The organism is Avibacterium paragallinarum (genome assembly GCF_011765605.1).
Taxonomy (GTDB): Bacteria; Pseudomonadota; Gammaproteobacteria; order Enterobacterales; family Pasteurellaceae; genus Avibacterium; species Avibacterium paragallinarum.
Genome location: NZ_CP050316.1, coordinates 856,503 through 914,173, shown reverse-complemented (window position 1 = coordinate 914,173; position 57,671 = coordinate 856,503). Strand labels below are relative to the sequence as shown.

Annotated in this window: 53 protein-coding genes, 1 tRNA gene, 1 pseudogene and 1 riboswitch (1 of these 56 only partly in view); of the genes and pseudogenes, 24 read left to right on the top strand and 31 right to left on the bottom strand. The window is 39.0% G+C overall.

The annotated features are described in order from the left end of the window. Nucleotides 1-158, bottom strand: the 5' end (the start) of a protein-coding gene (gene moaA, locus HBL79_RS04435; protein ID WP_035684989.1) for a GTP 3',8-cyclase MoaA. 856 nt of this gene lie to the left of the window's left edge; the window shows 158 of its 1,014 coding nt (coding positions 1-158); its start codon is at nucleotides 156-158; its stop codon lies off the left edge, out of view. Continuing rightward, nucleotides 147-288, bottom strand: a riboswitch (molybdenum cofactor riboswitch). Its footprint overlaps the gene before it by 12 nt. Before the next feature lie 208 nt (nucleotides 289-496). On the opposite strand from moaA, the gene HBL79_RS04430 reads away from it, so the two are divergent. Further along, nucleotides 497-1,426 (top strand): gluconeogenesis factor YvcK family protein, encoded by a 930-nt coding sequence (locus tag HBL79_RS04430; RefSeq protein ID WP_035684991.1) that lies wholly within the window; start codon nucleotides 497-499, stop codon nucleotides 1,424-1,426. An 18-nt stretch (nucleotides 1,427-1,444) separates the two neighbouring features. Here HBL79_RS04430 and HBL79_RS04425 read toward each other — a convergent pair whose 3' ends face one another. The 9 genes and pseudogenes from HBL79_RS04425 to folE form a co-directional block, all read right to left on the bottom strand. Then, nucleotides 1,445-2,581 (bottom strand): fimbrial protein, encoded by a 1,137-nt coding sequence (locus HBL79_RS04425; RefSeq protein WP_035684993.1) that lies wholly within the window; start codon nucleotides 2,579-2,581, stop codon nucleotides 1,445-1,447. Nucleotides 2,582-2,590: 9 nt separating this feature from the next. Then, nucleotides 2,591-2,869 carry a FimD/PapC C-terminal domain-containing protein gene (locus HBL79_RS12450; RefSeq protein ID WP_244300936.1) on the bottom strand — a complete coding sequence of 93 codons (279 nt, stop codon included), beginning with the start codon at nucleotides 2,867-2,869 and terminating at the stop codon, nucleotides 2,591-2,593. Between the two features lie 69 nt (nucleotides 2,870-2,938). Continuing rightward, a pseudogene (locus tag HBL79_RS04420) lies at nucleotides 2,939-4,953 on the bottom strand (fimbria/pilus outer membrane usher protein); the annotation flags it as partial. A gap of 170 nt (nucleotides 4,954-5,123) precedes the next feature. After that, entirely contained in the window at nucleotides 5,124-5,822 is a 699-nt protein-coding gene (locus tag HBL79_RS04415; protein WP_035684995.1) for a fimbrial biogenesis chaperone, read from the bottom strand. Between the two features lie 81 nt (nucleotides 5,823-5,903). Beyond that, nucleotides 5,904-6,479: a fimbrial protein gene (locus HBL79_RS04410; RefSeq protein ID WP_035684998.1), complete on the bottom strand. Its 576-nt coding sequence runs from the start codon at nucleotides 6,477-6,479 to the stop codon at nucleotides 5,904-5,906. Nucleotides 6,480-6,758: 279 nt separating this feature from the next. Further along, nucleotides 6,759-7,901 carry a GDSL-type esterase/lipase family protein gene (locus HBL79_RS04405; protein ID WP_035685000.1) on the bottom strand — a complete coding sequence of 381 codons (1,143 nt, stop codon included), beginning with the start codon at nucleotides 7,899-7,901 and terminating at the stop codon, nucleotides 6,759-6,761. Nucleotides 7,902-7,909: 8 nt separating this feature from the next. Then, nucleotides 7,910-9,064: an SGNH/GDSL hydrolase family protein gene (locus HBL79_RS04400; protein WP_051128067.1), complete on the bottom strand. Its 1,155-nt coding sequence runs from the start codon at nucleotides 9,062-9,064 to the stop codon at nucleotides 7,910-7,912. After that, nucleotides 9,051-10,277, bottom strand: a complete 1,227-nt coding sequence (locus tag HBL79_RS04395; protein WP_017806263.1) for an MBOAT family O-acyltransferase — start codon at nucleotides 10,275-10,277, stop codon at nucleotides 9,051-9,053. Before HBL79_RS04395 ends, HBL79_RS04400 begins: the two co-directional genes overlap by 14 nt. A gap of 247 nt (nucleotides 10,278-10,524) precedes the next feature. Next, complete coding sequence (folE, locus tag HBL79_RS04390) at nucleotides 10,525-11,178, bottom strand: GTP cyclohydrolase I FolE (protein WP_017806262.1); 654 nt, start codon at nucleotides 11,176-11,178, stop codon at nucleotides 10,525-10,527. A gap of 142 nt (nucleotides 11,179-11,320) precedes the next feature. On the opposite strand from folE, the gene moeA reads away from it, so the two are divergent. The 5 genes from moeA to ftnA (HBL79_RS04365) all read left to right on the top strand — a co-directional run bounded on the left by moeA (nucleotide 11,321) and on the right by ftnA (HBL79_RS04365) (nucleotide 15,410). Continuing rightward, the gene (moeA, locus tag HBL79_RS04385; protein ID WP_035685002.1) at nucleotides 11,321-12,535 is read left to right on the top strand and encodes a molybdopterin molybdotransferase MoeA; all 1,215 of its coding nucleotides are present in this window, start codon (nucleotides 11,321-11,323) and stop codon (nucleotides 12,533-12,535) included. A gap of 2 nt (nucleotides 12,536-12,537) precedes the next feature. Continuing rightward, nucleotides 12,538-13,284: a molybdopterin-synthase adenylyltransferase MoeB gene (moeB, locus tag HBL79_RS04380; protein WP_017806260.1), complete on the top strand. Its 747-nt coding sequence runs from the start codon at nucleotides 12,538-12,540 to the stop codon at nucleotides 13,282-13,284. Nucleotides 13,285-13,287: 3 nt separating this feature from the next. Continuing rightward, entirely contained in the window at nucleotides 13,288-14,199 is a 912-nt protein-coding gene (locus tag HBL79_RS04375; protein WP_035685004.1) for a LysO family transporter, read from the top strand. A 208-nt stretch (nucleotides 14,200-14,407) separates the two neighbouring features. Then, complete coding sequence (gene ftnA, locus HBL79_RS04370) at nucleotides 14,408-14,896, top strand: non-heme ferritin (RefSeq protein WP_035685007.1); 489 nt, start codon at nucleotides 14,408-14,410, stop codon at nucleotides 14,894-14,896. A 13-nt stretch (nucleotides 14,897-14,909) separates the two neighbouring features. Then, complete coding sequence (gene ftnA, locus HBL79_RS04365; protein WP_017806257.1) at nucleotides 14,910-15,410, top strand: non-heme ferritin; 501 nt, start codon at nucleotides 14,910-14,912, stop codon at nucleotides 15,408-15,410. A 13-nt stretch (nucleotides 15,411-15,423) separates the two neighbouring features. Here ftnA (HBL79_RS04365) and HBL79_RS04360 read toward each other — a convergent pair whose 3' ends face one another. After that, on the bottom strand, nucleotides 15,424-15,582 hold the full coding sequence (locus HBL79_RS04360; protein WP_017806256.1) for a hypothetical protein: 159 nt from the start codon (nucleotides 15,580-15,582) through the stop codon (nucleotides 15,424-15,426). 126 nt (nucleotides 15,583-15,708) lie between these two features. On the opposite strand from HBL79_RS04360, the gene HBL79_RS04355 reads away from it, so the two are divergent. Together HBL79_RS04355 and uspE are read left to right on the top strand one after the other, a co-directional pair. Beyond that, the gene (locus tag HBL79_RS04355) at nucleotides 15,709-16,482 is read left to right on the top strand and encodes an FNR family transcription factor (protein ID WP_046097381.1); all 774 of its coding nucleotides are present in this window, start codon (nucleotides 15,709-15,711) and stop codon (nucleotides 16,480-16,482) included. 124 nt (nucleotides 16,483-16,606) lie between these two features. Continuing rightward, nucleotides 16,607-17,590: a universal stress protein UspE gene (gene uspE / locus HBL79_RS04350; protein WP_046097380.1), complete on the top strand. Its 984-nt coding sequence runs from the start codon at nucleotides 16,607-16,609 to the stop codon at nucleotides 17,588-17,590. 1 nt (nucleotide 17,591) lies between these two features. On the opposite strand, the gene HBL79_RS04345 is transcribed toward uspE, so the two are convergent. The 6 genes from HBL79_RS04345 to rsmI form a co-directional block, all read right to left on the bottom strand. Continuing rightward, nucleotides 17,592-18,410 carry an OmpA family protein gene (locus tag HBL79_RS04345; protein ID WP_017806253.1) on the bottom strand — a complete coding sequence of 273 codons (819 nt, stop codon included), beginning with the start codon at nucleotides 18,408-18,410 and terminating at the stop codon, nucleotides 17,592-17,594. A gap of 305 nt (nucleotides 18,411-18,715) precedes the next feature. Further along, entirely contained in the window at nucleotides 18,716-19,543 is an 828-nt protein-coding gene (gene dapD / locus HBL79_RS04340; RefSeq protein WP_017806252.1) for a 2,3,4,5-tetrahydropyridine-2,6-dicarboxylate N-succinyltransferase, read from the bottom strand. Between the two features lie 140 nt (nucleotides 19,544-19,683). Next, complete coding sequence (gene cysB / locus HBL79_RS04335) at nucleotides 19,684-20,655, bottom strand: HTH-type transcriptional regulator CysB (RefSeq protein WP_017806251.1); 972 nt, start codon at nucleotides 20,653-20,655, stop codon at nucleotides 19,684-19,686. Nucleotides 20,656-20,937: 282 nt separating this feature from the next. Next, a complete protein-coding gene (rluB, locus tag HBL79_RS04330) occupies nucleotides 20,938-21,933 on the bottom strand; it encodes a 23S rRNA pseudouridine(2605) synthase RluB (RefSeq protein ID WP_017806250.1) in 996 nt (331 codons plus the stop codon). 44 nt (nucleotides 21,934-21,977) lie between these two features. Further along, a complete protein-coding gene (locus HBL79_RS04325; RefSeq protein WP_017806249.1) occupies nucleotides 21,978-22,601 on the bottom strand; it encodes an L-threonylcarbamoyladenylate synthase in 624 nt (207 codons plus the stop codon). A 135-nt stretch (nucleotides 22,602-22,736) separates the two neighbouring features. Continuing rightward, the gene (rsmI, locus tag HBL79_RS04320) at nucleotides 22,737-23,579 is read right to left on the bottom strand and encodes a 16S rRNA (cytidine(1402)-2'-O)-methyltransferase (protein WP_017806248.1); all 843 of its coding nucleotides are present in this window, start codon (nucleotides 23,577-23,579) and stop codon (nucleotides 22,737-22,739) included. 74 nt (nucleotides 23,580-23,653) lie between these two features. Here rsmI and HBL79_RS04315 point away from each other — a divergent pair, with 74 nt between their 5' ends. Genes HBL79_RS04315 through dolP form a run of 4 tightly spaced genes read left to right on the top strand, consistent with a single transcriptional unit; the run spans nucleotide 23,654 to nucleotide 26,977 of the window. Next, entirely contained in the window at nucleotides 23,654-25,381 is a 1,728-nt protein-coding gene (locus tag HBL79_RS04315) for a penicillin-binding protein activator (protein ID WP_035685012.1), read from the top strand. Nucleotide 25,382: 1 nt separating this feature from the next. Beyond that, on the top strand, nucleotides 25,383-25,745 hold the full coding sequence (locus HBL79_RS04310) for a YraN family protein (protein WP_021724495.1): 363 nt from the start codon (nucleotides 25,383-25,385) through the stop codon (nucleotides 25,743-25,745). A gap of 12 nt (nucleotides 25,746-25,757) precedes the next feature. After that, the gene (locus HBL79_RS04305; protein ID WP_017806245.1) at nucleotides 25,758-26,342 is read left to right on the top strand and encodes a D-sedoheptulose-7-phosphate isomerase; all 585 of its coding nucleotides are present in this window, start codon (nucleotides 25,758-25,760) and stop codon (nucleotides 26,340-26,342) included. A gap of 41 nt (nucleotides 26,343-26,383) precedes the next feature. Beyond that, complete coding sequence (gene dolP, locus HBL79_RS04300) at nucleotides 26,384-26,977, top strand: division/outer membrane stress-associated lipid-binding lipoprotein (protein ID WP_017806244.1); 594 nt, start codon at nucleotides 26,384-26,386, stop codon at nucleotides 26,975-26,977. Nucleotides 26,978-27,111: 134 nt separating this feature from the next. Here the strand turns inward: dolP and uvrD are convergent, their stop codons facing one another. After that, a complete protein-coding gene (gene uvrD / locus HBL79_RS04295; RefSeq protein ID WP_035685015.1) occupies nucleotides 27,112-29,295 on the bottom strand; it encodes a DNA helicase II in 2,184 nt (727 codons plus the stop codon). Between the two features lie 173 nt (nucleotides 29,296-29,468). Then, the gene (locus HBL79_RS04290) at nucleotides 29,469-29,837 is read right to left on the bottom strand and encodes a helix-turn-helix domain-containing protein (RefSeq protein WP_017806242.1); all 369 of its coding nucleotides are present in this window, start codon (nucleotides 29,835-29,837) and stop codon (nucleotides 29,469-29,471) included. 121 nt (nucleotides 29,838-29,958) lie between these two features. Between HBL79_RS04290 and HBL79_RS04285 the strand changes: the two genes are divergently transcribed. Next, complete coding sequence (locus HBL79_RS04285; RefSeq protein WP_035685017.1) at nucleotides 29,959-30,150, top strand: hypothetical protein; 192 nt, start codon at nucleotides 29,959-29,961, stop codon at nucleotides 30,148-30,150. Nucleotides 30,151-30,300: 150 nt separating this feature from the next. On the opposite strand, the gene rlmM is transcribed toward HBL79_RS04285, so the two are convergent. Both rlmM and HBL79_RS04275 read right to left on the bottom strand, forming a co-directional pair. Beyond that, complete coding sequence (rlmM, locus tag HBL79_RS04280; RefSeq protein ID WP_035685019.1) at nucleotides 30,301-31,392, bottom strand: 23S rRNA (cytidine(2498)-2'-O)-methyltransferase RlmM; 1,092 nt, start codon at nucleotides 31,390-31,392, stop codon at nucleotides 30,301-30,303. Beyond that, complete coding sequence (locus HBL79_RS04275) at nucleotides 31,385-32,275, bottom strand: transcriptional regulator GcvA (protein ID WP_017806239.1); 891 nt, start codon at nucleotides 32,273-32,275, stop codon at nucleotides 31,385-31,387. Before HBL79_RS04275 ends, rlmM begins: the two co-directional genes overlap by 8 nt. 487 nt (nucleotides 32,276-32,762) lie before the next feature. On the opposite strand from HBL79_RS04275, the gene HBL79_RS04270 reads away from it, so the two are divergent. Then, a complete protein-coding gene (locus HBL79_RS04270; RefSeq protein WP_035685022.1) occupies nucleotides 32,763-33,785 on the top strand; it encodes a branched-chain amino acid aminotransferase in 1,023 nt (340 codons plus the stop codon). 570 nt (nucleotides 33,786-34,355) lie between these two features. Next, nucleotides 34,356-34,862: a YadA C-terminal domain-containing protein gene (locus HBL79_RS04265; RefSeq protein ID WP_124994819.1), complete on the top strand. Its 507-nt coding sequence runs from the start codon at nucleotides 34,356-34,358 to the stop codon at nucleotides 34,860-34,862. Between the two features lie 274 nt (nucleotides 34,863-35,136). Here HBL79_RS04265 and HBL79_RS04260 read toward each other — a convergent pair. The 3 genes from HBL79_RS04260 to HBL79_RS04250 form a co-directional block, all read right to left on the bottom strand. After that, nucleotides 35,137-35,222, bottom strand: a tRNA-Leu gene (locus HBL79_RS04260). Between the two features lie 19 nt (nucleotides 35,223-35,241). After that, nucleotides 35,242-35,580 carry a preprotein translocase subunit SecG gene (gene secG / locus HBL79_RS04255; RefSeq protein ID WP_035685027.1) on the bottom strand — a complete coding sequence of 113 codons (339 nt, stop codon included), beginning with the start codon at nucleotides 35,578-35,580 and terminating at the stop codon, nucleotides 35,242-35,244. 112 nt (nucleotides 35,581-35,692) lie between these two features. Continuing rightward, the gene (locus tag HBL79_RS04250) at nucleotides 35,693-37,633 is read right to left on the bottom strand and encodes a DNA topoisomerase III (RefSeq protein WP_035685029.1); all 1,941 of its coding nucleotides are present in this window, start codon (nucleotides 37,631-37,633) and stop codon (nucleotides 35,693-35,695) included. A 114-nt stretch (nucleotides 37,634-37,747) separates the two neighbouring features. On the opposite strand from HBL79_RS04250, the gene HBL79_RS04245 reads away from it, so the two are divergent. Further along, entirely contained in the window at nucleotides 37,748-38,077 is a 330-nt protein-coding gene (locus tag HBL79_RS04245) for a YbaB/EbfC family nucleoid-associated protein (RefSeq protein ID WP_035685032.1), read from the top strand. 87 nt (nucleotides 38,078-38,164) lie between these two features. After that, the gene (gene recR, locus HBL79_RS04240; RefSeq protein WP_035685034.1) at nucleotides 38,165-38,770 is read left to right on the top strand and encodes a recombination mediator RecR; all 606 of its coding nucleotides are present in this window, start codon (nucleotides 38,165-38,167) and stop codon (nucleotides 38,768-38,770) included. 84 nt (nucleotides 38,771-38,854) lie between these two features. Here recR and metC read toward each other — a convergent pair whose 3' ends face one another. Further along, nucleotides 38,855-40,048, bottom strand: coding sequence for a cystathionine beta-lyase (gene metC / locus HBL79_RS04235; RefSeq protein ID WP_035685037.1), 1,194 nt, complete (start codon nucleotides 40,046-40,048; stop codon nucleotides 38,855-38,857). A 158-nt stretch (nucleotides 40,049-40,206) separates the two neighbouring features. Here metC and HBL79_RS04230 point away from each other — a divergent pair, with 158 nt between their 5' ends. Both HBL79_RS04230 and HBL79_RS04225 read left to right on the top strand, forming a co-directional pair. Continuing rightward, nucleotides 40,207-40,809: a peroxiredoxin C gene (locus HBL79_RS04230; protein ID WP_035685040.1), complete on the top strand. Its 603-nt coding sequence runs from the start codon at nucleotides 40,207-40,209 to the stop codon at nucleotides 40,807-40,809. 164 nt (nucleotides 40,810-40,973) lie between these two features. Further along, nucleotides 40,974-41,258, top strand: coding sequence for a YcgL domain-containing protein (locus HBL79_RS04225; RefSeq protein WP_017806228.1), 285 nt, complete (start codon nucleotides 40,974-40,976; stop codon nucleotides 41,256-41,258). 425 nt (nucleotides 41,259-41,683) lie between these two features. Here HBL79_RS04225 and hldE read toward each other — a convergent pair whose 3' ends face one another. Next, nucleotides 41,684-43,111, bottom strand: coding sequence for a bifunctional D-glycero-beta-D-manno-heptose-7-phosphate kinase/D-glycero-beta-D-manno-heptose 1-phosphate adenylyltransferase HldE (gene hldE, locus HBL79_RS04220; RefSeq protein WP_035685042.1), 1,428 nt, complete (start codon nucleotides 43,109-43,111; stop codon nucleotides 41,684-41,686). Nucleotides 43,112-43,229: 118 nt separating this feature from the next. On the opposite strand from hldE, the gene HBL79_RS04215 reads away from it, so the two are divergent. Then, nucleotides 43,230-44,168, top strand: coding sequence for a Kdo(2)-lipid IV(A) acyltransferase (locus tag HBL79_RS04215; protein WP_035685045.1), 939 nt, complete (start codon nucleotides 43,230-43,232; stop codon nucleotides 44,166-44,168). A gap of 188 nt (nucleotides 44,169-44,356) precedes the next feature. On the opposite strand, the gene HBL79_RS04210 is transcribed toward HBL79_RS04215, so the two are convergent. The 5 genes from HBL79_RS04210 to proQ form a co-directional block, all read right to left on the bottom strand. Continuing rightward, nucleotides 44,357-44,989, bottom strand: coding sequence for an MBL fold metallo-hydrolase (locus HBL79_RS04210; protein WP_035685048.1), 633 nt, complete (start codon nucleotides 44,987-44,989; stop codon nucleotides 44,357-44,359). A gap of 67 nt (nucleotides 44,990-45,056) precedes the next feature. Further along, a complete protein-coding gene (locus HBL79_RS04205) occupies nucleotides 45,057-45,617 on the bottom strand; it encodes a peptidoglycan L,D-endopeptidase MepK (protein WP_035685051.1) in 561 nt (186 codons plus the stop codon). A gap of 93 nt (nucleotides 45,618-45,710) precedes the next feature. Beyond that, entirely contained in the window at nucleotides 45,711-47,201 is a 1,491-nt protein-coding gene (locus HBL79_RS04200) for a L,D-transpeptidase family protein (RefSeq protein WP_081637503.1), read from the bottom strand. 80 nt (nucleotides 47,202-47,281) lie between these two features. Further along, nucleotides 47,282-49,336: a carboxy terminal-processing peptidase gene (prc, locus tag HBL79_RS04195; protein ID WP_035685058.1), complete on the bottom strand. Its 2,055-nt coding sequence runs from the start codon at nucleotides 49,334-49,336 to the stop codon at nucleotides 47,282-47,284. 76 nt (nucleotides 49,337-49,412) lie between these two features. Continuing rightward, nucleotides 49,413-50,021, bottom strand: coding sequence for an RNA chaperone ProQ (gene proQ / locus HBL79_RS04190; protein WP_035685061.1), 609 nt, complete (start codon nucleotides 50,019-50,021; stop codon nucleotides 49,413-49,415). Nucleotides 50,022-50,345: 324 nt separating this feature from the next. Between proQ and HBL79_RS04185 the strand changes: the two genes are divergently transcribed. The 4 genes from HBL79_RS04185 (at nucleotide 50,346) to nirK (ending at nucleotide 57,619) form a co-directional block, all read left to right on the top strand. After that, nucleotides 50,346-51,614 carry a paraquat-inducible protein A gene (locus tag HBL79_RS04185; protein ID WP_046097379.1) on the top strand — a complete coding sequence of 423 codons (1,269 nt, stop codon included), beginning with the start codon at nucleotides 50,346-50,348 and terminating at the stop codon, nucleotides 51,612-51,614. Continuing rightward, nucleotides 51,583-54,228, top strand: coding sequence for a PqiB family protein (locus HBL79_RS04180; RefSeq protein WP_035685067.1), 2,646 nt, complete (start codon nucleotides 51,583-51,585; stop codon nucleotides 54,226-54,228). Before HBL79_RS04185 ends, HBL79_RS04180 begins: the two co-directional genes overlap by 32 nt. Nucleotides 54,229-54,340: 112 nt before the next feature. After that, nucleotides 54,341-56,242 (top strand): DNA topoisomerase IV subunit B, encoded by a 1,902-nt coding sequence (gene parE, locus HBL79_RS04175; protein WP_035685069.1) that lies wholly within the window; start codon nucleotides 54,341-54,343, stop codon nucleotides 56,240-56,242. A 339-nt stretch (nucleotides 56,243-56,581) separates the two neighbouring features. After that, the gene (gene nirK / locus HBL79_RS04170; protein WP_046097439.1) at nucleotides 56,582-57,619 is read left to right on the top strand and encodes a copper-containing nitrite reductase; all 1,038 of its coding nucleotides are present in this window, start codon (nucleotides 56,582-56,584) and stop codon (nucleotides 57,617-57,619) included. Nucleotides 57,620-57,671: the final 52 nt, after the last annotated feature.

Genomic DNA, 57,671 nt, shown 5'->3' with positions numbered 1-57,671 from the left:
CTCGGTTTAGTCGGCTCGGGCTGATAACCATTGGGTAAACAATAGTTACAACGAAAATTGCACATATCCGTAATGGACAGTCGCAAATAGTAATATTGGCGAGCAAAACCATCGATAAGACGCGTTTCGCCCACTTGCGTTATGGGAATGCGTTGCATTAGACACCTTTCTAAAATGAGAGGATAAACCGTTTCCAGCGTATCCCTGAGCAATGCTATTCATTGCTGGCATTGTCGCCTTATTTTGTGAGTTAAACGTAGGCGAACAAGCTCGGAGTTATGCGAAAATTTACGCTTATTTTAAGGGGAGAAGGTGATTTTTGCTATACCTCAAATGAGATCTAGGTCAAAAAAAGTAAAATTTTTTGCTTATAAATCAATTATATAAATAAATACATAACGAATTTACGCAAAATTTATACCGCACTTTTATGTAAATTTGTTTATACTTACTGGCAATCAGATGAAAAATTACCGCATAATTTTAAGGAACAACAATGACAGACCTCACCGCACATAGTCGGCACGAAAACCTCGATAACATTAATCATATGGTGGCGATCGGGGGGGGACACGGTCTTGGGCGAGTGATGTCCGCTTTAAGTTTTATGAATGAGCGCCTCACAGGTATTGTTACCACTACGGATAACGGCAGCTCAACGGGGCGTATTCGTCAGCAACAGGGCGGGATCGCGTGGGGCGATTTGCGGAATTGTTTAAATCAAATCATCACCGAACCGAGTACCGCGTCTTCATTGTTTGAATATCGCTTTTCAGGCACGGGGGAACTCGCAGGGCATAATCTCGGTAATTTAATGCTGAAAGCGTTGGAAAATATGCAAATTCGTCCCACGGAGGGGGTGAATTTAATTCGTGATTTGTTACGCGTAAAATCCTTTATTGTGCCGATGTCCGAAAGCCCCGTACATCTTGCCGCCGCCTTGCCCTCTGGCTCGAGTATCGTGGGTGAAGTAGAAATTGATGAGCTGGCAGAGTTGCCTAAATCCATTTTTCTTGTGCCATTGGTTCAAGCGACCCCTGAAGCGGTGCAAGCCATCGAAAAAGCCGAAGTCATCCTTTTCGGGCCGGGTAGCTTTCTCACCAGCATAATGCCGCCGATTTTGTTGCCTGAAATTATCGCTGCCCTCAAGCTGAGCCAAGCGAAGAAAATTTTTATTGATAATTTAGGCATTGAACATAGCCCCTCGGCAGTACTTTCGCTACAAGATCGGATTAACTGGATCAACGAAACCGTTGGGCAAAAGATCATTAACGGAGCAATCGTGCAAAACGGCTTAATGCCTGAAAACCCTGATCCCCAGTTAAAAATTATTGAACGGCGTTTAAGAGCTGACGATATTAGCTACCGCCACGATCGTACACTCCTTTGCAAAGCCATTGATGATTTAATCGGAGAATTTGCCTAAAAACAGGATACATAACAGCTAATTATAATAAATATTATAGCGGATTCGTGCTTCCACATTTCCTGCAGTTTGTGTATACATAAATTTCCAATAATAAACATTATATTTACGGCTTAGTATTGTTTGCCCTGCAGTTAAACTTCCAAACAGGGTAAGTGCATCATAGCTTTTAGAACCATATTGAGCAGAAGGATAATCTGTCTTAAACAATAACGGATCAGATAAAAGCTGTTTAAATCTTACTGGCTGCTGTGTTTGGGCATCTTCCACCATAATATTAACACCTTGAGCATATCCAGCCCCCTCTTTAACATTTAAAATGCCAAGACTATTCTTTTGATCCTCCTTAATCGCATCAGCAAATGCAATATAGGCGTTTTTTATATCCACCCCAGAACAGTCCAAACGAATAGTAAAATCTCCTCCCTTGATTTTTTGGTTATTTTGAATATCTGACAACATCACAGGTGATAAAGTTACCGTTTGAGAAGAAGCAGATGACAAGCTACAAGTTCGAGAAATACGGAATGAAGCATCTTCTGCTGTTGTTAATGTAAAGCCGGTAAAGGCATTATATAGCGATCTATGATCTCTAAACTCCCCTTCATGCCCAGCTTCTCGGCTTCCCGTCGTACAAAACAATGTCATCACACCTAATTTCGTTCCCTTTTTCACTGTATAATCAATAGCTTGTCGATAAAGTGCCTCATCTTTTAAACTAAGTTCTAAAGTAAAATACATCGATTGCGAGCCACTTACAGGAAAACGCTGATAAGGATCATTGTCATACACTTTCATATCATTAATTAAAATTCGCTGATTAAAGAACTTATTGTCTATATTTAAAGCGAGAGGATAAAATTTGACTTCCATATGATATTTATCAACGGGGCTTCTATATTCCCCATGCTGTAAACAATAACGTTCAGAATTTTCTAACCGCCAACTATAAATAATTTTTTTCTTTGCCATTTCAGGGAAAGGAAAAATATTCGCGACTTCTTGGTGATGTGTAACTGGCTTTGTTACCCCATTTCTTACTTCTTCAGGAATACCGACTGTAATCCCATCAATAGTCATTGTTGCTGCTTTTACCTCTGGTAAAAGAATAAAAAATAAACTACATATCCCCATTAATATTATTTGCTTTTTCATTTTGTTTCCTTAATAAAATTGGCATTTCACAGGCATAACTAAAGGTTTTCCATTATTCGTATTAGATGGGATTTGGTAATCAATACGACAACGTTTCTCTCCCCAAATGATATTTAACTGTCCTATAGGGGCAATACCACGCGTATAAATTTTCCCCCCTTGTGCTAGCATACCTACAGATTTATTTTCTTGATCAACAACATCTGTTCCTAAAGGAGGCAAATCGTCTTTATTCGTTATTTCAAAAAAGACAACATTACCAATCTTAGTGGAAAAATTTACCAACATTGCTTGATTTGCACGGGGAATCAATTGCTGTTCGGTGGCAGATAATTCAACATTTCCAGGTAAATCATCTAATCCCACATAATTAATCGTATAAGGATCAACATAAGGCACAATGCCATTACCGAAATAATCCACTTCATTTCCAATTGAACCGCGAATTTTTGCCCCTCTTGCCCCTTTTGCGTGAATAATAGCAAAGGTTTCGCCTAAATCATTTGCTAGCGTAATGCCTTTAGAATGCAAAACAACCGCTCCCGATACGCCTATCGATAATTGCTTATTGCCTTTATTAGTTTGGCTCCAAGAACTATCCACTCTAGCGAGAGAGCCTAAATAACTTTGACTAAAAATAAGATTACTCGTTTTACTTGCCTGCTGTTTACCCACAGAAAGGTTATAGCTATAACGTCGTTCCTGTCCCAATGAACCAGAAAGCGAAGTGTAAGCAGCATAACCATTACTTTTCACATAATTTATATTTTGAGAAAGGTAGGAAACAGAATCATCATTTCCAAGTGGTAATGACAAGCTCAAATAAATTCGTTGATCGTTATGACTAAAATTATTTTTTACCTGCGTAAAAGAGAGGCTATAATTTAAACGCTTATAAGTATTGCTATACCCTATCTGATATTCATTTTGCTTTTTACTCGTTCCCCAATAAGTATAAGTACTCCCAGTTAAATAGGCACTCCCCATTTTTCATTAAATGTTTGATTAATTGACACTTGAAACTGATTTTTAGGACGATAACCATTAGCCGAAGAGATACCAATCGGTTGATCTAACATTGACGCATTATTTGCTAACATCACATCTTGCAAACTGTAATAATAGCGGGAGAGGTAACGATAAGTCGCTAATGTCACATTCGTGTTTGTAGGTTCAAGCCTCGTATTATAATTAAAAGATAAACTATACCCTTTATATTTATCTTGCGATGTTATTGTTTTAAAACGAGCATTTGAAAAGATAGAATTCGCTGAGAACGCCCCAATTGGCGTATTAAAAGCAAGCCCTATTAATTCGGAATGATAATTCTTGGCGAGAATCCCTCCCACATTCAATGTTAAATTATTATTTACACCATATTGCCAAGTGACTTGAGCAACATTCTCCTTAAACACCCGCTGTCCATAGCGGTAACGTCCCATTGCAATTTGGTAATTACTGTATCCAGGGCGAATAAGCTGAACTGCCGCTGTAAAGGGAACAGTAAAACTGCGTTTTTCTCCATTTGCTTCTAAAATCTCAACGAGCAAATCACCGCCATAACCTGTCGGATATAAATCATCTATCGTAAAAGGCCCTGCAGGAACAGCAATCTCACGAAGAATATTCCCATTTTGTCGAATAGTGACTACCGCATTAGAATTTGCCACCCCTCGAATTGTTGGGGCATAGCCTCGAACAGAGGTTGCCAGCATTCGATCATCGGATGTTAATTGCACGCCTCGAATCGCAATGCTATCCATCAACGCCCCTGTGGTATAAAAATCCCCTATCGTAAATTGCCCGCGTAAAGCTGGCACATCGTGCTGAGCGTAAGTAGAAATCTTTTGATAAGGAGCTCTTTTCTGCTTATCCCAACTCACATTTCCACGATGACGGAATGACCACCCAAATATATTCACCCCCGCATTAATACCTAAATAAGTTTGATATGCTTGGGTATGTAAATAACTATAGCGATAATGGGTAGCGTCATAGCGTAAAAAAGCAACTGGCACGCCACTTTGCCATTGAATAGGCGAAATATAGCCTGGTGGCCGTTGTTCAACAAATGCTTGGGGAATATCCACATCTAAACGAAACTCACCGAGATCAAAATGAACCTTTGCCTTTGGAACTTTTTGAGTAAAAATCACGCATTGCAAGCCAGGTACAACCTTATCGGTCGCTAAAGCCATCTTTCTCAAATCAAGCAATTCTAATAACGTTTCGCTGGCACATAATACGCTTTTATTTTGTGCATTATCCTCAACAAAGTGAAGACGAATCCGCCCACGCAATTCATTATTCAAATACACATCAGAAAGATATTCACCTGCTGGAATCGGATTGCCATAACTAAACCGACTCATATCAATATTTTCTTTATTTTGATTGCCATATAAAAAGCCCGCATCAAATTCTGCATACTCCACATCTTCTGCATAGCCATTTAAGCCTAATACGCAAAATAGCAAACAATAAAGCCGATTTAATTTGAATGACATAAACACCGCACTTAATTTTTCTTTTCTGCTAATAATCACTGTAGTGGGCTCGTCCCAGTTTGACGACCACCATAATCATTAATCACTGTCCAATTAATATTTTTAACTTGTTTTAGTGAATGATTAACATTAAACGAGGCTTGTGAAAAAGGTGCTACCATTCCTGCACGGGGTAAAGTAACGTTATTTTTTCCCTGTAAAAGCTCAATGTTACTATAAGTAATGTAATAAGGGGTTGGATTTTCAGCCACCACTTGTTTACCAACAATTTTCCATTTCACTTGTTGGAAAGCCGCTTCCAATGGCATAGATAACGTTATTGGACGGAAAAACAATTTAATCCGACTACGCAAGGCAATTTGCAAATAGTTTTTGCTTTTATCTTTCGGATTAGGAGGAATATCCATCACATTTAAATAAAAAATGCTTTCTCTGTCAGAGGGTAACGGCTCCCCTGTATAAGTTAAACGCAAGGTTTGTCCTTTATTCCCCTCAATACGGGCAATCGGTGGGGTAATTAAAAACGGGGCATTAATTTGTTCGGGGGAAGCATCAGGATCGCCCATATCAATCCAAGCCTGCATTAAGGCGGGAACATCGCCCACATTGTTAAGTTGCACATTCACATAAGGTTGATCTGAGGGATAAACCACTCTTGTTCCCGTTATTACAATATTTGCAAAACTTTTTACCCCCAAAAATGCTAAACAAAGACATAGCCATCTGTTGAACATTCATCACTCCATTTATCAAAACTGTAAAGAAAAATCGGGCATTATCTCAGCCCGATAAAATAAGAAAAGCTTAAACTTGAGTTATTGATAATCAATAATATATTTTACCTGAGCCTGTACATCCCCAGCACTTGCTACACCCTCAGCGTAATAGCGAGCTTTATAAAGAAGTGTAGCCGTGCCACTAGAACCAGATTTAGAAAATGGATATTTATCAGCCCCTTGACTACCTGACTTTTCTATAGGGTTAATAGGTGTTCCACTCATTGTAACTAACTGTACAGTCACATTTTGTGCTTTTGAGCCACTTGCTTTATTTTCTAAACGCCCATTAGTCGTTACATTATCATCATTATAAAAAAAGGCACCAGCTTCAGTGACACTATCAAGTCCAGAGCAATCTTTCAAAACAATTTTAAATGTTGTATCGCCCGCTGTATTTCCTTGGCTAGCTAATAAAGATTTAGAAACATGAGGTAAAGTAACAGTAATATTAGGATTTCCTAATCCATCTTCTACAGTACAAGTTGTTTCAAGCACTTTACCATTGATTGTAATTAATCCTGTAGCCCCATTACTATAATTATCCGCAAACGTACTTTGAGTTGCAAAACCTAATGCTGCTCCAATTAATGTGGTTAAAACCAATTTTTTCATTATAAATTCTCCTTAGGGTGTATTGACTTTTTAAAAAGAATTGAATACTAACATGCGGGGGGGGGGTAGCAAGTAAAATTAACTAAAAATAGGAATAATGTTTCATAAATTATTCAATTACATCTAAAAAAACAGGCAAATGACGCTTTTTTCTCAATAAATGGATTATAAATGCGACATTTTTTCCTTGTAGCTCACATCATTTTTCTTTCAGAAACAAAAAAGGCAGAATGTCTTCTGCCTTTTTCCTTTTTATATTAGTCAAAATTGATGAATACCCTATTGCCCCAAATTGATTAATTGTTTCGCGAGGCTGTCTGCTAATTTTTGATAACCTTGAGGAGTAAAATGTATGCCATCAGAACGAGCTAATCCCATTTTTTGCCACTGTTGCATTGAGCACTGCCCTCCCATACTTTCTTGCAATGACCAATAAAATAATTTCTCCGATTGAGCAATTTTTTTCTGTAATGCTTGCATTCGGTCTAACTGCTTAGGTTGTTCACAATGTCCAAGCCCTTTATCTAACGCATTGGGAGCCCCCAAAATTAAGATTCCTGCATTGGGCAATGCTTTGCGTATTTCCTTAATTTGCTGTCGCCACATTTGTTCTGTTTTAGCGAGGTCTAGCTGTTCATCAAATGCCTCATTTGTCCCATATGCTAAGATAATCAAATCCGCATTCATTTGTTTAAGATCTAATGCCCAATCTTTTCGCCATTTTTGCCATTCACTAAACCGACCACCGTTCAATCCTAACGCCGAAAGCGTAATACCTGAATGCCCAGTTTCAAGATTAATCAAGCCAATTTGCCATAAATCATTTGCATTTGTTTGATACGTCAATGGCAAGGTAACATCTAAAGAGAAATAATGCCATTGATTGGAATCAGGATTAAAATACGCACTTTTTCCCATTGCGTCAGTAATCTGCAATGGTGAGTGAGTTAAAAGTGGATAAAGAGAAAAGGTTGCGTGGTAGGCTGTTTTCGCCGCTTTAGTAATTTCAATGGTTACGGCTTCTTTTCCCTGTGAAAACGCTGTTACCCCACCAAGCGGAAAATCCGTTTTTTCTTTCCTACTTGTCATTGTTTGCCAGCCTTTACCTCGGTAAATCACCCCATCTATACGCTGTCCTTTTACTCGGTTTGGATATATCCACCCTATTCCTGCATTCCCCCAATAAGCTTGCAATCTTTTGCGTAATTGACTGGTAAAAAAATCTGCAGCTGTATGCGAATCCCCAAATTGAACAATTCGAAATACTCCTTGCTTTTCTTGTTTTACCCGTTGTAATTTAAGCAACCAAGGTTGCGTTGTTTCGCCATAATTTATTAACCCTGTTTCTTTTGTGCTAGATATGGCACAACCTACTAATAGCATTACAATACCAACGAAAAAAAAATATTTCACTTTATTCATTTTACGCTCTAATCATCATTTCTAAATTCAATCAGTTCAAAAAGTTGTTGTGCTAAATATTGCTGACCTTTTAAGGAAAAATGAATACCATCTTTGCTCCTTACACGGGTATTTTTTCCATTAATTTCAATACTATCCGTATATTTTTCCCCCTTACTTAATAAATAATCCGTCGGAAACCAATGCGCATAGCCGTTTGTTTCTTCAAAATAGAGATTATCAATATAGCGAGTCTGTTTATTTAATTTTTTAGATTTCATAAATGGAATACCTAGCCAAATTATCTCTACATTATTGTTTTTCGCCGCTTGCACAATGCGTTGAATTCTTTTCCTATAAAGCGTTTCCCATTCTGGTGATTTAAATTTAACATAACGCCAAGCGGGTTCACCAGGCATATCCCAAGGGTCATTAGGACCTAAGAATAAAATAAGTAACTTAATATTCTGATTTTTGGTTAATGTAGTTTCAATCGTTTTAGGCCAGTCAAAGGCATTGGGGTAAGATAACCCCGTGCTTTGTTTACTTAAATCAATAGAGTTAATGCCGTATTGATTTTTTAATTCACGCCGTAAATGTGGAGCAATCCCTTGCATCAAAGAATCTCCCGCAAAAAAGACAATATCTCCTTTTTGTAGCACGATTTTGTTATTTTTCTCAGTTTGGTTCTGCCCTGTTATCGTCAATTCCTCTTCATTTTTTGGAATTTGAGATTTTGATGTATCCGCAATCATATTAGCTGAAAGATCAATAACAGAGGCACTTTCTCCCTTTTCTAAGCCCATTTGATTTAAAGATCCCTCTCTAGGCATTATTTTTTCATCTTGCTGTAAAACAAGTTTATCTAGTTTTTGCCCTGTTTGAGGCTGTATCGGTAAAGATAATGTAGATTCTGGCTCTATGCTATCTCCATCTTGCTCAGCTTTAGGCATAAAATAAAGTGCGGTTATTTTTTCATATAGATTTGTTGCTTTTTGCTGCACTATCGCACCACCTTGCCAAAAAGGTAAAGGATTTAAAATCCTAAGAGGGCTTTCCTGGTGATACACTTGTTGCCAGTAGCGATTAATTGAAGCTTGACTAAACCACAATAAAATAATACCTACAAAAAATAAAAGCGTGGCGACGTGATACCATTTTGTTTGCTGTTCAAAAGTTTGCATAAATAAATCCCGGTATTCCTGATGGCGATGCAATAATAATGATGAGCATTACAATAATCATTGGTAATGCAAGCATAAAAACGGGTAATCTTGAAAAGGCGTTGATTATGAAGGCCGAAAATCGATTTAATAAAGGATAAAAAATCAATATACCAAACATTACACTTAAGAAAAGAATAAGATTATTTTCAGGTAAATGCCATTCATTATGAAATAATGCTGAAAAAATCAAGGTAGTTTCTTCTAATGAGGCACTTCCAAAAATAACGAAGGTAAATACGACAAAATGAAAAGTGAGAAAAATGCCAATCGCGTTTCCCCACCATTCATTAAGAGGCAAAAACCGATTTAGGTTAAAACGTTGAATGCAGTTGAAAAGAATTAATCCTATGCCGTGTAGCAATCCCCATAAAAAGAAATTCCATCCATAGCCATGCCAAACCCCTGAGAGGATCATTGCAATTAAGATATTCCTTGATTGTTTTATAAAAGAACAGCGATTTCCGCCTAAAGGGATATAAATATAGTCTCTTATCCACGTTGATAAAGAAATATGCCACCTTTCCCAAAAGGCTTTTAAATTAACCGCTCTTAGAGGCATAAAAAAATTGCTTGGAAGTCTAAATCCCAAAAGCATAGCAAGCCCAATTACTATATCGGTATAGCCTGAAAAATCTAAAAAAAGTTGTATGGTATAACCATATATCGCAGATAATACGCTGATTCCATCATATTGAAATGGGTTATCAAAAACGGGGGTAACAATGTTATCTGCCAAAATCGTGCTAAACCACCACTTTTTTGCAATACCAAGAATAATAAGATAAATCGCTAAAACAGGTGAAAGCATTTGTCGAGGGGTTAAGGTTTGTATTTGTTCCCCCATTCCTATTTGTTCGCCTAAATAAGAACGGCTTTTACTAATACGAGCGATAGGACCAGATGTAACAGTCAAGAAGAAGCTAAAATAGAGTAAAGTTTGGCTAAAAGTGAGTTTTCTCGTTTGTTTTTTATACAGAGCGACCAAATAAGCAATTCCCTGAAAACTATAGTATGAAATGCCTAATGGAAAAAGAATATCCACACTCTCCGTACCTAATCGTTGCTGTAATTCAGGTCTGAAAAAATCAAAGTATTTAAAGAAACATAAAAAAAGCAATGTGAATACAATGCCTAAAATCAAACAATAATAACGTCTTTTTTCTTGCAGCATTTTCTCCATAAACGTTGAAACCACCGCGATGAAAACACTATAGACAAAAACAGCATATAAAAAGCACGGTTCCAGAAGGTAAAGCCCCATCAGGCTAAAAACGAGCAGTAGCCTATTCTGCCATACTATGTGCTTTTGTAATAACCAATAAGTACAGAATAAAAAAAAGAAACAAACAAAAAATTCTATGGATAACAATTGCATAGGACTCTCATCACTAAATGGCTACATTACCATAACAGTACATTTATTTAAGCAAGGTCAAAAATTCTTTTCTTGTTTCGCGATCATCAAGGAAAACTCCGCCAAAGGCAGACGTTACCGTATAGCTATTGCTATCCTTAATGCCACGACATTTCACACAAAAATGGGTTGCCTTGACATACACTGCCACATCATCGGTTTCTAAAATTGTTTGGAAAGCCAGCAAAATTTGTTCGGTTAAACGTTCTTGCACTTGCGGACGCTGAGCAAAAAACGCCACTACGCGATTAATTTTCGATAACCCGATCACCCATTTTTTCGGATAATACGCCACAGACACCGTGCCATCAATGGTAACAAAATGATGTTCGCAAGTGCTGGTGAGCGTAACATCATTCACTAGCACCATTTCACTCACTTTCATTCGGTTTTCAATATTGGTGATTTTCGGAAAGTTGGCATAATCTAAACCGCTAAAAATTTCATCAACGAACATTTTAGCTAAGCGGACAGGGGTTTCCTCAAGGCTATCATCACGCAAATCTAAGCCGATTAACTTCATCACTTCACGCATATGTTGCTCAATGCCCTCACGGCGTTGTGATTTTGTTAGGGACGTGTCGATCATCGGGGTTTCAATGCCCTTGCTCAGCAATGCTTGGCGAACCTTTTCCGCTTCGGGTGAAATTTTACTCATTAACTACTCTCCAATTTCAAATTGGGCTATTCTATCAAAGTCTAAAACAATAATAAAATGAGAATAATAGTTAATTTATATGAAAAAAATGCGTAAAATAAATCCCCTCTTTCACCTTTACAACCAATGATAGGACGATGTTATGTTGAGCATTGAACAAGCCTTAGACCAAATGTTATCCCAGCTCCCCGCCCCGCAACACAGCGAGATCTTACCCCTTGCGGTAGCAAGCCAGCGTATTTGTGCCGCAGATATGATTTCGCCGATTAATGTCCCCGCGTTTGATAATTCTGCAATGGACGGTTATGCCGTTCGTCTGGCGGATCTGGCTCAATCCCATCGCTTGAGTGTTGCGGGAAAAGCCTTTGCGGGTAATCCGTTTAAGGGGGAATGGCAACCACAAAGTGCGGTCAGAATTATGACGGGTGCGATGATCCCCGAAGGCACTGACGCGGTGGTAATGCAAGAAAATGTTCAACTTAACGAAGACGGCACGATCACCCTTAATGAAACGCCAAAGCTAGGGCAAAATATCCGCCGTGCGGGGGAAGATGTAAAACAAGGTGAGGTAGTGCTAAAAATGGGAGAAAAACTGACCGCACTTTCTCTCCCGCTGCTTGCCTCGCTAGGCATTGCGGAAGTGCCTGTGTTTCCCCGTTTAAAAGTCGCCATTCTTTCAACGGGTGATGAACTCGTCCCTGTTGGTGAACCGCTTTCTGAGGGCAAAATTTATGACACCAACCGCTTCACCGTGAAACTCTTGTTGGAAAAATTACCTTGTGAAGTTCTCGATTTTGGCATTCTGCCTGATGATGAAGCCTTGTTTGAAAACGCCTTTTTGCAAGCACAAGAACAGGCGGATTTGGTGATCACCAGCGGCGGGGTTTCCGTTGGCGAAGCGGATTTCACCAAAGACATTTTAGAAAAACTCGGCACAGTGAATTTTTGGAAAATCGCAATGAAACCCGGCAAACCTTTTGCTTTTGGCAAACTGGAAAACGCGTGGTTCTGTGGCTTACCGGGTAATCCTGTATCGGCATTAGTTACCTTCTATCAACTTGTTCAACCTGCCATCGCCAAACTCAGCGGTTATAGCCAATGGCAAATGCCCCCACAACTCAATGCCATTGCGAGCGAAAATCTGAAAAAAGGTGTGGGACGCAAAGATTTTCAGCGTGGCTTCTATTGGCTGAATGAAAATGGACAGCTTGAAGTGAAAGCCGTAGGTTTTCAAGGCTCTCATATGTTTAGTGCCTTTATTGAAAGCAACTGTTTTATCCTGTTGGAAGCCGAACGCGGCAATGTGCAAGCGGGCGAAGTGGTTACCATTCAACCTTTTAACGAATTATTGAGCTAATAATGATCGAATTAACCCCCGAAGAAGAACTCCGTTACAACCGCCAAATTGTGCTGAAAGCCATTGATTTTGACGGTCAAGAAACCCTAAAAGACAGCACAATGCTGATAATGGGCTTGGGCGGCTTAGGTTGTGCCGCAAGCCAATATCTCGCCGTAGCAGGCGTTGGCAAATTAATTTTGGTGGATTTTGACACTGTCGCACTTTCCAATTTACAACGCCAAGTTTTGCACGATGATAGCCGTTTAGCAATGCCGAAAGTGGAGTCGGCAAAGCTGAGCTTGCAGCGGCTTAACCCTCACGTTCATATCGAAACTATACCGCAGAAATTAGCCGATGCCGACTTGCTCGCTTTGCTTCCCAGCGTGGATATTGTGCTGGATTGCACGGACAATTTAGACAGCCGCAACCAGTTAGATCGCTGTTGCCAGCAATGCAAAACCCCATTAATTTCAGGGGCGGCGATCCGAATGGAGGGGCAAGTTTCGGTGTTCACCTATGAAGACAATACCCTAACCTATCATCAACTTAGCCAACTTTTCGGCAATGCCCCGCTAAGCTGCGTAGAAACTGGCGTACTTTCTCCGATTGTAGGAATTATTGGCTCAATCCAAGCCCTTGAAGCGATCAAAGTGCGGTTAAAAATTGGCGAGAATTTATGCGGACGATTACTACTGATTGATGGCTTAACGATGAAAGTTCGTGAAATCAACATTCCACAGACACTCACAAATAACAAAAACGGATAAAAAATGTTTGAAGGATTACTTATCGTACTTGCCCCAATGTGCTTTGGCTATCTGGTTAAAACCCAAAACGCCGCCCTTTTGCAACGCATTAATCAAATCGTAATGGTCTTGCTCTATGCTATTTTGTTCATTATGGGCGTGTCTTTGGGGCATTTGGACGATCTTACCCGCACATTACCGCGTATTGGCATTTCTGCCCTCACTTTTGCGGTAATCATTCAGCTTTGCAATCTCATGGGGTTAATCATCTATGACAAACGCGTCCCCCTCCCGCTCAAACGATTAGGCAAAGATCTCCCCTCTCGCGGTCGATTATTATTAGACAGTGCCAAGCTTTGCTCAATGGTGTTGCTCGGTTTTGTGGTCGGGCTTTTCACCAAAAAATGGCTCGCTTTCCCTTTTAGCACAAGTACTTACGCCCTCGTGTTACTGATTTTTTTCGTCGGCATACAACTACGCAATAACGGCATCGCACTTAAAGAAGTGCTATTCAACAAACGCGGGCTTTACACGGGCATCATCTTTATTTTCACCTCCTTGATCGGTGGCGTGATCTCTGCTTATGTACTCCATTTGCCAATCACTCAAGGGCTTGCTATTGCTTCGGGATTTGGCTGGTACTCCCTCTCTAGCGTTGTGATTAATGATGCGTGGGGGCCTGTTTTCGGCAGCATCGCCTTTTTCAATGATCTTTCCAGAGAAATTTTGAGCCTGTTCGTCATTCCCTTTTTTATGTTTAACTACCGCTCCACCGCCGTAGGGCTAGCAGGGGCAACTGCCCTTGATTGCACCTTGCCAATTATCCAACGTTCAGGTGGCATTGAAGTTGTCCCCCTTGCGATCAGCTTTGGTTTTATCACCAATATTGTCCCGCCCATTTTGCTGGTATTTTTATCCTCCATTCCCCTCAACTAAAACTAAAAGTGCGGTCAAAAAAATGTGAGTTTTTCGCACCGCACTTTTCCATATACGAAATGCAATGAGAACTGTTCTTCTATAGCGAATAGTTCTTATTAAAATTCTCTTTAAAAATTAATAACTTACAAATATTTTTTCTTGCAAAATAGAAAAAATTGACTAAACTATGCACATTATTTAATCCATTCAGGAAAGGAGTTAGCTTATGTTAAAAGCCGCGATCGCTCAAAAATTAAATGAGCAAATTAATTTGGAGTTTTATTCTTCCAACGTCTATTTACAAATGAGTGCTTGGTGTAGTGCAAAAGGTTATGAAGGGGCTGCCGCCTTTTTATTACGCCACGCTGATGAAGAAATGATGCATATGCAAAAATTATTTACTTATGTGAATGAAACCAGCGGAATGCCGATTTTAGGCAAAATTGAAGCCCCAAAAAATGATTATCAATCCTTAAAAGAAGTGTTTGAAATCACCCTTGAACACGAAAAATTCGTTACCGCAAAAATTAATGAATTAGTGGAAGTCACCTTTGAAAATAAAGACTACTCTACTTTCAATTTCCTACAATGGTATGTGGCAGAGCAACACGAGGAAGAAAAATTATTCAATAGCATTATTGATAAATTTAACCTTGTCGGCGAAGACGGGCGTGGGCTTTACTATATTGATCGTGATCTTGCGACATTAGAATAAAAAGGAGAAAAAAATGCTATCTAACAATGTGATCCAATTATTAAACGACCAAATGAATTTGGAATTTTATTCTTCAAACCTTTATTTGCAAATGAGTGCGTGGTGTGAGCAACAAGGCTTTGAAGGGGCAGCACAGTTTTTATCCGCACACGCGGCGGAAGAAATGCAACATATGCGTAAACTGTTCACCTATTTAACCGAAACTGGGGCGTTGCCAATTATCAGCGAAATTGAAGCACCACCACAGGAGTTTACTTCATTAAAACAAGTCATTGAGCTGACTTATGAGCACGAAAAATTGATTACGCGTAAAATTAATGAACTTGTTGGCCGTACCTTTGAAGAAAAAGACTTCTCCGCGTTCAATTTCCTACAATGGTATGTGGCTGAACAACACGAAGAAGAAAAATTATTCAGTAGTATTTTAGATAAGCTTAATTTATTGGGTGATGACGGTAAAGGATTATTCCTTGTAGATAAAGATCTTGCAAAATTAGCACTTAACCACGCCTAATTATAAGAGCCAGTTACTCACTGGCTCTTTCCTTATCAGAAATTTGCTGATTTTCCACCGCACTTTGATTTTTATCATAATGACAAGTGCGGTAGAAAAATGCGGAAAGTAAAACAAAAAGCATTAAAATAATTTGTATTAAACGTTTCTTAGTGAGCTTTTCAACTGCCATTCTTTTTTCCTTAACAATTATTTAACTATTTAAAACTTCTTAATTTTTTCATTTGATGATATGATTTATTGAGTTAGATCAATTTTATATAATATTTTCTATTTTATCGAATGATTTGAGGATCAAATGAAAATTTTAGCCAATGAGAGTAAAATTGGGCGTCGCGTTCAATCTGGAGGCTGTGCTATTCACTGCCAAGACTGTAGTATTAGCCAGCTCTGTATTCCTTTTACGTTAAATGAACACGAGTTAAACCAACTTGATAATATTATAGAACGTAAAAAACCAATTCAGAAATCTCAGCTTCTCTTTAAAGCGGGCGATCCTCTTGAATCTCTTTATGCTATCCGCTCAGGAACTATTAAATCCTACACGATTAGTGAAACAGGTGAAGAACAAATCATTTCCTTTCATCTACCTAGTGACCTTGTTGGTTTTGATGCCATTATAAATATGAAACATCCTAGTTTTTCTCAGGCATTAGAAACCGCAATGGTATGCGAAATCCCTTTCGATATTTTAGACGATCTTTCAGGCAAAATGCCTAAGCTTCGCTTGCAAATTATGCGACTAATGAGTAACGAAATCAAAATCGATCAAGAAATGATCTTGCTTTTATCAAAAATGAATGCTGAAGAACGCTTAGCCGCTTTTATCCATAATCTTTCTCGTCGCTATTCAGCTAGAGGATTCTCAGCCCGTGAATTTCGTCTAACAATGACGCGTAGTGACATAGGGAATTATCTAGGCCTCACTGTTGAAACAATTAGCCGTTTACTTGGGCGGTTCCAAAAATCAGGAATGTTATCTGTGCAAGGTAAATATATCACTATTAATAATATGGCAGAGCTATCCGAACTAGCGGGTATAACTAAAACACCAATTCAAGTAATTAGCTAATGGTTGATTATTCTAATTAGTGTAACAATATGTTGCACTAGATCATATTTTAACTCTTAATAGCTTGTTATTTTTAAGAATCTTGCCTATGCTAAAGAATATTCTACTGTCCTTGGAGCATTTTATGAAATTTAAAAATATACTTGTTATCTTAAATCCTGAAAATGAGAAACAATATGCCTTAGCTAGAGCCGTACGCCTAGTTAATGAACAAAATAGCGATGCACCAGTAAAAATTACAACCTTTATGACAGTCTATGATCTATCCTATGAGATGTCTACATTGCTATCTCCTGAAGAACGTCATCTGATGCATCAAGGTGTTATTACTCAACGACAAAAAATGATCCAACCTTATTTCGAAAAATATAAATCTCCTAATATTGAATTTAACTCCATCGTTGTTTGGAGTAATAATGAAGCTGAAGCTGCTGTTTCTGAAATTGCAAAGGTTAATTATGATCTTGTCGTTAAATATACTCAACAAGAAAGTATTAGCTCATTAATATTTACGCCAATGGATTGGCAACTATTAAGAAAATGCCCTATTCCAATAATGCTTATCAGAGATGGAGACTGGCGACATCAACGCCGAATCCTTATTGCGGTGAATGTTGCTGATAATGATGACAACCACATATTAATAAACAAGAAATTAGTTTATCTAGGCTTGGATCTTGCGGATATTTTAGAACGTGGAAATATTCATCTTGTTACCGCATATCCCCCTGCCCCAATTAATATGGCTATTGACCTTCCTGAATTTAATTCCACTGATTGTAGTAATAGTATCCGAAATCAATATTTACTTAATATGAAAGAATTGAGACAAAAATTTGGAATTGATGAAGCACATACCCATGTTAAAGAGGGATTCCCTGAAGATGTTATCCCTGAAGTAGCAAAAGAAATTGAGGCCGAAATCGTTGTACTTGGTACAATAGGCAGGACAGGACTCTCCGCAGCACTTTTAGGTAATACTGCAGAACAAGTCATTAATAAATTAAATTGTAGCCTTTTAGCTATTAAACCGAACTGTTCCCAACATAATAAAAAAGCTGATTACAACATTGAAATCAGCTTTTTTATCGATTTAATTATAAGATAAACTATTTCTTATAAAGAATAGCTGGTCCTACAATCCCACCTTCTTGATTAGGCATTTTTTCAGTTTCTACTACTCCAGATGAAGCTATTTCTACGCGTCTATTGGCTCGTAAACAATCTTTTAAAGCTTGACCTGTAACCCCATTACAGAATTTAACCTGATATGCTTTTCCATAACCAATTGCTTCTATATTCGCTTTAACTCCCTGCTGGATTAAACGAGCTTTAGCTTGTTCAGCACGACGCTTAGAAAGAGCTAAATTATATTCAACAGAACCGATAGGATCAGTATGTCCAGAAACTTTTACTTCCTTCGCTCCTACCTCTTTCAATTCTTTAGCAACTGCATCAATTGTAGCTAATCCTTTTTCAGTTAAGTTATATTTGTCAAAATCAAATAAAACATCACTTTTTAAATTGAAAGATAAACTGCCATTACAACCATTTGGATACCAAAAGAAATTTTGTGCATTCATTTCCGTATCAAACAAAATTTTGTATTGACACACCTTATGTTCACCATTTTCACGATAGTTGAATACGTAGTCCCATTCACGCACACCAAACAATCCTTCAGCGAAATGAGGACGCCCGATCAAATTATAAAGTTGATCCTTATTCATTCCTCTTTCAATCATACGAATGTTATCCCAATTTGGCCAAGAACCATATTGTGTTCCATTATGATTAAAAGTGGAGTCTTCAATTTTTGGCCAAACCAAATGCTCTGATGTCCCTTCATCTGTTACTTCGCTCAAATTACCACAAGCAGTGAGAGTGCTTACCGCAAGGGCAGAAACAAGAAAATATGAAAATTTCATTTAACGTACCTTTAAGTTAATAAATATATGTCTATGTAATTCTAAAACTTATCAAAAAACATTATATCATCCTATAGTAATCATAATTTTTAACAAAGTAAACTTAAATTTAAATAGTTTAACTATTATTCGCTATAATTATAAATTTTATAACCTAGATTAGGTAGATTAGAGAATAATATACTCAAAAACTTTGTATTTATTATTTCTAAATAAAGGAATATATAAAAAATGAAAAGTTAAAGATAAGAGATAAAATCTGTGCCATAGCAACAGGCACAGATTATATCAGAGAAAAATAGTTTTTATTCGTCAATAGTACGTAGTAACTCGTTGATTCCAACTTTACCTAAAGTTTTTGCATCGACTTTCTTCACAATAACTGCACAATATAAGCTGTATTTACCACATTTGGAAGGTAAGCTACCAGATACTACAACAGAACCCGCTGGAACGCGTCCATAAAAAATTTCACCTGTTTCACGATCATAAATTTTGGTTGATTGCCCGATAAATACGCCCATTGAAATAACGCATCCATCCTCAACAACGACCCCTTCAACAATCTCTGAACGAGCCCCTATAAAACAATTATCGCCAATAATTGTTGGATTAGCTTGCAAAGGTTCTAACACACCACCAATTCCAACTCCACCAGAAAGGTGAACGTTCTTACCAATTTGAGCACAAGAACCAACCGTAGCCCAAGTATCGACCATTGTCCCTTCGCCTACATAAGCACCGATATTGACGTAAGATGGCATTAATACCGTATTTTTAGCAATATATGCTCCTTTACGAACTACCGCTGAAGGAACTACTCGAAAACCTTCTTTTTGAAATCTGGCTTCATCATAATCTGCAAATTTCAGAGGTACTTTATCGTAATATTTGGTCTCAGCCCCGTCTATAATCTGATTGTCATTAATTCTGAAGGAAAGTAAAACTGCCTTTTTCAACCATTGATGCGTTACCCAATTCCCATCAATTTTTTCCGCAACACGGTATTTTCCACTGTCTAACCCTTCAATGACCTCTTCTATAGCTAAGCGTGTTTCTTTGTCCACATTTTTTGGAGTAATCTCTGCTCGACGTTCAAAAGCTGATTCAATAATAGTTTGTAAATTTACCATTTTTTATCCTATTTATATTTTGAGAAGAATGCTATTTTTATCATATTTTAACTTAAATCTCATCTATTATTATTAATTTTTGATGCGATTTCATATACGACTCTAAAGATGATCATATTACTTTAACGTTCTCATAGAAATTACCGTTCTTCTAATTGAATATCATCAAATAATTTTTTTATTGCATTATTATCATTCAATCGTTCAGCCTTTTCCACTAAAGAACGGGTTAAATGAGGAGAGAACATATGAATAAAATCATACATATAATTACGTAAAAAAACACTTCTTTTAAATGCAATTTGCGTCATACTTGAACGAAAAATATGCTTAGCATCAAGAGCAACCAGATCTTTATCCTCTTCCGTATATGCCATTGATGCCATAATACCAACCCCTAACCCTAAACGAACATAAGTTTTGATCACATCTGCATCAGTAGCTGTGAATACAATATTTGGTAATAATCCAGCACTATTAAACGCATAATCAAGATCTGATACCCCTGTAAATCCGAAAGTATAGGTAACTAAAGGATAGTTGCTTAATTCATTTATCGTTAAATTATTACATTTTGCCAATGGATGATCTACCTTAACAATGACTGAACGATTCCATATATAACAAGGTAGTAATACAAGATTTTCAAATAAATTCTGACCTTCTGTTGTAATAGCCAAATCCACCTCATCAGAAAGTAGTGCATCATAGATTTGTGTAGGCGATCCTTGATGAATATGTAAACTTACTTTCGGATATTTTTCTGAAAACTGTTTCACCACCGTTGGCAACATATAACGTGCTTGCGTATTCGTCGTTGCTATACGCAATACTCCATAATCAGGGCGTGTATATTCATCAGCAACCGCTTTAATACTCTGTGTTTTAACGAGCAATTCTCTAGCAATTGCAACAATTTTTTGTCCAGCTGGGGTAAGGGCTTTGATATGTTTACCATTACGTTCAAAAATTTCTAGCCCTAACTCTTCTTCTAATAAGCGTACCTGTTTACTAATACCTGGTTGAGAGGTAAATAATATATTAGATGCTTCTGTTACATTTAAATTTTGATTGACAATCTCAACGATATAACGCAGTTGCTGAATTTTCATTACTCCCCCAAAATCAACTCTCTATATAATATTTTGATATAAGGAAAATTACTATATCTTATTTTTCTAGAATAGGTAAAGTAGCTTTGGTCTAACCTCCATAGCAATATGACATTACTAATAAAGAATAGATCAACAAATAATATGTTTTTTAGCGTAACTAATTAGGAAAAGTGAGAAAAAAAGAAATAAACCGCACTTTTTTCATAAACAAGTAGAATATTTATTACTAAACATTCTAATAAATGATTTTATTCCTAGAAAAGTAAGTGCGGTATTTTTTTAAGCTTTTTTATAACGTTTATTTACATCTACATAACGTTTAATTGCTCGACGAATTTGTCCTGTTTTAGCTCTTCTGCGTTGTTTGGTGACATCCAATTTGCTTTGTGTTTCAGGCTCAAGCCCGACTAACTCTCGCAGGTAATTTACATTCGCAAGATCCATTTCTTCCCAACCACCGCGAGGTAAGGTTTTCATTAATTTTATATTCCCATAACGAATGCGAATTAATCGGCTCACTTGAATGCCTTGTGATTCCCACAAACGGCGAACTTCACGGTTGCGTCCTTCCATAAGAGTAACATCAAACCATTGGTTTATTCCCTGCCCTCCCATAGGTTTAATCGACTTAAAACTAGCTGGTCCATCTTCAAGCTGCACTCCCTTGCGTAAACGTGCAAGCATAGTTTCATCCACTTGCCCAAACACTCGCACAGAATATTCACGTTCCACTTCACGACTTGGGTGCATTAAGCGGTTCGCTAGTTCACCATCTGTGGTAAATAACAATAAACCCGATGTATTAATATCTAAACGCCCTACGGCAATCCAACGCGAACCTGTTAAACGTGGTAAACGATCGAAAACCGTCGCTCGTCCTTCTGGATCATGACGGGTGCAAAGTTCACCTTCTGGTTTGTAGTACATCAACACACGACAAATTTCTTTCTGTGCTTGTTGTAAATTGACGATATGTCCATCAATACGAATTTTTAAATTCGCATTCACAACAACGCGATCACCTAACGTCGCCATTTTGCCATTCACACTAACACGATTTGCCGCAATCATCGCTTCAATTTCACGCCGTGATCCTTTTCCTGCTCGGGCAAGAACTTTTTGTAATTTTTCCCCTTCCGTTTTATGTGATGCAGAAGAAAGTGCGGTCTTTTTTTCTGTAGAATTTTTTTCAGTACGTTTTCTTTCTATGCGTTTTTTTTCGGCAAAATACTGCTCTTTTGTGGCATTGCGTTGTGAATAAGATGTTGTTTTCATATTTCCTCTTGTCGCTTTCCCAAGCGTCTAATAATTTGAAAAGATTAAATAAATGGGCTAATTGAACCACTGCCCTCACGTAAAATAACGGGGGTATTTTCTGTTAAATCCACCACCGTTGTTGGCTCTTGTCCCAAATATCCCCCATTAATAATTAAATCCACTTGATGTTCTAAACGATCACGGATCTCCTCAGGATCAGATTGTGTAATAAACGCTTCACCCGGTAACATCAAGGAACAAGACAAAATGGGTTCACCTAAAGTATTTAATAATGCCAAAGCAATTTGGTTATCTGGCACGCGTAAGCCAATGGTTTTACGCTTTGACGTCATTAAACGACGCGGCACTTCTTTGGTTGCAGTAAGAATAAAGGTATAGCGTCCCGGTGTATTATTCTTAATCAATCGATACGCCACGTTATTCACCGTTGCATAAGTTGAAAGTTCCGACAAATCACTACATACAAGTGTAAAATTATGATTTTCTGGCAACTGTCGAATTTGCACAATACGATCCATTGCGTGTTTATCACCAAGCATACAACCTAAGGCATACCCCGAATCCGTAGGGTACACAATTACACCCCCTCGTTTTAAAATATCCACAGCTTGGTTAATTAAACGCGGCTGCGGATTTTCTGGGTGTATATAAAAAAACTGGCTCATAACCTTTATCCTTTAACATTAAGCATTATACCGAAATTCCCTATTGATTATAGATTTCGGAAAAAATAAATTTGAATGTCTTGTCATTTGATTTTCCCAAAATAAGCATTGCCACAACTTACCACTGTCTATTGATTATAAATTATCCAATCCAAACTGATACAAGGCATTTTTTTTGTAACCATAAAGCTCCGCAACAATAGCAGCTGCTTTTTTTAAGGGTAACTCTTGAGAAATTAAGCTCAGTGCTTTAATTGCTTGTGAGGAAAATTCTTCTTCCTCAGCATTCGCATAACCTTCTACGATAAGCACCATTTCACCTTTACTACGATTTGGATCCTCACTTATCCATAGGCGTAACGCTCCCAACTTATCACCGTAAATTGTTTCCCAAGTTTTGCTAAGTTCACGAGCAAGGACGACATAGCGATCCGCACCTAATATTTTTTCCATATCCGCAAGACAATCTAAAATGCGATGGGTAGATTCGTAAAAAATTAAAGTGCGGTCTTCTTTTGCCAACTTTTCTAATTTGTCGCAACGTGCTTTTGATTTTGCTGGCAGAAATCCCTCAAAACAAAAACGATCAGAGGCAATACCTGAAGCACAAAGCCCCGCAATAGCCGCACAAGCTCCCGGAATTGGCACGATTTTAATGCCTGCTTGACGACATTTCCTCACCAGATGAAATCCAGGATCGCTAATAAGAGGGGTTCCCGCATCAGAAATTAAGGCGATATTGATTCCTTGCAAAAGTTTTTCGCATAGCATATCCGCTTTTTGCTGTTCATTATGATCATACAAAGCAAAAAACGGCTTTTTAATCCCGTAATGGCTGAGGAGCAATCCACTATGGCGAGTATCTTCTGCCGCGACCAAATCAACTTGTTCTAACACCTGTAAAGCTCGTTGAGTAATATCTTGCAAATTGCCGATTGGCGTTGCGACGATATATAAAATTCCTGTTAAATTGTCCATTTTTACTTCTTTTATTTGATTTTAATTATTGAGATAAGTAAGATCCTAAAAATCGTTTTAACCATGGAGTCATTATGGCTATTCTATTACAATGTGTTAATTTTAAAAATCGATTAATACCTTTTTTCTTTATTTTCCTACTTGCGGGTTGCTCGAACTTACTATTTCTTAATAGTTATACTAACCAACTAAAAAATAATGCCGACGCAAGTTCAGACTACTACATAAGAAAAATAGAGCAAGCTCAAAATATTGAAGAACAACAAACTTATAAATTACTTGCTGCCCGAGTTTTAGTGAATGAAAATAAACTCCTTCAAGCTGAAGCGATGTTAGCAGAGTTACATGACTTAAATGAAGAACAACGCTTAGATAAATCCCTTATTGAGGCTCACCTTTTTGCTGTAAAAGGTAATAATGCTATGGCTGATAATTACCTTCACCAAATTAATCTACCACTGCTAAGCCTTTCTCAGCAAAGACGATATTATGAAACTGTCGCACGTATTGCTCAAAATCAAGGACAGATTATCAACGCTGTCAATACTAGGATAAAAATTGATTCGCTATTATCTGATCTACAACGAAAACAAGAAAATAATGATCATATTTGGGCACTATTAAGAAGTGCAAATCAAGATATTATCAATAATCCTCCACAGGACATCAGCCCCGCATTATCTGGATGGCTTGCATTAATCAAACTTTATAATGATAACTTATATAGCCCTGATCAATTAAGCCAAGCATTGCAATACTGGAAAACAATATATCCTCATCACAGTGCCGCAGTTTTATTTCCAACAGAATTAAAAGGACTATTAAACTTCCAACATACTCAATTGCATAAAATCGCCTTATTACTTCCATTAAGTGGGAACGGACAACTACTAGGAAATACAATCAAACAGGGTTTTGATGATGCAAGAGAAGATTCTCTAACTTCCGTTAAAGTATTCGACACGCTTTCTACACCAATAGAAACCATCATAGAACAGGCGAAACAACAAGGATTTGATGCGATTGTAGGCCCACTCCTAAAACAAAACGTTGATAAATTAATCAATAATGAGAATTCATTAGGAGGATTGACTGTTCTCACTCTAAATTCAACAAGCAATTCGAAAGCAATTAATCAATTGTGTTACTATGGATTAGCACCAGAGGATGAAGCTGAATCAGCCGCTAACCGCATTTGGGAACAAGGCATTCACGCTCCGCTAGTCATTGTTCCACAGAATGATTTAGGTCGCCGTACTGCTTCTGCATTCAACGCTCGATGGCAGCAATTATCTGCAACAGATGCTAATATCAAATTCTATAATACGGTGGAAGACATTGGTTTTGCCTTACAATCAGGATTGAATCAAAATATTCAAGCATTGTATATTATTGCAACGAACAATCAATTAAGTGAAATAAAAACGATTATTGATAATAACAATAATAATTTAAAACTTTTTTCGAGTTCACGCAGCAATTCCTCAAACAATACACCCGAATATCGCTTATTAATGAATGGGTTAGAGTTTAGTGATATTCCTTTCTTTAAAGATATAGATTCCCCTCAATACCAAAAAGCATATAAGTTCACCAATGGAGATTATTCACTAATGCGTTTATATGCAATGGGTCGAGATGCTTGGCTATTAATAAATCAATTAAATGAGCTAAGACAAATCCCAGGTTTCAATATTACAGGGCTAACAGGAAAACTTAGTGCGGGTCCAAATTGTAATATTGCACGCGAAATGACGTGGTATCAATACCAAAATGCTACAATCTTCGTACTCAGTAATTGATATGTTTAAATCTAAACGACAGCAAGGTGCGAGTTTTGAAAAACAAGCTCGCCTCTTTTTACAATCACAAGGTCTTCATTTTATTGCGGCTAATCAACATTTTAAATGTGGAGAGCTAGATTTAATTATGCGGGATAACAATACGATTGTTTTTGTTGAGGTCCGACAAAGAAAAAATAATCAGTTTGGATCCGCAATTGAAAGTGTGGATTGGAATAAACAACAAAAATGGCTTGATGCTGCTAATATGTGGCTCGCAAAACAAAACTGCAGTTTAGATGATACAGATTGTCGTTTTGATTTAGTAGCATTTGGTAAATCTATCTCTGAATTAGAATGGATCCCTAATTTTCTTGACGAATAATGATAAATAAAAATGTTAAACAAAATAAAAGATCTCTATAGCGAAAGTATACAAACTCAGATCTCAGCCTCAAGTTTATTGCCTGACTCTATTTTTCTCGCAGTGAAAAATATGGTAACTTGCCTACTGAGGGGCAACAAGATTATCGTTTGTGGGGAAGGAAAATCCTATGCAAACGCACAATTTTTGGTTGCAAACCTACTTAATAGATATGAGCTTGAAAGACCAACTTTTCCATCTGTCTTACTAAGTTTAGATAATGCTGTTGGGGCTGCCATTATCTCTGATCGCCCGAAGCAACAATTTTATCAACGACAATTTAACGCTATTGCACAACAAGGTGATATGCTTGTTGTATTTGCTCCCTTAGGGAATGAAGAAATTATATTAAACACGATCAATGATGCAGTAAATAAAGAAATCAATATTATTGCCTTAACAGGGGCAAATAATGATCATATTCAAGGTTTCTTGACAGAGCAGGATATTGAAATTATCGCTCCAACTACTAAAGAAAGCCGTATTTTAGAACAGCATTTATTCATTATTAATGCAATTTGTGAATTAATTGATTATTCTCTGTTTTCTCATTCATAATAGCAACACGGATATTCAACCAATTAAAGGAGATATTACTAATGAAGCGAAACAATTTAAAAAAATTTGCACTTATCTTAAGCTCAGCCTTTTTACTACAAGGTTGCGTCACTGCAACTGTTGCTGGAATCGCTGGAGCCACTGCTGTAGCCACAAAAGTTGCCACAGATCCTAGAACAGTAGGAACGCAAATTGATGATGAAACCCTAGAAGAAAAGGTACTCTATGCAATCAATCAAGACCAGCAATTAAAAGCTGAAGCACGGATTAACGTTATCTCATATAATGGAAGAATTCTACTTATTGGGCAAGTTCCTAATGAGCATCTAAAAAATATTGCAACCTCTCTTGCAAACGGCGTCAATCACGTTATCGAAACCTACAATGAATTACGAATAGGTTCAAAGATCTCGTTAGCTCAAATTAGCCAAGATAGTTGGATTACAACCCAGATTAAATCAAAGCTTTTCATTAGCAACCAAGTTAAAAGCAGTGATGTAAAAGTGATTACTGAAAATGGCGAAGTTTTCTTAATGGGTAATTTAACCAAACAACAGGCAAGCTCAGCGGCCGAAATAGCTCGTAATATATCTGGGGTAAAAAAAGTTATTAAAGTATTTAATTATTTAGACTAAGGTTGGAAATATATGTATCTATAACCGTTTAATTATTAGAATAATACTGCATTATATCGAATAAAAGTATTTTTATACCTTTTCTAACCAATGCATATCTTATTTTAATTTAAACGGTTATATACACTAACAAATTAATTAATTCTTTCTAAATTAGCTAAAGTTGCAATTAGCCACTTAATCCCCTCACCTTGAAAGGCGATTTGTAGGCGGGTGTTGTTGTCTGAGCCTTCAACATTAATAATCGTGCCGTTGCCAAATTTGGCGTGTTTGACTTTTTGGCCCATTTTCCAACCGCTATCGTTTTGGGTTGATGACGTATTTAACGCCCCTACCGCCGCACGGTTGTAGGCTCGCGTTACTGTGCCTCGCAAACGCACTTCTTGAATACATTCTTTCGGCAATTCTTCAATAAAACGGGAGGGTAAATGACGCTCTTCTTTGCCATATAAACGGCGACTTTCCGCATAGCTAATGGTGAGTTTTTGTTTCGCTCGCGTAATGCCCACATATGCCAAACGGCGTTCTTCCTCCATTCGCCCCTCTTCAAAAGAACGAGCGCTTGGGAAAATGCCCTCTTCCACGCCGACAATAAACACGCGTTCAAACTCTAAGCCTTTCGCGGAATGCAAGGTCATCATTTGCACGCTGGCTTGATGTGGCGAGGCTTGTTCTTCCCCTGATTCCAATGAAGCATGCGTCAAAAATGCCATTAAATCCGTCATTTCTTCTGCGTCTTCTGGTTTGATAAACTCTCTGGTGGCACTCACCAATTCCTCCAAGTTTTCGATCCGCACTTCGCCCTTTTCCCCTTTTTCCTGTTTGTACATTTGATACAAGCCTGAATGTTTAATAACAAAATCAGTCTGGGCAAAAAGTGGCATTTCTGCGGTGTCTTGCTGTAAGGAATTAATCAATTCGGTAAAACGCAACAACGCTGTCGCGGAACGCCCTGCGAGCCTATTTTCTTGGATTGCAACTTGAATGGCTTGCCAAAGCGTAATTTGCCGTTCTCGGGTTAATTGACGCAACACGTCTAAGGTGCGATCACCAATGCCCCGTGCGGGGGTATTAATCACTCGTTCAAAGGCAGCATCATCAAAACGATTGGCGATTAAACGCAGATAGGCTAAGGCATCTTTGATTTCTTGGCGTTCAAAGAAGCGTAGCCCGCCATAAATGCGGTAAGGAATTTGTGCACGGATTAGGGCTTCTTCAATAACGCGAGATTGGCTGTTGCTGCGGTATAAAATCGCACAATCGTTCAACTTTCCGCCCTCATCAAGCCAGATATTGATTTGATTTGCCACAAATTGTGCTTCATCAATTTCATTAAACGCGGCGTAAATGCCAACGGGATCGCCCTGCTCTCCCTCTGTCCACAATTCTTTGCCAAGACGGTTGCTGTTGTTGACAATGAGATGATTGGCACTGTTAAGAATATTGCTGGTTGAGCGATAATTCTGCTCCAAACGGATCGTTTGGGCTTGATGAAAATCTTCCAAGAAGCGATGGATATTTTCCACCTGCGCCCCACGCCAGCCGTAAATAGACTGATCGTCATCGCCCACGATCATAATTTTGCCCGTATCGCCCACTAAGAGCTTGATCCACGCGTATTGAATTTTATTGGTATCCTGAAACTCGTCCACTAAAATTTGTGAGAAGCGTTGCTGATAACGCTGTAAAATCAAGGGCTTTTTCAACCATAGTTCGTAAGCTCGCAACAACAATTCGGCAAAATCCAACAAGCCCGCACGATCGCACGCATCTTGATAAATTTGATAAATTTTAATCCAAGTCCGCTCTTGACGATCATTATTATCATCAATCTGCTGCGGGCGTAGCCCCTCTTCTTTTTTATTATTGATGTACCAACAAGCCTGTTTGGGCGGGAAAGCTTGTTCATCAATATTGTGAAGTTTAATCAAACGTTTAACCAAGCGAAGTTGGTCGTCGCTGTCTAAGATCTGAAAATCTTGCGGTAAGCCCGCATCGGCATAATGAGCACGTAACAAGCGGTGAGCAATGCTATGAAATGTGCCGATCCACATTCCTAAAATGCGTTGAGATGAGTATTTCGCCAACGTGCTTTCTATCCGATGACGCATTTCCGCCGCCGCTTTATTGGTAAAGGTTACAGCCATAATACTGCCCTCAGAAATTTGCTCAACGTCGATAAGCCAAGCAATCCTATAAGTCAGCACCCGCGTTTTACCACTCCCCGCCCCAGCGAGTACAAGATAATTGCCTAGCGGAGCAGCCACGGCTTCACGCTGTTTGTCATTTAATCCATCAAGTAATTCAGAAATATCCATTACATCACCACTGTTTTTTTATACAGCTTAATTATAGGGGGATTTTGTTAAAAGGCAAGAAGTGCGGTGCAATTTTTAGGTAATTTTTACACCGCACTTTTGTTAAAAATAAAATGAAGCACTTCTTATAGCTTAGCATAACGGCTTAACGTTCAATAAGTTAAAGACAATATCTATTCACTTCCCGACTGAAATGCCAAGATCATTTGTAAAATAGCACGTTTCTGCTTTTCAGATAATGATGAAATCAGCTCAATTAAGGTTTCATTCATTGTATCTATTTGTGTGTTCTCTGACACTCCATATCTTAACCAAACTGGTTTCACATTCAACCAATTCGCCAAAGTATCAATTTTATCCAATGACGGAATTGCCAAGCCGTTTAACCATTTGTAAACGGCTTGCTGCGTAACGGGTTCATTAGGGTGCTGAAGATTAAATTTCGTTGCAATTTCACTATTTTTCAATGTGTTAGGATATTTTGTTGCAAGGGCTAATTTTAATCTTTCACTAAATTTTTCTTTTTCATTCGGTATTTTCATTTGACGAATTATGACCGATCGAAAAAAACTCTTGTAAACCATAACAGTTTAATATTAAACTATAACAGTTTAAGTATTGTCTTAAACTTCACAATTATTTTTCATTTAAAAGGATATGAATATGAAATTTAACAAATTATTTTTTGCCACAATGATCATCACTTCAGCAGCATTAACAGGTTGTGCGGAATTACAAAATGAATTAAGCAACATTGGAAAATCAGCTAAGGATAGTGCTGTACAAAGAGCTCAAATAGAAGCGAGTTCAAAAGCTTCTGAAGCCGTTGGCAAAGCGTTAGGTTCAAAATATTAGAAATAATACAACTAACGAAAATGAGCGGAAAAAGCGTTTTTCTTTGATCTCAAGAAAAACGCCTTTTATATTTTGGCGTTACACTTAGTTAAAGCATTTTATCTTAACGAACGCGAATAAAATTAAACTAAAATTTGCACCGCACTCAAATTATGGAAGTAAACGAAGATAAACGGTGATTTCTTCTCTGTCGTGATACAGATGTTTTGCTTTTAATTCAAAGGCTATTCCTTGTTTTTCAAGGGCATTTTGTAGCATTTTTAAACATTGTTTCACTTCGGCGTAACGCTTTTTCATTGGGAGTTTGAGGTTAAAAATGGTGGCTTGACACCAGCCATTTAGCAACCATTTAATGATGAGTTGCGTAATTCGGCTAGGCTGCTCCACCATATCGCACACGAGCCAATCAATTCGGCGGCGTTTTGGTGGTTGGAATTTGAAGCCGTCTTCCGCACAATGTTCAATGCGTCCTGTATCGTGCAGGCTGGCTGCCATTTTGCCGTGATCTACGGCATAAACAAATAATCCGCGTTTAACTAGCTGATACGTCCAGCCGCCAGGGCAAGCACCTAAATCCACCGCATAGTGATTTTCGTTCAGATATTGGCTTTCTTTTTGCTTTGGAATGAACGTCAAAATAGCTTCTTCCAACTTCAATGTGGAGCGGCTTGGTGCTTCTGGCGGAAATTTTAAACGCGGAATGCCCATAAAATAAGGGGAGTGGTTGTGGCAATAAGAGTAGCCAACGTAACAACAATTCGCACGGATAAAAAATAGGTGCAAAAACACACCGCACTTTTGTTCTGCTTTTGCACCGAGCCAGCCTTTGGATTTCATTGCTTGCCGCAGCGGCACGGTGAATTTACGGCAAAAGCCTGAAAGTTCTTTGGCTTCGTTGGTATCCGCCGTTTCAACCCACAGCTCGCGGCTTAGTGCCAAGTTGGTGGACAAATGGCTTCGTTCATATTGGGCGATGATCGGGCTGATTCGATCTTGCGGTGAAAGGTCTGCCAACAAATCAGAAACCACGATCATTTGGCGTGCAAATATCAGTTGCTCAAAAGGCAAGGTTTTTGCGAGGTAATCCGCTTCCCCCGCTTGGAAGCATTCAAAGATAACGTAACCCGAATTATTTTCAACTCGAGCGAAGCCAAACACGCCAAGCTCACTGGCTTTATCGGTGATTTCGGCGGCTAATTCTTTTTCAAAACCAATACGGCAATATAAAGCGAGTTTATTCATTAGTATTTCTTATTTCGTTAATAATCCACTGGCGGAATGCTAAAATTTGTTCTTCATTTGCTTTATCAAATTGATTGACCACATAAAAAGATTTAGGATCTTTTAACTGTGTCGATAAAACAATCTGCAATCTTTCATTATCAATTTCCTGCTGGGCTAAAACGCGATTAGCCAGCACAATTCCTTGCCCATGTACGGCTGCTTGCAATGCCATAAACGTATGGCTAAAAATTGGTCCGTGTTGAATATCCAGTTCCTCTAACTGTAAATAATCTGCCATTTTTTGCCAATTATCCCGAGTATGAATATGAATCAGCGTATGCTTTTTTAAATCTTCCGCACAACGAACAGGTTGTTTAGCCAACAATTTCGGCGAAGCCAGCAAAAGTAAATTTTCTTCCGCAAGTTTTTCTACTTGCAAATTTTCCCAAGCACCACGGCCATAATAAATCGCAATATCAATTTCTCGGTTAAGTAACCCTTCATCTTGATCTACACCTGTCAATCGCACTTCAATATCAGGATAAAGAGCATTAAACTGACTCAAACGAGGCACTAGCCATTGAATACCAAATGTTTGTGGTACGCTGATTGCTAGGTGTTTTTCATTTTTCTGAGCCATTAACTTTTGAGTAACATCAGATAATCGATACAAAATATCTTTAACTTCTTTACAGTAAATCTGTCCTAATTCAGTTAAAACTAACGTGCGGTGTTGGCGTTTAAATAATTCAATGCCTAAAAAATCTTCTAATAATTTAATTTGATGACTCACTGCCGCTTGAGTAACAAAAAGTTCATCCGCTGCTTTAGTAAAACTTAAATGACGTGCCGCACATTCAAACGCTTTCAGTGAATTCAAGGGAGGCAAACGTTTATACATAAAATCTTCTCAAATGAAAAATAATCAGTTATACTAAACAACTGATTTATCTATTAGTTTTTTTTATACAAGGGATAAAAAAATATCCATTGTCCTCAAACACACATCTCAACTACAATATCCTCATACTTAATGGTTGGTAATTCCTTATTGGTTAAGAGTTTCGACTTAAGTATGATGTTGTGTTTGCATAGTTCGGGAAACCGAACAGAGTAACTCATTAGTTACTCATTTCACTTCCTGTATATATTTTAGACCTTTTTTGGTTAAGCACCGCTTCCTTAAGCGGTGTTTTTTTATGCCTGAGATCCTACCACAATTTCATTTTTTCCCGAAATAAATTTCCACACTCGCCATAAAGAATGCACAAAATTTTTCCTAATCAAAATAAATTCAAAAATAACCGCACTTTTATTATTGCAAGTTTTTAAGAATGGTGTAGATTAAAACTACTCTATGACAAAAAAATAATGGTTAAGGAAAAACGATGACAATTAAAAATCTCGACTGGCAAAATCTTGGCTTTGGTTATATCAGAACAGATTATCGCTATATTGCTTATTGGAAAAATGGAGAATGGTCAAAAGGTGAACTGACCGAAGATAATGTACTACATATTAGTGAAGCTTCTAGTTCATTACATTATGGACAACAATGTTTTGAAGGCTTAAAAGCCTATCGTTGCAAAGATGGTTCGATTAATCTCTTTCGTCCAGAACAAAATGCGCTGCGTTTGCAAAAAAGTTGCCAACGTTTATTAATGCCTGAGATCCCAACAGAAATGTTTGTGGAAGCCTGTAAACAAGTGGTTAAAGCCAACCAAGATTGGCTTGCTCCTTATGGCACAGGTGCAACGCTTTATTTACGCCCATTTGTGATCGGCGTAGGCGATAATTTAGGCTTAAGCCCCGCAAAAGAATACATTTTCTCTATTTTTTGTAGCCCAGTGGGGGCATATTTTAAAGGCGGAATGAAGCCTACCAATTTTATTGTTTCAAACTATGATCGTGCTGCACCACAAGGCACTGGAGCGGCTAAAGTAGGTGGAAACTACGCCGCAAGCCTTTATCCAGGTAAACTTGCCAAAGAACGCAATTTCAGTGATTGCATTTATCTTGACCCGACTACACATACAAAAATAGAGGAAGTAGGTGCTGCAAACTTTTTTGGTATCACAAAAGACAATAAATTCATTACGCCACTCTCTCCTTCAATCTTGCCAAGTATTACCAAATATTCCTTGCTATATCTTGCAAAAGAGCGATTAGGATTAGAAGCCATTGAAGGTGATATTTATATTAATCAGTTAGATCAATTTAAAGAAGCTGGTGCTTGTGGCACAGCCGCCGTAATCACCCCTATTGGCGGTATTCAATATGGTGATAACTTCCACGTTTTCTATTCGGAAACTGAAGTTGGTGAAATCACACAAAAACTGTATAACGAACTTACAAGCATTCAATTTGGTGATATTGACGCACCTGATAATTGGATTGTAAAAGTTGAATAAGGCTTAACCAGCCCTTATCAATACTAATATTTTTTGTGCTGTCTAGAATATAAATCTTCAGTATCAACATACAAAGGGTATTGTAAAATACCCTTTGCAAAGTTCGATGTACACATCTATGACTATATTCTCATATCTTCAATTTTAGCATTTCACTTTTCCTCAAATTAAAATAACAGTAATCATATTTCATCAATATCTCTTAAAAAACATCCTTATTGATGGATATCAAAAAAATAAGATATAAATTACAAATCTACGTTTTTTTAGTTGTTTTTACCCCCCCCGAGTATATTTAATATACAACAGGCAATTTTAATTGATGATGATATTAGAGATATGCCACAAATTAACGTAAACCGAATTATCCACTGCTTAAAATGAGGAGAATCATTATGTTAATCAAAGTGAAAAAAATACCTGCTTTATTTTTTAACCCTATTTACATTGTTAATTTCTTATAACACCTTAGCTAAGGAAGAAGGTAACGGTAACGAGGTACTACCAGCTGATGACTGTGCCCCTTGTGAAAGGCTGGATCTTATTGATGCCATACTTGGTGTTGATACGATGACAGCAGTAACAAATGAGGATTACGAACGATCAGACTTTTACAATAATGTGGTTTCAAATTATATACCTAATGATAAAGGTAATGATCCTAAGATTGTTGCAGAAATGAAAAACTATATAAAAAATAACACAATAATTGGGAAATTAGAAAACGACATAGATACACACGATGCTCGTATTACACAACTTGAGAACAGAAAACTAATCCCAAATTTAAATACACAAATTACGCAATTACAACGTGATATAAAATTGTTAGATAATCGCTTAGCTAGTGGCATTGCTGCTAGCAATGCAATGGCAGGCTTAGTTTCTGCGACTAAAGACGGAAAAAGTATGGTTGCTGTTGGCGTAGGAACTTATCGTGATCGTAGTGCTGTCGCTATCGGCGTATCAAGATTAAGTGACAATGGACATTGGAAAGCAAAATTTAGCCTTGCCACTGGAATGAATGGTAGCAACAAAGATCTTAGTACATCAACTTCTATTGGGTATCAATTCTAGTTTATAGAATAAGAGCTTGCCCATAAAACACTAATGACAGAAAACAAAGACAAGGGATAAGAATGGGAAAACGTGCCGTACAATGTGAGGAAAAATGATGTTTTAACAATACCGCTCGAGGTTGTAAATATTATGCTTAAGCAAGATTGCTTGGTTGTTTTTAACATTAAATGCAATTATGATGAGTTGCGAGGGGTAAAATAGTCTAAAGCCTTGATATTTCAGGCATTAAAAAAGCCTTTCGAGTAGTTACGAAAGGCTTAGTTAAGTGTTTTGGTGCTCTGAGCGAGACTTGAACTCGCACGTCCTATGGACACTACCCCCTCAAGATAGCGTGTCTACCAATTCCACCATCAGAGCTAAATTCTGTGAGATGATTTTATTGCGGAATATCCGAATTTTGTTTGCTTTCTACTTTTACAGGTTGCTGTTGTTCAATTTTCTCTGCAACTTGTGAAAGGTTATCAAATTTACTTTCTGTTACATTGTTGTGATGGCTATTAATATTTGCAATAGCGAGATTAATGATAAAGAAAATAGCTGCCAAAATTGCGGTTGTTCTTGTTAAGAAATTACCTGCACCGCTTGAACCGAAAACAGTTCCCGATGCACCACCGAAAGAAGCACCTGCATTCGCACCTTTGCCTTGCTGAATTAGCACAAAACCAATAAGTGCAATAGAAACAAGTAAATAAATAACTAACAGTGCTTGATACATTATTTTTCTCTTCGCCAGTGGATACCAAAAATCAACGGGCGAATACTAACGAATATAATTTTATGATGCAAGGGATTTTCTTCCAAAATAAGTTTGATTGCCGCAATTATAATCAAACCGCTGGCGTTGTAGGTGCATTTTTCACTTTTTTAGCCTGTGTTTTATGTTTAAAGCGGGTTTGTCGTTGCGTGTTAATTTGGCTTAACTGATGCAAAGCTGCGTCATTTTGATAAGCAAGTAAAGGCGATAATGACTGCACAAGATCTTGCATAAATAGTTGATAACTAAGTTTTTTTTGACTAATTGCGTTAAGCTGAGCCTCCCAATGTGCGGTCATATCTGGCAGCGTGGCAACATCTGGCAAGGCTTGAATTAAAATCCGCCCCGCTTCTGTGCTATGAATATGCCGCCCTTTTTTATGCAAAAAACCACGCTTAAACAATAATTCAATAATCCCCGCTCTTGTGGCTTCTGTACCTAATCCGTCGGTTTCGCGTAAGATTTTTTTCAAGTTTTTATCCTGAACAAAACGGGCAATACCTGTCATTGCAGAAAGTAATGTCGCATCGCTAAAGGGTTTCGGCGGTTGTGTTTTCTTACTTAAAATTTCCCCTTTTTCACAAAAAAGTTCTTGCTCTTTTTTCACTTCGGGCAGTAATGGCTCGGCGTTATTTTGTTCCTCATTTTCTTTGCCCCATAGCTCTTTCCAGCCCGCAAATTGTAAATTACTGGCTTGAGCGATAAATTTTCCACCTGCAATAGTGAGGGTGATTTTGCAGCGGCGATATTCTGCGTCCGCACAAAATTGTGCCAAATATTGACGAGCAATAAGCTGATAGACATTTCGCTCTGTCGTCGTCAGATTAACGGGCTTATTTTTCGCTGTAGGGATAATAGCGTGGTGAGCTTCTACTTTCTTATCATTCCAACAACGATTTCGCTGTTCTGGATTGACGATGTTTGGTAGTGGTTGATAATCAGGAGCGTGAACGGAAACGGCATTCATCACTTTATGGCGATCCGCAAAATGCTCTTCGGGCAAATAACGGCAATCAGAGCGGGGATAGGTAATCAAACGGTGCGTTTCATACAGCCGTTGGCAAGTATCTAACACCTCTTGAGCGGAAAGCCCGTAGCGTTTCGCCGCATCAATTTGCAAGGCAGAAAGGGAATAAGGCAGCGGAGCGGTTTCCTTTTCTCGCTTGTCCTGATAATCCGTGACAGTGGCAGGCTGTCCCGTGATGCGTTTGACTACATTTTCCGCTAATGCACGAGAAAGCACGCGACCGTCGTCATCTTGGTAGTCTTCACAGGCTTTGCTGGGCTGCCAAAGTGCGGTGAATTTTTGCGGCGTTTTTTCCAGCGTTTGCACAAAGGCTTGTACTTCAAAATAGTCTTTCGGTTGGAAGTGTTCAATTTCCAAATCACGACGAACGATTAGCCCCAACACGGGCGTTTGAACCCGTCCAACGGATAACACGCCACGATAGCCCGCTCGTTGCCCGCGAAGGGTGTAGGCTCGCGTCATATTAATGCCGTAAAGCCAATCGGCTCTGGCTCGAGCCAACGCAGAGGTGGCTAGAGGAATAAAATGTTGATTAGATTGTAATTTTTTTACCGCTTTTTGCACCGCACTTGGGTTTAAATCGCTGATTAAACAACGCTGGATCTGTGCTTTTTTTTCAGCGGAAAGGTTGGCATAGCTGAACACTTCATCAACCAATAATTGCCCCTCGCGATCGGGGTCGCCTGCATTGACGAGTTCATCGGCTTGATGAATGAGTTTAACCACTACATCTAATTGTTTTTTCACCGCTTTTCGCGGGATTAATTGCCATTTCATCGGCACAATGGGAAGGTGTTCTAACCGCCATTGTTTAAATCGCGGATCATAAGCGTCAGGCTCGGCTTGCTCCAAAAGATGCCCAACACACCAAGTTACGCAATCTTGCTCGCCACAACGAATAAACCCATCGCCACGCTGATGAGGTTTGGGCAATACATCAGCAATCGCACGGGCAAGGCTTGGTTTCTCAGCTACAAATAATCGCATAGGGACAACATCAATCGACTTAACAAAGTTCGCCATTCTAGCATAAATTTCATAGTTCCCAATTTATTAATTTTTGGTTAGAATGTAGCGATTTTTAACACTGAGGATAAAATTATGTTTGGAAAAGGTGGCTTAGGCAATTTAATGAAGCAAGCCCAGCAAATGCAAGATCGTATGCAAAAAATGCAAGAAGAAATCGCACAGTTAGAAGTTACGGGCGAATCTGGGGCGGGATTGGTGAAAATCACCATTAATGGGGCGCATAATTGCCGCCGTATTGAGATTGATCCCTCTCTGATGGAAGACGATAAAGAAATGCTCGAGGATCTTATCGCTGCCGCATTTAATGATGCTGTGCGTCGTGCGGAAGAATTGCAAAAAGAAAAAATGGCGTCCGTTACGGCTGGAATGTCATTACCGCCTGGCTTTAAAATGCCATTCTAAAAAATCATCATTTATTCACACCGCACTTTTATTCACAGCATTCAGAAAAAAGTGCGGTGTGTTTTTTCTTCGTTTTTTGGGGATACAATGCAAACCAGTCCATTATTAGAAACGCTGATTGACACATTACGCTGTTTACCTGGTGTGGGACCGAAATCCGCCCAGCGAATGGCTTATCATTTATTGCAACGCGATCGTAGCGGTGGAATGGATCTCGCCCGTGCCTTAACCGCCGCGATGTCGCAAATTGGGCATTGCGAACAATGTCGTACCTTCACCGAAGAAGAGGTCTGCACCATTTGTGAAAATCCACGCCGCCAAAATTCGGGCTTGCTCTGTGTGGTGGAACAACCCTCCGATATTCAAGCCATTGAACAAACAGGGCAATTTTCAGGGCGTTATTTTGTGCTGATGGGGCATTTATCCCCGTTAGATGGAATTGGTCCAAAAGAGATTGGACTGGATTTACTCAATCGCCGCTTAGAAAATGAAGCTTTTACCGAAGTTATTTTAGCCACCAACCCGACCATCGAGGGCGAAGCCACTGCCAATTATATTGCCGAGCTTTGTATGCAACGAGGAATCAAAGTAACGCGTATCGCCCACGGTATTCCCGTCGGTGGCGAGCTGGAAATGGTTGATAGCAATACCCTAGGGCATTCTTTTTCGGGACGGAGAGAGATTCAATATTAAAATGACTCAGAAATTAATTTTGTTTGGAATCATAATTTTATAAACGCTTATTTTCAACAATCGCTGAAAATAAGCATTAATGAGTTAATTTCTTAAACGTTCAAATCCCTGTTTTAGATCCTGAATAAGTTCTTCAACCTCTTCAAAACCAATATGCACACGAATTAAGGTGCCAGTGAGCTTGCGTGCAATATTCGGGCGAATTTTTGCGATTTCTTCAGGTTGGTTATACAGAATTAAAGATTCAAATCCCCCCCAAGAATACGCCATTGAGAAGAGTTCAAAATGATCCATAAAACGTTCTAATTGTTCTTGGGTTAATTTTTCGTTTAACTCAAAAGAGAACAGCCCACTTGCCCCCGTGAAATCCCGCTCAAAGTTTTCGTGTCCTGGGCAGCTTGGCAGGGCTGGGTGATACACGGCTTTGACTTCAGGTTGTTGAGCCAGCCATTGTGCTACTTTTAAACTATTTTCTTGGTGTTGTTTTAAACGAACCGCTAAGGTACGAATACCGCGTGCTGTCATATAAGCGGTATCCGCATCCACCATTTGCCCCATTAAATAAGAATATTCACGCAATTTATCCCAACAACGGGCATTGGAAACCGCCGTGCCAATCATTGCATCGGAATGGCCGACTAAATATTTCGTGCCAGCTTGGATTGAAATATCAATATCGTGTTCCAACGCCTTGAACAATACGCCTGCTGCCCAAGTGTTATCAATCATAATCACCACATCAGGATTCACCGCACGCACGGCTTTGACAATTGCAGGAATATCAGGCACTTCCATTGTGAGCGAGCTGGGTGATTCTAAAAACACCACTTTGGTATTAGGCTGCATTAAAGTGGCAATTTCTGCACCCATAAGCGGATCATAATAAGTGGTACTCACGCCCATTTTTTGCAAAATCACGTTGCAAAATACTTGAGTTGGCTCATAAGCCGCCCCCGTCATCAAAATATGATCCCCTGTGGCAACAAAAGATAGAATGGCATTGGTTACGGCAGCTGCGCCACAAGGGTAAAGATAACAACCCGCACCACCTTCTAATTCACACATTAAATCTTGCAAAGCAAAGTGAGTGAGTGTGCCGCGGCGACCATAATATAACGCCCCTTTGGTGAGATTTTTGCCCGCTTCTTTTTTGTCTGCAATGCAATCAAAAACCAGCGAAGAAGCTCGCTGAATCACAGGATTAACGCTACCTTGCGTCATTCTCTTCTTGCGTCCAGCGTGAACAAAAGTGGTGTTTGATGTAGTATTTGCTTTCATAAATTTTCCTTACTTTTATTAAATTTAGGTAAAAATAATCAATTTAATAGATAAAAACAGCTATTCAAGTGCGGTGCTTTTCTTTAGAATATTTGCCGATTTACGCTTATTGTTATTTAAGCATATCTATCATCAATTTTTTATAGGAGATTTGTACTATGGTATTAGTAACTCGTCAAGCACCAGATTTTACTGCATCAGCAGTATTAGGCAACGGTGAAATCGTTGATAACTTTAACTTAAAAGAACACATCAAAGGTAAACCAGCAGTTATCTTCTTCTGGCCTTTAGATTTTACTTTCGTATGTCCATCTGAAATCATCGCATTTGACAAACGTTACCAAGAATTCAAAAACCGCGGTGTTGAAGTGGTTGGTGTGTCTATCGACTCTCAATTCACTCACAATGCGTGGCGTAAAACCTCTGTTGATGCAGGCGGTATCGGTGAAGTTCAATTCGCAATGGTAGCAGACGTTAAACACGACATCGCACAAGCTTACGGTATTGAACACCCAGAAGCAGGCGTTGCACTTCGCGCTTCATTCTTAATTGACAAAGATGGCGTAGTTCGTCACCAAGTTGTAAACGATCTTCCACTTGGTCGTAACATTGACGAAATGATCCGTATGGTAGATGCGTTACAATTCCACGAAGAGCACGGTGAAGTTTGCCCAGCTCAATGGGAAAAAGGTAAAGAAGGTATGACTGGCAGCCCAGAAGGCGTTGCGAAATACTTAAAACAAAATGCCGATAAACTATAATAGTTAAATAATTGATAGATTCCTCTACTTAAGCAGGAATCTATCAAACTAGTTTAATTCCCTATTCAGTTGCATAATCCTATTTCAGCATAAATTGCAATTTTATTGATCTTTAGCTAGTTATACTAGAAATCTATAATCTTTCCTTTTTGATATGACTAAAAATGTTGTGTGCTATTTATAAAAGTAAGAAAAAAGAAGGAATGTATTTATACATTGCCAAACGCGATGATTTCTCGTCCATACCTGAAACCCTACGCGACAGTTTCGGCACGCCTATTTTTGTGATGTTATTTAATCTTAAAGGCGAAAAATCACTCATCAACGCAGATAATCAAGAAGTGCTAGAAAAAATCCAACAACAAGGCTTTTATTTACAAATGCCTAAACAAGAAGAAAATTTGTTAGCACTCCACAAAAAGCAGCATCAAAAACCGACCGCACTTTGATATTTTCACACTATCCCCCCCCCTAAAAAGTTGATTCTTGTCTCCCCTTATTAGTTTTAAGGGTACTATCTTATTCACTCTACTTCATTTTAAAGCTAAACTATATTACCTGTTAAAATACCTTAATAACCGTTACTTTCCCAATAACTCTTTCGACCATAGCAGGCAAATTGCCTAGTGCAAGTTTTGATGTGTATTCATCACGAGCCAGCACATTCGGGTAACGATTATAAAAGTGACATAATTACTCAATCAATATCTGTTTTTCAAGAAATCTTCATACACGCCTCTCCGATAAAGCACACCTGAAATATTCGCACATCGCTCCCTTCTAAAAACAAAGGCCTAGCTTTTTAGCTAGACCTTTGTCAGAACGCCAAAGCGTAATTTTCTACCACGCTTTCGACCTTATAGAATATCTCTCATTATTTCAAAGACTGAATTTTGTTAATCACATTACTACTGGAAAAACCGTCCTCAAAATTTAGCACTTTCACTTCACCGCCGTTAGCGATAACTTCTTTGCCGCCTGCGATATCTTCGGGCTTATAATCACCGCCTTTGACTAGCAAATCAGGCAAAATTTCGCTGATTAAACGTTGTGGCGTGTCTTCAGTAAATTCTACCACCCAATCCACGGCAGAAAGCCCCGCTAGCACTGCCATTCGAGCGTCAAGAGAATTTATTGGACGACTCTCGCCTTTCAGGCGTTTAACAGAAGCATCACTATTTACTGCCACAATCAAGCGATCACCCAATTTCCGAGCATTATCCAAATAAGAAATATGCCCTGGGTGAATTAGATCAAAAACGCCATTTGTCATCACAATTTTTTCACCGCGTTTCTTCGCTTGCCTTACCGCCTCTTTTAGTTGTTGCTCATTCATTACCCCGAAGCCTGTGGTGGTACGTCCGTGAATGGCATTTTCTAGTTCCACGTTAGATACAGTCGATGTGCCTAGTTTGCCGACAACAATTCCCGCCGCCACATTCGCTAAATAGCACGCCTCTTCAAAGCTACGCCCATCAGCCAATGCAGTCGCTAACACGCTAATCACCGTATCCCCAGCCCCTGTTACATCAAAGACTTCTTTCGCTTCTGTCGGCAAATGAAATGGCGGTTGCTCTGGGCGGAGCAAGGTCATTCCTTTTTCTGAACGCGTTACCAATAAGGCTTTCAACTCAATCTCGCGGATTAATTTTAAGCCTTTTTCCACAATGTCTTCTTCGTTCTGGCATTTCCCCACCACAGCTTCAAATTCCGACATATTCGGGGTGAGCAACGTTGCCCCGCGATAGCGTTCAAAATCCGTACCTTTTGGATCGATAAGCACAGGTACATTGGCTTGTCGTGCAATTTGGATCATTGATTGCACCGCATTGAGCGTCCCTTTGCCGTAGTCCGATAAAATCAAAGCACCAAAATTTTGCACCGCACTTTGTAATTTCGCTAATAGCTCATCACTTTGCACGTTATGGAAATCTTCTTCAAAATCAAGACGTAATAATTGTTGATGACGAGAAAGTACGCGAAGTTTTGTAATGGTTGGGTGGCTAACAAGCTGTACAAAATTGCAATCAATGCCTTGTTTTTCAAGCATTGAAGAAAGGGCTGCCCCCGCTTCATCTTGCCCCGTTAATCCTAACAACTGCACGGGAACATTAAGCGAAGCAATGTTCATCGCCACATTCGCCGCCCCACCTGCACGCTCCTCATTTTCCTGCACTCGCACCACTGGTACTGGTGCTTCGGGAGAAATCCGATTTGTCGCCCCAAACCAGTAGCGATCTAACATTACATCACCAAGAACAAGCACTTTTGCTTGCTGAAATTGTGTCGAATATTGTGCCATTAACTCTCATTCCTTTCGTTTTACACTGAAAATTTCGCAAATTTTACCATAGGATAAATGCTATTTACTAAAAATTCCGCTAAACTACGAGCTTTTAATAATGAGTTATTGATTTATTATGGCAAATTCATCACTTCCCACATTTCAACGAGCCTTTCTCGCCCCAAAATATTGGGGGTTTTGGCTAGGGTTAGCCATTTGGCGAATCATTCTCTTTTTGCCCTATCCTATTTTACGCCACATCGGTAATGGGCTTGGCTGGATATTTTCTCAATTAAGTGTTGGCAAACGCCGAATGAACATCGCCAAACGTAACCTTAAACTTTGTTTTCCCAATTATAACGAACAGCAAATTGATGACATCGCCAAAGCTAATGTGAAAGCGACAGGAATGGCGATTATCGAAACAGGAATGGCTTGGTTTTGGTCAGATGAACGCTTAAAAAAATGGTCAAACGTGGAGGGACTAGAACATCTCAAAACCCATCAAACTTCAGGAATTATTCTCGTAGGCGTACATTTTTTGACCCTTGAACTCGGAGCGAGGATTTTAGGAATGTACACCCCCGGTATCGGCGTTTACCGCCCAAACGATAACCCACTAATGGACTGGCTACAAACTTGGGGGCGTTTGCGTTCAAACAAAGATATGCTCGATCGCAAAGATTTACGCAATATGATCAAAGCCTTACGTCGCGGTGAGATCATTTGGTACGCACCCGATCACGATTACGGCAGAAAAAATGCGGTCTTCGTGCCATTCTTCGCGGTGAAAGACGCTGCCACCACCACGGGTAGCTACTATCTTTTGAAATCCTCACCACAAAGCAAAGTGATCCCTTTTGCTCCACTACGCAATGCGGACGGTTCGGGCTACACCATCAAGGTTGCCGCCCCTGTGGATTTTTCTGATCTGAATGACGAAGTGGACATTGCAACGCGAATGAATCAAGTGGTTGAAAAAGAAATTTTGCAAGGCGTAGAACAATATATGTGGCTACACCGCCGCTTCAAAACCCGTCCGAAAGAAAGTGATGCTAATTTATATGAAGAATAAGATACTCTAACTACATTAAAATATTTGACGAACCAAAGAACATTCTTTACGCAAGTCCTTTATTCTAATTTTGGACTATCCTAGATTATTTGTGTACATTTTATTGAATATAATGTCAAATCATTTGATTTAATAACTATAAAAAATCATATCAACAATCTGCGTTCACAGTATAAACGCAGATTACGCTATAATAAAAATAGATTATGTTTCTTTTCTCTACCAATCGTCGTGTAGTTTCCATGACCTGCAATGATAATCATATCATCGGGTAATACGCAGAGTTTATCACGAATAGAACATAACAAAGTAGGTTGATCTCCTCCATAAAGGTCCGTTCTACCAATAGTATTTTGAAATAAAACATCACCTGTAAAAGCAATGCGTTGCTTGTGGTTAATAAAACCAATATGTCCTGGACTATGTCCAGGTAAATTTAAAACTTCGAAAGATAAATCCCCAATATTAATAATTTCCCCTTCATCATTTAGCCAGCGATCGGGTACAAATGCATTACTTTCAAAAAGTACACCGAACCTTTCTGCCTGTTGAGGGAGATGTTCAAATAAGTAGCGATCCGCCTCATTAGAACCCCAAATTTCAATCTTAAAATGATTTCTTAATTTTTCTGCAGCACCAATATGATCTAAATGCCCGTGTGTAAGTAAAATTAATTTTAAATTTAAACCTAACTCTTCAATACGTTTAATTAACCTATTTGCCTCACCACCTGGATCTATAATTGCGGCATTTTTATTTTCATCCCAAATTAAGGAACAATTTTGTTTAAATTCAGTCACTGGGATAATTTCAATATTCATTTTCACGTCCTAAATTCGCTATGGGTTTTGCTCCAAATAGCCTAATTATTTTGCCAAACAAAAAATATCAGCTTCCCCGCCAAGTTCTCACTGGTCCTGTATCTATGTGGATAAAATTACTCTTGGGATAATATCCTACTCCCCCATTATTTAAACTTTCAGCTGTTTTTTTCAACTTAGCTAGAGCCACCTCATTAATACGAAAATCGATAGCCTGACCACGGATATGATAACTATTACTCGCTACACCACGGCTTTTTTTACGCATCGCCGCATTACTTTTAGCTGATCGGTATCCGCAAATAATTTGAATCTCTGTATTCTTAAGTCCTAAACGAGTTTGAATTTGATAAAGCTTATTGAATAATTTAGGATCAATCTTATGAACTTGATTATTACGTTTATCACGCAATAGATAATCTAATTTTTTCAAGTTTTCAACTGAAAAACCTTTTTGTGGATCAAACTCTCCACTAAATTTTTCTCCTGTATTAATATTTCTAAAGCTTAATACTTTCGGTTTAGGTACTCCAATAACTGCCAACAGTGGCTTAGGTAGTAAAGACATACCTAATGTTAGCCCTCCAAGAGAAAGCCATTTTCTACGGTTTTGATTCATATTATTCATTGCCAAATAAATTTAAATATATTGGTAGTTTTTTGATTCGACTACCCTATTTATAATTAGTTCATAAAATAAATATTCTAGCCTACCATTTATCTATCGAGTTAAGTATTCTCTCACCATATTCCAATCTATATTATTTAAATCTGTTGGAACAACATCATAGTGATAAATATCGGGGGCTGTATATAATTTGCCATTGTCCATCCACGCTGTAACATAGTAAAGATAAACGGGATTATCAGAAAAAACTCTTGCTGAAACAGTCTTCTTAGTATTCAATACTTCATTCGTTTTATTCGTTGTCCACCCAGCTTCCTTCAATAAAATATTTGCTAATTGAGCAGACTCTTCCACCCTTACACAGCCTGAACTTAATGCTCTATTTTTCTTTTTAAATAAATTATGATTAGGGGTATCATGCAAATAAATTGCATCAGCACTAGGCATATTGAATTTATACTGCCCTAAAGCACTATCGCCTGGAGCCTGCCGGATATGATAAGGAAAATAGCTAGTAATCGATTCCCAATCAATCGAATATGGATCAACAGTTTTTCCATTCTTATCTGAAATAGTATAGCCATTACGTTCCACATAACTAGGATCACGTTTAATTTTAGGAACAAGATCTTCATTAATCAAACGAGAAGTCGGTATCCAGGGTGGATTAACAACAACATTAGCCAATTTACTATACATAACTGGCGTTTTACGTTCGGGTTTGCCAACAATCACCCGAGAATTAATTAGTAAATGCCCATCACGATAATAATGTAATTGATAACTCGGAATATTTACAAAAATACCATTATAAAAATTTGGAAGTATTCGCAAACGTTGAGAATTAATAGCTAATTTATAAATTTGATTTATATCTAATTTTTTAGCCGCAACAATTGCTTCTAATTGATATAAAGTTTGACGATATAAAGTATTTTCACTCCCTAATTTTAAAATAAAATCAAGGGATTGATTATTCCTCACTGCGTTTAGCCAATCTTGAATATCATTTTCATTAGGCAAAAGACTTTCATAAGTATTAGATGAATATAGCCATTTCTGAGCATATTTTAATACATTCTTTGAATAATAAAGATAACCTAAAAAAGCATCAGTTAATAAAATATCGTATGTCAGACGGTCTCTATTAGCCATTTGATAAAGTTCGGATAATTTTATCATTATGTGTTTTGATATACCGCTAATAGCTAATGCCGCATAATCGTGCAAAAATCGTCTTTCCGCTTCATTATTCCATAATAAGATATCATTGTTCTGTGCATAAATTTTTGTAATTGTTGACTTAAATTGTACTGGCAAGGAAGACACTAAATCTATCAAATATTGCTCAGAGTATTGCCCATATTCTCTAGCGAATTTTTCATCACTATGGCTTTCCTTCATATATTCTGAAAGTACCATTTTTTCCAGAAATAATTGCTCATTGGTCAATATTGGTGTTTGTTGTCCTAATATTTCTCCTTCCCTAGCCAAAAGAGTGTTAGAACAAAGCAATATGCCCATACAATAGAGCATACCTAATAACACTGAAGCATTAGCAAATTTAAATAAACTTTTCCCCATCACGGATTCCTTAATATAAAATAACAGCAAAAAATACCGCACTTATTTAGTGCGGTAAAATAATCATTGATTTTATAAACCTAATTCGGCTTATTTGAAAATGGTTCTTGTGCTTGCAAACGAAGAAAATCAACCGCCATTTTTTCAGCCTCTTTTAAAGAAAAATCAGGATCTTCATAATCTTTTGGAAGATCATCTAATGATTTTAAAGCTTTTTTGCCCTCACGTTTAAAACGTGCATTTAAATCATTTAAACGTTTAGCATCATCTATATCATGTTCTGCTTTACGTTTATCAAAATTCAATGATAAATATTTCCGTGCTCTTCTCTCATTCAATATCTTTAAATCCTGATTTAACGCTATAAACTCTGGATCTTTTTCCATTCGATTTTGATGTGCTTGGTCAAGTTCACTAATAAGCTTATCTTTTTTTCCTTCTATCTCAGAATAATTAGCCGGAGGGATTTTATCCCAAGGTAATGCATTATCTTCCGTTTCTTCACCGTACTCTTTCATATCAATAATGGATGGAAAAGAAATATCTGGTTTAACACCTTTCAGCTGCGTACTTCCACCATTTATACGATAAAATTTTTGAATTGTGTACTGGATAAGCCCCATCGGAGTTTCTTCTACATCAAATGAAAAATTTAATGGTCGGCTTTGTTGAACTGTGCCTTTTCCAAACGTATTTTGTCCAATAATAATTGCACGGTTATAATCTTGCATCGCAGCAGCAAAAATCTCCGAAGCGGATGCACTAAAACGGTTTATCATCACAAACAAAGGACCGGAATATATTTGACCACTATCTGGATCTTCGTGAACTTTAATACGTTGATAAGCATCCCGTACTTGAACAACAGGCCCATCTGTAATAAATAGTCCTGTTAATTCAACAACCTCTTTCAATGAACCACCGCCATTTTCTCGTAAATCAATAATAAGAGAATCAGCTTTTTTTTGCTTCATTTCAATAAGTAATTTTTTTACATCTTCAGATAAACCAATGTAAAAACTTGGAATTTTTATAACCGCAATTTTTTTACCATCTATAGTATCGATAGTCAGCTTCGCAGCCTGATCTTCTAAACGTATTTTATCACGAATTAACGTTACAATATGGGATTTCCCACCTTTCTCTGGCTCAATTTCTAAACGGACTTTAGTTCCTTTTTTACCTTTAATTTTGTCAATAACATCATCTAAACGCCAACCTATAACGTCTTCAATTTCCCCTGTAGCCTGTCCAACCCCTATAATCTTATCTCCAGGCTTAATTTTTTTACTTCTTTCCGCAGGAGCTCCAGCTACTAGAGATTTAATAATAGTTTCGCCATCTTCAGATTGTAAAGTCGCTCCAATTCCCTCTAAAGAAAGGTTCATACTTTCATTAAAACTTTTTGCAGTTCTTGGTGCTAAATAACTTGTATGAGGATCGATCTCTCGCGCAAACGCATTTAAATACACTTGAACAATATCATCCGATTTAGTTTGAGTTAAGCGGCGAATTGCCAAATCATATCGCTTAATTAACTTCTTCTTAATTTCTTTCCAGCTTTTTCCTTTTAATTTCAAGCTAATTACATCATTTTTAACTCTTTGTAACCAAAGCTCATTTGCCTCTTGCTCTGTTTTAGGCCACTCAGCATCTTTCCGATCAATTTCAATTTGATCATCCTTTTTTAAATTAGGTTCTTTATCTAACAAAGATAAGGCATACTGGTAACGCTGGTAACGACGCTTCATCATTAAATTATACATTGCAAATGCAATATCTAATTTCCCCTCATTAAGTTGATCATCCAATTTATCAGCATATGCTTCTCGCATTTGTTCGATATCAGAGGCCAAAAAAGTATTATGATTAAAATCTAAACTTCTTAAATAACGATCAAAGATTTTTTGTGAAAAAGCATCATCTAATTGAAATTTACGATAATGCGATTGTGTTAAGCGAGCGGTAACGCGTTTTGTGGCGAGCTGTTGGCTGTCATTAAATTGCGGGATAGTAATATCGCTTGATTTTAATTTGGGTGCAACCGCAAATGCAACATTAGAATTAACTTGCGAGAAGCCAAATAATAACGTTGCTACAGTTAAAATATAAGCTTTATTCTTATTAAATTTCATTACAATGTTCCTAATTTAAAGCCAACGCAAACAACCTCGGCACTTTTGCCACTAAAAAACTTAAATCACCTACACCCTACACAAATAGGCGATCTGCTGTCACTGAAATGGTTAAACCATTATCTAACTCAATGCGAACACTGTCTTTCACAATTTCTAATACAACCGCATTTTTTACCGCATTTCCTGCTTTTACTTTTACCTTCGCTCCTTTCTCTAACTGAGATAAAACCACGGACGTCAACGCGGGTTTCTGTGTACCCTTTTTATCAAATACTTTCTTATATGGCTTTTTATGTTGTTTTTTCTTAGCGTCATTATTTTGCTTGACTCGCTCCGCCGCACGTTTGTGTGCAAGTTGAGCTTTTGCTTCAGCCAATTGTTTTGCTGCATAATCTGCGTGTTCTTTTTCTACCACTGCAACAGCTACGCCATCAAGCCCTACGCGCTCAGCTCCCTCTTTGAAACTACTTAAATAACTCCAATTTAATGTGTATTGGCGTAATGCTTGACGCAAACGTGTTTTACTCACACTTTCATCATCCGCTAAGGCTTCCGATAAATCTTGAAAAATTCCAATCTTTAAAGGCTTAAACGTCCCTTCAACAGTAAAACAAAGGGGAAATTTTTCCGCTAAGTAAGCAATAATTTCTTTGCTATTTGCCAATTTTTTTACTTCTGTCATTGTTTAAATCTCGTATAACACTTATTTTAAATAGAAAAACGCCGGTCATTTTAGCGTAAATTACACAGAAATGACAATTTTTTAATCTTTTAGAGAAAACTTTCTTTATTTTACTTCAAGCTAAGCACAATCAAAGAGAATAGCTTGCCTTATCCCCTCTATTATCTAGCCTCATCAAGCCTAAAAGCACGGTTTCTTTTTAACCAATTTTTTAATAGAAAGACAAAGTTAAACCAAGTACACTTTTTTCTCTTCCTCTCTTACTATTTTAAAATTGGATAAATACCGCTAAAATAGCCCTCTTTTAATCACATCGCTAGCCCAATGAGAAAACAATCGCAAGTATATCACTACACAACACAACACATTTCTCGCTGTACGCATTGCGATGAAACACTCGTGATTCCAACTCTAGCACCCAACCAATACGCAGAATGTCCTCGTTGTGATGAAGTGTTAAGTTCGGGAAGTCGTTGGAGTTTGCACCGCTGTTCGATGATTGCTTTATCTATTTTGATTTTAATGCCTTTTGCCTTGAATTATCCCCTATTGAGCATTGATTTGCTTGGAACACGAGTGGATGCGTCCGTGTGGCAAGGGGTGTGGAAAATGGCGACGGAGGGCTATCCTTACACGGCGTTTTTAATCTTTTTATGTGCGGTGTTTATGCCCATTGCCTTTGCGATTTTGGTGATTTTGCTTCGCCTTTCCCAGCTTTTCGGCATTAAACCGCGTAATCTTTTGCTCGCGTTGGGCTATATCAAGCCTTGGGTAATGTTTGATGTGTATTTAGTGGCATTAGGAGTAACAATGTTTAAAGTGAGGGAATATGCCACCTTAAGCCTTGATATATATTTAATCGCTTTTATTTTTACCGCACTTTTAACTACACTGCTGTTCATTAAATTGAATTTGAATGCACTGTGGAACGATTTTTATCCGCAAGATCGGCTGCTCACTGAGCTACCCGCCAGCCCGCCGAATGTTTGCACAGAATGCCATTATACTTTTGTAGATCCTTATCAAGATGAAAAACAACGTAACCATTGCCCCCGTTGTTTAACCCCGCTTGATGTGCCGATCGCGATAAAATTGCAACGCACTTGGGCAACGCTGATTGCGGGAATTATTATGCTAATTCCTGCTAATTTATTGCCGATGTCGGTGGTGTATGTGAATGGCACGCCCAGTGCGGATACCCTAATGTCTGGCGTAATCACCTTTATTGAAATGGGCAGTTATTTCGTGGCATTTGTGGTATTTGCTGCCAGTATTTTTATTCCGATTAGCAAAATTTTTATTTTGCTTTATTTGCTAATTTGTGTACATTTCAAGCTTCGCCAGTCGATAAAATGGCAAATGCGGCTCTTTCATATCGTACATTTTGTCGGACGTTGGTCAATGCTTGATTTGTTCGTGTTAGCCTTGATGATGTCCTTAGTTGCACGAGGGCAAATTATCAATTTTTCCGTCGGTCCAGCGGCATTTTATTTTGGTGCTGCCGTGTTTTTAACTATGATTTCCGCTTCACAATTCGACAGTCGTTTACTTTGGAAGATTTATGACAGACAACAAAAAAACGCCGTCCATTAAGGACAGTTATAACGAAATACAAGCCGCCATTCGCAAAAATAAACGCATTTCGCCTTTTTGGTTGTTACCGTTTATCGCGTTGTGTATTGGGGCAATTTTGTTCTTTCAAATTGTGCAAGAGCAAGGCACGAACATCAAAATCACCTTTGACAATGGTGATGGCTTAGTGGCGGGGAAAACCCAAATTCGCTATCAAGGGTTGCAGATCGGCGTGGTGAAAAAAGTGAATTTCACCGATGATCTGAAAAAGGTGGAAGTGCAAGCCAATATTTACCCTGAAGCCAAAACCGTGTTGCGTGAAAACACCAAATTTTGGCTAGTCCGCCCAAGTGCCTCTCTCGCGGGGATTTCTGGTATTGACGCACTCGTTTCGGGGAACTATATCACCTTACAACCCGGTGATGGCGACAGCGAAGATGAATTTGTCGCGGAAAACGAAGGCCCTATCGCCCAAGTGAATGAGGGGGATTTGCTGATCCATTTGCTCGCCGATGATTTAGGTTCAATTTCCATTGGGGCTTCGGTGTATTTCAAAAAAATGCCCGTGGGGAAAATTTATGATTACCGCTTCACGAAAGATCAAAAGAAAATTGAAATTGATGTGGTGATTGATAAGCCTTACGCCCAGTTTGTGAAAAAAAGCAGCCATTTCTGGAATATCAGTGGAATTAACGCCAACATTGGTCTATCAGGCATTAGTGTCAAGATGGATAGCCTAAATGCCATCGTGCAAGGGGCGGTGGCATTTGACTCACCAAACGACAGTCCGCAAGCCAAAAAAGATCAACAATATCGCCTTTATCCCAACTTGCAAGCGGCGAAACGCGGGGTTGAAGTGGCGATTACCGTTCCCAATAGTGCGGGTTTGAAAGCGGGGAAAACTGCCGTGTATTCTCAGGATAGCCAAATCGGTTTGCTTTCAGAATTAAGTGCGGTGGAAAATAACGATGATTTTTTGCAAGGCAAGCTACTGATTGACCCAAGTGCGATCAATCTGTTTACGAAAAATAGTGAAATCGTACTCCGCAATACCAAATTCAATCTGGGCGAGTTAAGTGATACGCAAAAATTGTTACGCGGTGAATATTTTGACGTAATCACCGCAGTGGGTGAGCCACAAACCGAGTTCACAGTAATTAAAGAAAACGAATTGTTACTCAAACAACCTGATACGCTGGTTTTAACTCTTACCTCGCCTGAAACCTATCATATCAGCGAAGGGCAACAAATTTACTACAACAATTTTGCCATTGGTGAAATCGTAAGCCAACGCATTGAACAAGATAACGTGCATTTTAAAATCGCTATTGCGGGCAAATATCGCCATTTAATTCACCCCGATACGCTGTTTATCGCGGCTTCCAATTTTGAAGTGAGTGTGGGCGTTGATGGCATCAAAATGCAAGCGGCCACGCCTGAAAAATGGTTGCAAGGCGGCATTCGCATTGTGGCAGGGCATCAAGCGGGCAAACTCCCCGCAACGTTCCCGCTGTATAGCGATTTAAGCAATGCTGAAGCGGGTATTGTGAGCAACAATCTCAGCCCAACGCTCACTCTCACCACCTCGCAATTACCCAGCATTGATAAAGGTTCATTAGTGCTTTATCGCCAATATGAAGTGGGAAAAATTCTGGCTATCCGCCCGAAAAAAGATCATTTTGATGTGGATATATTTATCTACCCGAAACATCGCGATTTGCTCACCAGCAAAAGCCTATTCTGGGTGGAAAGTACCGCACAGGTGGACATCACGCCAAAAGGAATTAGCATTCAAGCCAGCCCAATCGCCCGCACGCTAAAAGGTGCGATTAGTTTTGATAACAGCGGCTCAGGTAATAAAATTCTTTACCCAAATGAAATGCGTGCCAAATCCGCAGGGCAAGTGATTAAACTCAGTACCGAAGATGCCACCAATCTAAGTAAGGGAATGCCATTACGCTATATGGGCTTGAGCATCGGAGAGATCGACAGCGTTGAGCTTTCTGCCGATCGCAAAATTCTTGCCACCGCATTGATTAACCCGAAATATATGGCAATTATCGCGAAAGAAAATAGCAAGTTCCGCCTTATTTCCCCGCAAATCTCCGCAGGGGGGATTGAGAATTTGGACAGCCTGTTGCAACCTTATATTGATGTGGAAGCGGGCAACGGCAAAGAGCGAACGCACTTCCGTTTGGCTCAATCCGTGCCAACAACCAATAAATATGGCGATGGTTTCCCGCTCATTTTAGAAACCAAAGACGCAATGAATATCACCACAGGATCGCCCGTAATGTATCGTGGCGTGGAAGTGGGAACGATTCGTAGCCTTGAGCTTAACCCAATCGGCGATCGCGTTTTAGTGCATATTTTAATCGCGAATAAACATAAAGCCTTGGTGCGACAAAATTCCGAATTTTGGATTGCTTCAGGCTATGGAATGGAGCTGGGCTTCACGGGCTTATCCATTAACACAGGCTCGATGCAACAGTTGCTCAAAGGCGGTATCGCCTTTTCAACGCCTTCTGGCTCCGTAGTGCAACCGCAAGCAAAAGCCAACCAGCGTTTCTTGTTGCAAGACAAGCGTCCTAAAGAAGCTATAAACTGGAATTTAGGCATTTTAGATAACGAATAAAAATTAACAAAAAAGCGACCGCACTTTAATTTTACCTTACTGGTATTTTATACAGGTCATTTTTTTGCTACACTTTCACTAATTTTTTGATTTGAAATTACGGAAAAAACCAATGACAACAAATTATTCCGCCAATGAAATTACCGTTTTAAAAGATCTTGAACCCGTTCAACTTCGCCCCGGAATGTACACCGACACCACCCGCCCCAATCATCTCGGGCAGGAAGTGATCGATAACAGTGTGGACGAAGCCTTGGCAGGACACGCCACAAAAATCGAAGTGATTTTACATAAAGATCAATCCCTTGAAGTGATCGATAACGGGCGAGGAATGCCCGTTGATATTCACCCCACCGAGGGCGTTTCAGGGGTGGAGGTGATCCTCACCAAACTGCACGCGGGGGGCAAATTCTCCAATAAAAATTATACCTTTTCAGGGGGCTTGCACGGTGTGGGGATTTCCGTCGTGAACGCCCTTTCCGAACGGGTGGATATTCAAATTAAACGCAACGGTCAAGTGTATAAAATCGCCTTTGAAAATGGCGTTAAAGTGGAAGAATTGGAAGTCATCGGCACTTGTGGTCGCCGTAGTACTGGCACAACCGTGCATTTCAAACCCAACCCAAAATATTTTGACAGTAGCAATTTTTCCGTCAGCCGTTTACGCCATTTATTGCGAGCCAAAGCCGTGTTGTGTTCAGGCTTGGAAATCCGTTTTATTGACAAAGTCAATGGCACAGAAGACGTTTGGCTCTATCAAGACGGCTTAGCCGATTATTTGACAGAAAATGTAGAGGGCTACACCACCCTACCTACAACCCCTTTTGTGGGCAATTTTGAAACGGAAAAAGAAACCGCTAGTTGGGCATTAATTTGGCTACCTGAGGGCGGGGATTTATTAGGCGAAAGCTATGTCAATTTGATCCCAACTATTCAAGGCGGCACACACGTTAATGGGCTGCGTCAAGGCTTGCTCGATGCAATGCGTGAATTTTGTGAGTTCCGCAATTTACTGCCACGCGGGGTTAAGCTCACCGCTGATGACATTTGGGATCGCTGTGCTTATGTGCTTTCGATCAAAATGCAAGATCCACAATTCGCAGGGCAAACCAAAGAGCGTTTATCTTCCCGTCAAAGTGCGGTGTTTGTTAGCGGTGTGGTGAAAGATGCCTTTAGTTTATGGCTCAATCAAAATGTGCAAGAGGCGGAAGAACTGGCAAAAATGGCGATTAGCTCAGCGGAACGCCGTTTGCGTGCTGCCAAAAAAGTGGTGCGGAAAAAACAAGTGAGCGGTCCCGCCTTGCCAGGAAAATTGGCAGATTGCAGCTCGCAAGACCTCGCTCGCACCGAACTTTTCCTTGTGGAAGGAGATTCTGCGGGCGGCTCAGCCAAACAAGCTCGCGATCGCGAATATCAAGCCATTTTACCTTTACGCGGGAAAATTTTGAATACTTGGGAAGTGTCAGCCGATCAAGTGCTAGGCTCACAAGAAGTGCACGATATTGCCGTAGCATTGGGGATCGATCCAGACAATAACGATCTTTCCCAGTTGCGTTACGGCAAGGTTTGTATTTTAGCTGATGCGGACTCAGACGGCTTACACATCGCCACCCTACTTTGTGCCTTATTTTTACGCCACTTCCCGCAATTAGTGTCGAACGGCCACGTTTATGTGGCAATGCCGCCACTGTATCGCATTGATCTTGGCAATGAAGTTTTTTATGCCCTTGACGAGGGGGAAAAAGATGGGATTTTAGATCGCCTGAAAAAGAAAAAAGGCAAAATCAATGTACAACGCTTCAAAGGGCTGGGGGAAATGAACCCAAGCCAGTTGCGTGAAACCACAATGGATCCCAATACACGCCGTTTAGTGCAACTCACCTTTGATCAAAATAATGAAGAAAATCAAAGTGAAACCTTTGAATTAATGGATATGCTACTAGCGAAAAAACGTTCTGAAGATCGCAAAACTTGGCTACAGGCGAAGGGCGATCAGGTTGATCTCACGGTGTAAGGAAAGCCAATGAAAAAATCTATTTTAACCCTAATTATCACCGCACTTTTTGCCACTTTCCCGCCCAACGTTGTGCTTGCACAAGACAGTGCCACGTCCAATACGGCGGTGAACAATGGCGATACCACAAGCAAAACGGAAAAGCAAAGTGATGAAAAGCTCGCTCAATCCTTAGCGGATTTACAATCCTCAATGGAAAAGTTAGCGGTAAGTGTACAAAGTGCGGTGGCAAATTCCAGTGAAAATTTAGTGACCGCAGTGCAGAATGTGGTGCAAGGTTCGGTGGAAAATTTTGCTGAGCGTTTGAAAGACAGCGTGAAGAAACCACAACAAAATGCCGTGCCAAACGCGACTAGCACGCCCGCAACCAATGAAAGTGCGGTGCAAAATTCTGCTGTTTTACCCGTCATTGAGGCGGAGCTTACCACTGCCCCCAATGTTCCAGCTCCCATTAAACGAGATTATCCTGCTCGTGTCGTGGTAAAACTGGAAGCGTTGGAAAAAATAATGGAAATTATGCCTAAGGTGCAATTCAAATATTGGACGTACAACGGCTCAACGCCTGCCCCTTTTATCCGCGTGCGTGAGGGCGACACGGTGGAAGTGCATTTTTCCAACCCGATTAATTCCAAACTCCCCCATAGCATTGACTTTCATTCTGCCGCAGCCCCCGAAGGCACGGCACTCGCTAGCAATACCGCCGCGGGGCATACCAGCATTTATCAATTCAAAGTGTTAAACCCGGGGCTGTATCTTTATCATTGTGCTGCGATGCCCGGTGCACCAACCCATATCGGCAAGGGAATGTTCGGCTTAATGCTGGTTGAGCCAAAAGAAGGCTTGCCTGCGGTGGATAAAGAATTTTATATCGTACAAAATGAATTTTATACCCAAGGGGAATTTGGCGAAGCGGGGCTACAAGTGTTCAGCACGCAGAAAGCCCGCTATGAACTGCCTGATTATGTGGTGTTCAACGGGCATTATGGCTCGATGCTCGGCGACAACGCCTTACAAGCCAAAACGGGAGAAAAATTGCGTTTTTATGTGGGCAATGCGGGGCCGAATAAAATTTCCTCTTTCCATTTGATCGGCAAGCCGTTTGATACGGTGTATGTGGAAGGTGGTTCATTGCAAAATTATAATGTGCAAACCACCTTAATCCCAGCGGGCGGGGCAGTGATTGCCGAAACTCGCATTCTTGTTCCGGGGCAATACCCTTTCGTGGATCATTCCCTGTTCCGCACGGAAAAAGGAGCGAAAGGCATTTTAAAGGTTAGTGGGGAAGAAAATCCGCAGATTTTTTCAGGAAAATTGAAAGATGAGCCTTATGACAAACGCAACCCTGACGCGGACGTTTCCACAGGATTTCAACATTAAAAAACCAATGCAAAATAGCACCGCACTTTAATTTTAACGAATATAAGAGAAA

Excerpts from the sequence above, each read along its gene's own strand:
- moeA (WP_035685002.1), top strand. The coding sequence starts at position 11,321 with ATGTTGAGCATTGAACAAGCCTTAGACCAAATGTTATCCCAGCTCCCC.
- metC (WP_035685037.1), bottom strand. The coding sequence starts at position 40,048 with ATGAAAGCAAATACTACATCAAACACCACTTTTGTTCACGCTGGACGC.
- rluB (WP_017806250.1), bottom strand. The coding sequence starts at position 21,933 with ATGAAAACAACATCTTATTCACAACGCAATGCCACAAAAGAGCAGTAT.
- parE (WP_035685069.1), top strand. The coding sequence starts at position 54,341 with ATGACAACAAATTATTCCGCCAATGAAATTACCGTTTTAAAAGATCTT.
- HBL79_RS04270 (WP_035685022.1), top strand. The coding sequence starts at position 32,763 with ATGACAATTAAAAATCTCGACTGGCAAAATCTTGGCTTTGGTTATATC.
- HBL79_RS04325 (WP_017806249.1), bottom strand. The coding sequence starts at position 22,601 with ATGAGCCAGTTTTTTTATATACACCCAGAAAATCCGCAGCCGCGTTTA.
- HBL79_RS04310 (WP_021724495.1), top strand. The coding sequence starts at position 25,383 with ATGTTTAAATCTAAACGACAGCAAGGTGCGAGTTTTGAAAAACAAGCT.
- folE (WP_017806262.1), bottom strand. The coding sequence starts at position 11,178 with ATGAGTAAAATTTCACCCGAAGCGGAAAAGGTTCGCCAAGCATTGCTG.
- cysB (WP_017806251.1), bottom strand. The coding sequence starts at position 20,655 with ATGAAAATTCAGCAACTGCGTTATATCGTTGAGATTGTCAATCAAAAT.
- HBL79_RS04410 (WP_035684998.1), bottom strand. The coding sequence starts at position 6,479 with ATGAAAAAATTGGTTTTAACCACATTAATTGGAGCAGCATTAGGTTTT.
- HBL79_RS04180 (WP_035685067.1), top strand. The coding sequence starts at position 51,583 with ATGACAGACAACAAAAAAACGCCGTCCATTAAGGACAGTTATAACGAA.
- HBL79_RS04430 (WP_035684991.1), top strand. The coding sequence starts at position 497 with ATGACAGACCTCACCGCACATAGTCGGCACGAAAACCTCGATAACATT.
- HBL79_RS04305 (WP_017806245.1), top strand. The coding sequence starts at position 25,758 with ATGTTAAACAAAATAAAAGATCTCTATAGCGAAAGTATACAAACTCAG.
- HBL79_RS12450 (WP_244300936.1), bottom strand. The coding sequence starts at position 2,869 with ATGTTGGTAAATTTTTCCACTAAGATTGGTAATGTTGTCTTTTTTGAA.
- HBL79_RS04205 (WP_035685051.1), bottom strand. The coding sequence starts at position 45,617 with ATGAATAATATGAATCAAAACCGTAGAAAATGGCTTTCTCTTGGAGGG.
- ftnA (WP_017806257.1), top strand. The coding sequence starts at position 14,910 with ATGCTATCTAACAATGTGATCCAATTATTAAACGACCAAATGAATTTG.
- uvrD (WP_035685015.1), bottom strand. The coding sequence starts at position 29,295 with ATGGATATTTCTGAATTACTTGATGGATTAAATGACAAACAGCGTGAA.
- prc (WP_035685058.1), bottom strand. The coding sequence starts at position 49,336 with ATGAAATTTAATAAGAATAAAGCTTATATTTTAACTGTAGCAACGTTA.
- secG (WP_035685027.1), bottom strand. The coding sequence starts at position 35,580 with ATGTATCAAGCACTGTTAGTTATTTATTTACTTGTTTCTATTGCACTT.
- HBL79_RS04245 (WP_035685032.1), top strand. The coding sequence starts at position 37,748 with ATGTTTGGAAAAGGTGGCTTAGGCAATTTAATGAAGCAAGCCCAGCAA.
- HBL79_RS04185 (WP_046097379.1), top strand. The coding sequence starts at position 50,346 with ATGAGAAAACAATCGCAAGTATATCACTACACAACACAACACATTTCT.
- dolP (WP_017806244.1), top strand. The coding sequence starts at position 26,384 with ATGAAGCGAAACAATTTAAAAAAATTTGCACTTATCTTAAGCTCAGCC.
- HBL79_RS04375 (WP_035685004.1), top strand. The coding sequence starts at position 13,288 with ATGTTTGAAGGATTACTTATCGTACTTGCCCCAATGTGCTTTGGCTAT.
- HBL79_RS04360 (WP_017806256.1), bottom strand. The coding sequence starts at position 15,582 with ATGGCAGTTGAAAAGCTCACTAAGAAACGTTTAATACAAATTATTTTA.
- dapD (WP_017806252.1), bottom strand. The coding sequence starts at position 19,543 with ATGGTAAATTTACAAACTATTATTGAATCAGCTTTTGAACGTCGAGCA.
- HBL79_RS04210 (WP_035685048.1), bottom strand. The coding sequence starts at position 44,989 with ATGAATATTGAAATTATCCCAGTGACTGAATTTAAACAAAATTGTTCC.
- moeB (WP_017806260.1), top strand. The coding sequence starts at position 12,538 with ATGATCGAATTAACCCCCGAAGAAGAACTCCGTTACAACCGCCAAATT.
- HBL79_RS04415 (WP_035684995.1), bottom strand. The coding sequence starts at position 5,822 with ATGTTCAACAGATGGCTATGTCTTTGTTTAGCATTTTTGGGGGTAAAA.
- HBL79_RS04285 (WP_035685017.1), top strand. The coding sequence starts at position 29,959 with ATGAAATTTAACAAATTATTTTTTGCCACAATGATCATCACTTCAGCA.
- HBL79_RS04200 (WP_081637503.1), bottom strand. The coding sequence starts at position 47,201 with ATGGGGAAAAGTTTATTTAAATTTGCTAATGCTTCAGTGTTATTAGGT.
- rsmI (WP_017806248.1), bottom strand. The coding sequence starts at position 23,579 with ATGGACAATTTAACAGGAATTTTATATATCGTCGCAACGCCAATCGGC.
- HBL79_RS04315 (WP_035685012.1), top strand. The coding sequence starts at position 23,654 with ATGGCTATTCTATTACAATGTGTTAATTTTAAAAATCGATTAATACCT.
- HBL79_RS04290 (WP_017806242.1), bottom strand. The coding sequence starts at position 29,837 with ATGAAAATACCGAATGAAAAAGAAAAATTTAGTGAAAGATTAAAATTA.
- ftnA (WP_035685007.1), top strand. The coding sequence starts at position 14,408 with ATGTTAAAAGCCGCGATCGCTCAAAAATTAAATGAGCAAATTAATTTG.
- HBL79_RS04395 (WP_017806263.1), bottom strand. The coding sequence starts at position 10,277 with ATGCTGCAAGAAAAAAGACGTTATTATTGTTTGATTTTAGGCATTGTA.
- HBL79_RS04275 (WP_017806239.1), bottom strand. The coding sequence starts at position 32,275 with ATGTATAAACGTTTGCCTCCCTTGAATTCACTGAAAGCGTTTGAATGT.
- HBL79_RS04425 (WP_035684993.1), bottom strand. The coding sequence starts at position 2,581 with ATGAAAAAGCAAATAATATTAATGGGGATATGTAGTTTATTTTTTATT.
- HBL79_RS04355 (WP_046097381.1), top strand. The coding sequence starts at position 15,709 with ATGAAAATTTTAGCCAATGAGAGTAAAATTGGGCGTCGCGTTCAATCT.
- rlmM (WP_035685019.1), bottom strand. The coding sequence starts at position 31,392 with ATGAATAAACTCGCTTTATATTGCCGTATTGGTTTTGAAAAAGAATTA.
- HBL79_RS04230 (WP_035685040.1), top strand. The coding sequence starts at position 40,207 with ATGGTATTAGTAACTCGTCAAGCACCAGATTTTACTGCATCAGCAGTA.
- HBL79_RS04400 (WP_051128067.1), bottom strand. The coding sequence starts at position 9,064 with ATGCAAACTTTTGAACAGCAAACAAAATGGTATCACGTCGCCACGCTT.
- hldE (WP_035685042.1), bottom strand. The coding sequence starts at position 43,111 with ATGGCACAATATTCGACACAATTTCAGCAAGCAAAAGTGCTTGTTCTT.
- HBL79_RS04225 (WP_017806228.1), top strand. The coding sequence starts at position 40,974 with ATGTTGTGTGCTATTTATAAAAGTAAGAAAAAAGAAGGAATGTATTTA.
- recR (WP_035685034.1), top strand. The coding sequence starts at position 38,165 with ATGCAAACCAGTCCATTATTAGAAACGCTGATTGACACATTACGCTGT.
- HBL79_RS04345 (WP_017806253.1), bottom strand. The coding sequence starts at position 18,410 with ATGAAATTTTCATATTTTCTTGTTTCTGCCCTTGCGGTAAGCACTCTC.
- uspE (WP_046097380.1), top strand. The coding sequence starts at position 16,607 with ATGAAATTTAAAAATATACTTGTTATCTTAAATCCTGAAAATGAGAAA.
- proQ (WP_035685061.1), bottom strand. The coding sequence starts at position 50,021 with ATGACAGAAGTAAAAAAATTGGCAAATAGCAAAGAAATTATTGCTTAC.
- HBL79_RS04250 (WP_035685029.1), bottom strand. The coding sequence starts at position 37,633 with ATGCGATTATTTGTAGCTGAGAAACCAAGCCTTGCCCGTGCGATTGCT.
- HBL79_RS04265 (WP_124994819.1), top strand. The coding sequence starts at position 34,356 with ATGACAGCAGTAACAAATGAGGATTACGAACGATCAGACTTTTACAAT.
- HBL79_RS04405 (WP_035685000.1), bottom strand. The coding sequence starts at position 7,901 with ATGAATAAAGTGAAATATTTTTTTTTCGTTGGTATTGTAATGCTATTA.
- HBL79_RS04215 (WP_035685045.1), top strand. The coding sequence starts at position 43,230 with ATGGCAAATTCATCACTTCCCACATTTCAACGAGCCTTTCTCGCCCCA.